The following is a 57,671-nucleotide window of genomic DNA, read 5'->3' as shown; positions in this document are numbered from 1 at the left end:
ACCTGGACCTCCGAAGAGGTGCTGTCGGGTGAGGTGTTGGCGGCGGTCATGCAGGCGATGGACCGCACCCCGAAGATGCACGAGGGCAACATGTCCCACGACGTTCTCGGTGGGGCGTACGAATACCTGCTGAAGCGGTTCTCCGACGGGTCCGGCACCCGCGCCGGCCAGTTCTTCACCCCGCGCGAGGTCGTCGAGCTGCTCGTCGAGGTCCTGACCCCCAAGGGCTACGAGTCGGTCTACGATCCGACCTGCGGATCGGGCGGCATGCTCATCGCCTCAGCGAACCTCCTGAAGGCCCGCGGCGGGCGTGGTTACACGCTCACCCTCTACGGGCAGGAGGCCGTACAGGACACTGCGGGTGTGGCACGCATGAACCTCTTCATGCACAACCTCACCCAGTTCAAAGTCGAGGTCGGCGACACCCTGAAGGACCCGCGCTTCAAGAAGCCGGACGGGTCCGTCGCGCAGTTCGATGTGATCGTCGCCAACCCACCCTACAGCCTGAAGTGGAAGCCCTGGACCAACGACCCCCGCGCCATCGGCGGCACCGCACCGGCGAAGTCGGCAGATTGGGCGTTCGTGCAGCACATGATCGCCAGCATGGACCCGAAGAAGGGCCGCGCCGGCGTCGTCCTTCCCCACGGCGTCCTCTTCCGTGGCGGCGAAGAAGGGGCCATCCGTCGGCGAGTCCTGGAGGACGACCTCCTCGAAGCCGTCATTGGGCTGCCGGCCAACCTCTTCTACAACACCACCATCCCGACCTGCGTCCTGGTCTTCCGTGCTCCCGGCACCAAGGCCCCAGAGCGCCAAGATGGCGTGGTGTTCATCGACGCTTCCACTCGGTTCACTAAGGCTCCCAAGCGAAACATTCTCACCGACGCCGATATCGCCGACGTGGTGACCACCTACCACTCGAAGTTCGACGCTGACGGAGATCCTGCCGCCTCCGACGGCGACGGCGGCCTGGCCGCACGATTCGCTCCACTGTCTGAGATCGTGCTGAACAGGTACGACCTCAACATCGGCCTTTACATCAAGCATGCCGCTGCCGAGCAGGAAGACCTCGGTACTCTCATCGACGCCTATAACGTCGCCCGGGCCGAACGTCAGAAGGTCGAGCAGCGCATGCTCGCGGTACTCGCTTCCGCCGGAATCGAGGGCTTCGATGAGTGAGCAGTTGGAGTGGCCTAAGAAGGCCCTCTCGGAAGTTGGAGAATTGATCCGTGGTCGTCGTTTCACTAAGAAGGACTACGTGGAGTCGGGGCTTGGGTGTATCCACTACGCGCAGGTTCATACTCACTTTGGGGCTATCGCGAGAGATCCTCTGACGTTCCTGGCCGAAAACTCCCGTACGCGAATGCGCCTTGCTCACCCTGGAGACCTGGTAATTGCCGCGACCAGCGAGAACGTTGATGACGTCGGGAAAGCCGTCGCATGGCTTGGCGACGACGACGTCGCGGTTCACGATGACTGCTACATCTTCCGTCACGGGCTCGATCCTGCATACGTCTCATACTTCTTCGCGTCATCCCTGTTCCACTCGCAAAAGATCAAGTACGCATCCGAGACGAAAGTCGTGCGGATCTCGGGTGCGAACCTGAGCATGATCGAGATACCCGTGCCCCCGAAGTCAGTCCAGGAGCGGATTGTCGAGGTCATCAGCGCGGTCGACGCTCAGGCCTCCGCCCTTGGACGGGAGGCAGACGCGCTCGATGCTTTGTTCCGGGGGCGCAAGGAAGAACTGTTCGCGCACTATGCGGCCACCGAGACCACGTTGCCCATCGGCGAGGTCCTGGAAGAGGTCAAACGTCCGATCACCGTCGACCCTGAGACCGAGTACAGGCAGATCGGGATCAGGTCCCATGGGCGCGGGCTGTTCACGAAGGAGGCGGTGACCGGAAAAGCCCTGGGGTCCAAGAAGGTGTTCTGGGTCGAGCCCGGCGACCTGGTCATCAACATCGTCTTCGCCTGGGAAGGCGCGGTCGCCATCGTGCCCCCCGAGATCGAGGGCTACTGCGGATCGCACCGGTTCCCATCCTACCGACGGCTCGACGGCGGGGACGTCGAGTTCTTCCGACTCTTTTTCTCCACCAAGCCAGGCACGCGACTCCTGGCTAACTGCTCTCCCGGAGGGGCGGGACGCAACCGCACGCTGAACCGCAAGCGTCTGATGCAGTCGCCCGTCGGCATGCCCTCAGCTCAGGAGCAGGAGCGGGCGATCTGCGAGTTGCAGGCGCTGGAGGCGACCGTCCTGGCCGTGCGCGCCGAGGCCGACCAGTTGCGTGGCGTGCGCGCCGCCCTGCTGTCGGGGCTGCTGGATCGCACCATCGACATCGAGTCCGCCGAATTGGAGGTCTGAGCCGTGGCGAAGGGCATTCGGGAACGTGAGTTCCAGAATCTGATGATCCAGTGGTCCCTCCCGATGGGCTGGGCCTTCACAGCGGGTAGGTCGCTGCCGCGTGAGACGACGCAACCGGTGGTCGTCGGCGAGCTGCGGGACGCCATCGTCCGGCTCAACCCTGGAGTGATCGACGGGTTCGACGTGGACGCAGTGGTCGAAGAGATCGTCGCCACGGTCAACGCCGTCGAAGGCGGGCTAGTGCGGGCCAACGAGCAGGTGTTACACATACTCCGCGGGCGCAAGGAGTTCCGGGACACCGACGGCGTGTGGCACACCCTGAAGGTCATCGACTTTGAGCACCCGACCGGCAACACGCTGGTCGTGTCGGACGAGGTGACCATTACAGTCCCCGGGAAAACCTCCCGCCGGTTCGACCTCGTGTACTGGGTCAACGGCCTGCCCTTGGTGGTGGTCGAGGTGAAGTCCCCGACCGCGCAGTCCGGTTGGGCGGATGCCGCCCGCGAGATCAACGACGTGTACGCCACCGAGTACCCGTGGTTTTTCACCCCCAACGTCTTCGCCGTCGCCTCCGACGGACTGAAGCTGCGGTTCGGCGCCGCCGGCGCGCCCACCAACCTGTGGCAGCCGTTCCGGTCCACCGCCGACGACGAGAACCTGTCCGGGCAGGCCGACGTGCATCGCTCCGTCGAGCTGCTACTCAACCCGGCCACCGTCCTGGACATGCTCGCCAACTTCGCCCTCTTCGACACCTCCGGGGGTGGGGTGGACACGAAGTACCTGCCTCGTTACCCCCAGTTGGAGGCCGCGCACCTGATCCACGACCGGGTTCTGGAGGGCGGGTCGAAGGGCCTGATCTGGCACCACCAAGGGTCTGGGAAGACGCTGCTGATGGTTTTCGCGGCCTCGTTGCTGCTGGCAGACCCCCGCACCGAGTCACCCACGATCATCTTGCTCTCGGACCGGACCCATCTCGTCCGGCAGACCTCCGGGGTGTTCACCTCCGCGATGGGGGACGCCTACTTCCACCAGCCCGCCACCAGCCAGAAGCTGCGTTCCCTGCTGGCCGACGACGTACGCGGCGTCATTTCCACGACCGTCCACAAGTTCGCTGACGCCGGTAAGAACCTGTCGCCCCGGGGCAACATCATCGTGCTGGTCGACGAGGCACACCGCACCCAGTCCTCCAGGTCGAAGTCCCTGGCCGGGCAGATGCGCGCGGCATTGCCGCACGCGAAGTTCTTCGGCATGACCGGCACTCCCATCAGGAACCTGGCCACCGACACCTTCGCCCTCTTCGGCGAGGAGACCGACCCGGGCAGGGTCTTGCACCGGTACTCAGTGTCCCGGTCCCTGCTGGACGGGGCAACCGTCCCGGTCATGCTGGACCCGCACCCGGTCTCCTTCGACGTAAATGATCAGGCATTGCAGGCCGAGTTCGACCAGTTCGCCGACGACTTCGACCTCGACGACCCCGACCGTGAGACCCTGTCCCGCAAGTTCGGGCGCCTCACCTCAGTGTTCGCCAACCCCGAGCGCATCCACACGGTCTGCCAGCACATCGTGGACCGCTACCTGGCCGGCGCCTACCGCAACGGCCTCAAAGCCCAGGTCGTCGCCTATAACCGTGAGCTGGCCGTGGCGTACACCGACAAGATCAACGAGCTCCTGGTCGGCTTCGAGGCGTCTCAGGTGCTCACCGAGGTCGGGAAGCATGACCGGATCACCGCCGAGGTGAACATCTCCGTCTCCGACGCCAAGGACGAAGACGCCGCCATGCGGCCGTTCCAGCTCTCCGAGGCCGCGGAGGAGGAGCAGAAGCGGCGGTTCCTCACCCCGGACGACCCGCTGTGCTTCCTGGTGGTGACCGCGAAGCTGATGACTGGGTTCGACGCCCCCAACGAAGGCATCCTCTACCTGGACAAGCCAATGAAGGCCCACAACTTGTTCCAGACGATCACCCGCCCGAACCGCACCTGGGTGTCCCCGGCCGGGTTCGTGAAGACCTCCGGCGTGGTCGTGGACTACATCGGCCTGGCCGAAGAGGTCCAGCGGGCCGTCGTCGACCCCACCTCGCCGGGTGCCGGCAAGGGTGGTGGATTCGTCACCGACCTGACCGATCTGGTCGCCGAGTTCCGCACCACCTTCGCCCGCCTCGAAGACCTTTTTGGGGACGTCGACGACTTGGACCTCACGGTCCACGGATACGAATCCGTCCGAGCCATCAACGGATTCCTGGACGCCAACCCCGACGCGGCCGAGGTGTTCGCCAAGGACTACCGGCTCCTGGCCCGCCTGTACCCGCTGATCAGCACCGACAATCGGGTCGCTAAGTACCGGGACGGCTTCGGGCTGTTCGGGTCTGTGTACACGACCCTGTTCAAGAAGTCCTCCGACGAGGAGAGGAAGGAACGGCTGAACGAGCTGGGGCCGATGGTCCTGGAGATCATCAACGCCCACGTCCACTCTTTCTCCGTGGTCGCCTCCCAGGAGGAAGCCCTCGTCTTGGACGCCCAGGGCATCGCCATCCTCAAGGAACTGCTGGCCCTCGTCCGCCCCAAACCTGACTCAGACGACGGCGAGGACAAGACGCCGCCGTCCGCGGCGGAGATCCTGGACCACATCAAGGCCGCCCTCGAAAAGGGCGTCGAACCGGGGTCGGCGAAATACACCGCCCTCGCGGAGCGGATCAAGCAGCTGCGGGACCGGATCATCCAAAATGCCCAGGACGCCTTGGACTTCTTGTCCGAAGCACTCCGGATCGCCCGCGCCATCGTGAACGCCGAAAAGCACCCTGACCAAGCCGTCGTCGTGCTCGACGACGACCACGTGGGCGTCCTGTCCCGGATCATCCACGACCACGCACCTCCCGGACTCACGATCACCGAGAGGAACCTGGCCGAAGAAATCGACCAGGTCGTCACCCGCACCCTCGCCCGGACATGGGACAACGCCGACGCCCGCAACCGAGGCGTCCGCCGCGCCACCGCCGCGGTCTTCCGCCGGTACATGTTGAAGCCCGTCGGGGAACCATATGACTCCACCGTCGCCTACATCGAAGCCCATTACCTCGTTGACTGACGAACGGAGGCCCGGCAACCTGCGGCGACTGCCGGGCCCCGTCGCGCTGCTCGGCCCTGACCTATCCCCTGGCTATCCAGCGGGTTCGCGTTGCTCGACTGCCGGCCAGCAGCCCCGCACGCAACGTCCTCGCCTACCCGTTGCTCTGATTTCAAAGTGACAGGCTCGATACGCTCCGTGGGCTACCCTTTGGCTGTTCGCCCAAGCAGGCTGGGGCGCAGTCGTGAGAGCTTAATAGGCACATTGGCCGTGATCTCACCCTGAGTGTCAGTGGCTCGTGGTCTGCTAAGCCTCGGATTGAAGGCTGAAGGGGGGTAGGGTGCGCATCCGCGAGGTGTTGATTCGTTGGTACAAGTCGTTCAACTACGACTATGAGTTGAAGGCGAACCCTGGCTCGACCAAGAGGGTCTGGCAGGAAACATCCGACGGGTGGCTCCCGCATGTGCGCATCGCTCTTGAGGAGGACATCACCGCGGTAGTAGGCGCGAATGAGTCCGGAAAATCGCACCTCCTCGACGCGATCAACATCGTCCTCACAGGCGACGGTCTCAGCCAGAGCGACTTCTGCCGGTACTCGACGCGGTTTTCCGTCGAGAAGGGCCAGCGCCTGTTCCCTGAGGTCGGTGCCATCTTCGAACTCACTGAGGATGAGGCCGCTGCCGTGAACGCCTTGAAGATCCCGCTTCGGGCTAACGGTGCCCTGCTCATGCTCCGGTCAGCCCCAGACACGGTCGAGGTCATCAGCGACGCCGAGGAGCGCGTCGTGCTCGACGATGAGCAGCGCAAGGGCCTCCAACAGCTTCTTCCGCACGCCTACCAACTCAAGACCCAGATCGAACTACCTGACTCAGTGTCGATCGCGGCACTCGCGCAGACCAGCTCACCCCTCGCTCGCAAGCAGCGCTTCAAAGTCCTCGACTTCCTCACCAGGATCACAACCGTCGAGGACATAGGATCCCAAGGAACAGCCCTACTCAGCCTTCTCAACGCCGCGGAGGCCATCGAGACCGAGCAGCAAAGACTTGGTCGCCTCCTGCTCACCAAGGTGGCCCGCATCGAGGCCTCCGCCTTCCAAGACCTCCAGGACGCGATTAAGGATGAACGCGAGGGCTTGGTCAACGCCCTGATCCAGGAGATGAACAGGTCCATCGCGCGACACCTCAACATCTCCAAGTGGTGGAGCCAGGACGAGGACTTCCAGCTTCGAGTCTCGCCCCGCGAGCACGAGTTGGTCTTCACCATCAGAGACCGCACCGGCACCGACTACTCGTTCAGCGAGCGCAGCCGCGGCCTCACCTATTTCCTCAGCTACTACGTCCAACTCAGGTCTCACGATCGACCCGCCGACCGTCCCGAGGTCCTACTCATGGACGAGCCGGACGCCTACCTCTCCGCCCTCGGGCAACAAGACCTCTTGCGCGTGCTGGAGGACCACGCCCGCCCCGAGGACTCCGACCGGACCGACCAAGTCGTCTACGTCACACACTCACCGTTCCTGATCAACCGCAACGCCGGGCATCGTGTCCGCGTCGTCGACAAAGGCTCCCGCGACGAGGGGACGCGCCTGGTCAAGGACGCCACGCAGAACCACTATGAGCCGCTACGCACTTCATTGGGCGCCTTCATCGCCGAGACCGCGTTCATCGGTGGCGACAATCTGTTCATCGAAGGAATCGCCGACCAGGTTCTCATCTCCGGCATGAACGCCCGGCTACGCCGAGCGGGCAAACCACCGAGTGAGTGCCTCGATCTCAACCAGGTCACCCTTGTTCCCGGCGGCTCCAACGTGCCGTACATGCTGTACCTCGCCCGCGGCCGCGACCAGCACAAGCCTGCCTGCGCGGTTCTCCTGGACAGCGACCCGGCCGGCGAGACTGCACGGAAACAGATCCGCAGGGGCGGCGCGAGGGGCAAGCCAACCGTCGCCGACGACCTCATCGTCATGGTCGGCGAGTGGGCAACGGAGGCGAACGCTAAGGCCGAACCGGGTGTCACGATCGAAGAACCCGAGGACTTGGTCCCTCTCACGCTCGCCGTAATCGCCGCTCGCCGCTACGCCACCAGCCTTCTGGGACTGAGCGAGACAGAAGCAGCCAAGCTCACCGACAAAGCCATCAAGGCCGGCATCAATGCCGACAACACCTCGATGTGGGACGCGGTCGAGGCCGCCTTCGAGAAGACATTCAAGACTGACATAGGTAAGGCTGGTTTCGCCAAGGAACTGCTCGCCTACCTGCAGGAACACGAAGAGGACAAGACGCCTCCCGACGGTGTCGCAATCCTCGAGTCGAACTTCGCCTCGCTCATCAAGCGACTCAACGAGACCCTCCAGCTGGCGCGCGAGCGAGAGTCCGACAGCCGACGAGACCGGCGTGTTGAACGGATTATCGAGGAGTTCGCAGACGCCCACCCCACCGGGTGCCTGCGAGACAAAGCCTCGATCATGCTACGCCGCATCGACGCTGCGGCCGACGACACCATAGAGGGTGACACCATCCGGGCTGGGGCAGCTCGCCTGCGACGCGACTTCAACCTTGGCACGGACCCACTCAAGCGAGTGCCTAACTATCAGTCGTTCCTGGAGCGCCTCAGGCACATCCCAACCCTCGTGCGTCTGCGAGACCAAGGCCAGCTAAGCGCAGAAGAGCTTGCGCAGGAGTAGCCGAGGTTCCGTAGAAGACCAGGGTGACCAGGGGCGGGCGGCGGCGGTCTTGGCGATGTTGCGCACGCCGCGTTGCTGCGCTGGCTGCGAGGTGACCGCCGGCTTGCTGGGCATGTCCACCTGAGACCACGGTCCCCGGCCCTGAGGAGCTGGGCGGGGTACTGGAGGTGGTGATGGTCGCGGTCGGGTCGAGCGGCGTGGGCGTCGCGCTGGCCCAGGCGTTGCCCACCTGACTGCAGAGCCGTCCGGCCGTTCACGCTGCCCCTCACCGTGGACCGCCCCGGCGAAGTTGGAGGCTATGATGTACCCCGCCCTCCGTGGAGTCACTTTGGTTGACTTTCGTGCCATTGACCCCACGAGAAGAGGTCGGCGTGCCACGCAAGGGCTACCCGCCGGAGTTCCGTCGCAAGGTGTTGGATCTGGTCGAGGCCGGACGTCCGGCCCGTCAGATCGCACAGGACCTGGGCATCAGCGATCAGACGATCTACACCTGGCGCAGACAGGACCTCATCGACAAAGGTCAAGCGCCCGGCACGACCTCGACCGAGCAGACTGAACTGCTGGCGGCCCGCAGACGGATCCGGGAACTGGAGACCGAGCTGGCGGTCACCAAGCGAGCCGTCGAACTGGTGCGTCAGGTGGTGCCCCCAAAAGGAGGTTCGAAGCCATCGCGGTGTTGGCCGACGAGGGCCTTCCCGTCCAGGTCGCCTGCCGGGTGCTGGAGGTGTCGGAGTCGGGCTACTACGCCTGGCGTGCCCGGCCGCCCTCGCTCCGCTCCCTGCGGCACGCGTGGTTGACCGAACGGATCACGCAGATCCACGCCGCCTCCCGCGGCACCTACGGCGCCCGTCGCGTCCACGCTGAGCTCACGCTGGGCAGCGGCCTGGTCGTTGCGCACGGCACCGTGGAGATGCTGATGCAGCGCCAGGGCCTGCGGGGCCTGCCCGGCAGCCGGCGACGACGCGCCGTCCCGCAGGTACGGACTGCCGCCGACCTGGTCGACCGGGACTTCCACCGCAACGCGCCCAACAAGCTGTGGGTCACCGACATCACCGAACACCCCACTCGCGAGGGCAAGGTCTACTGCTGCGTGGTGTTGGACGCCTACTCTCGGCGGGTGGTCGACTGGTCCATCGATTCTGTCCAGACCTCCACGCTGGTCACCAACGCGCTCGGCATGGCCGTCCAGAACCGGCGTCCCGAACCCGGCGGACTGATCCACTCCGATCACGGCGTGCAATTCACGTCGTGGGCGTTCACCCGTCGTGCCCAGGAGTCGGGTCTCGTGCCCTCAATGGGATCGATCGGCGACTGCTTCGATAACGCCGTCATCGAGTCGTTTTGGGGCCGCATGCAGGTCGAACTCCTTAACCGGCGGCGCTGGAAGACCCGCATCGAGCTGGCTAACGCGATCTTCGATTACCTCGAAATCTTCCACAACCGGCAACGCCGCCACAGCGCCCTGGGGATGCGCACCCCCGTCGATTACGAGATGCTCTACCCCAACCGCCAACCGGCATGAAGTCCAGCAATGCGACTCCACGAAACAAAGGGCACATTAGAACCGGTCGAAGCCTGCAATGCGCGCCAGGATCTTGGCTGCCAGCAAGTCGCTGATGCCGTGCAGCTCGGTGAGTGTGGTGCCGGAATCGGCGACCGCCGCGGAGATCTGGTCGGCGACCCCGGTGATCCGTCGGTCCAGCCGCCGGATCTCGGTGACCAGGTCCACCGCCAGGGCGCGCAGCGTGCAGCCCAGGCCGGTCTGAGGACGCACTCCGCGCAAGGCCTTGGCGGCGATGTCGGCGGTCAGCTTGCGTGGCAGGCTGGCCGGGAGGAGCTTGGTGAGCAGGGCGTGCAGCCGGTTGATGGTCTGGGTGCGGGTGCGCACCAGGTCTTCGCGGTGCTCGATCAGAGCGCGCAGCGCGGTGATGGCCTCGTCCAGGCGGGCCACGTGCAGTCCGGTGGCGGTCTGTGCGGCGATGCCAACCGACAGTGCGTCGGCTTCGTCTGCATCCGCACCTGTTCCCGCCGTTCACGGCCCGCGTCGGTCATCCCGCCGCCCTGGGGGTATCTGGCCATGCCACCGGCATACGCCCACACCACCGGCCCGTCTACTCACCAAACCGCCATGACCCATTAACCCTGGTTAGAGCGACCCCGGCCATAGCCTTGTTGTTCTTGGCTGCAGACCGCGATCAACGCCACTGATCGAACAAGTTGGATACCTCTCTGCTCGCCACCGCTTGACACAGAGGGGTGCCGTTAACTGGACCCACCCCCGACACACTGCTGCCCGCACCGGACCACCGGGTCTCCCCGTGGACCCGATACGCCCCACGTCCGCTCATGTGCACCTGGAGCCCGTCTGAGTGCACGTCCGAACTGAACTGGCGCGCGCGATGCGCGCCTCCTTCTCCCCACGCTGTACGAAGCAGTCTCATCAATTCGTCCATCGGAGTTCGGTAGCCACTCCGGGCGACGAAGGAGCGGACGCATGGGGAAGACGATTCGGATCAACGGGGTGGACGTGCCGGTGATCGCCGACCAGCTGAACGGGGAGGAGATCAAGCGGCTCGCCGGGATCGACGCCGACCGGGTGCTGGTGCGGCAGGAACGGGACCGCAACGTCATCGTGGCGGACGCCAGGCGGCTGCGCGTCGCCGACAACGACACCTTCACCCACCACGCCCAGCACTCCAAGGCCGCCGCGCCCGTCACCCGCCGCACCGCGCGGCTGCGGATGGAGGCCGCGACGCTCGCGGCGGCCTACCCGGGCCTGAAAATCGCCGACGACGAGTCGTACGTGTTCATCAGCGGGTTCCGGCTTCCCGCCGGGTGGACCCCCGACCGCGCCAGCGTCCTGATCGTCCCGCCGGCCGCGTATCCCGAATGCGCCCCCGACGGGTTCTACCTGAGCGCGGAACTGCGTCGCCGCAAGGGCGGACACCTCGTCACACCGGGGCACTACTTCCGCGACTACCACAACCCCTACGCCGACCTGGGTTACCACTGGTACTGCCTGGAGGACCCTGAACGCCGCTGGCGGGCCGGCCAGGACTCCCTGCTCACCTTCGTGGAGGCCATCCGCACCTATCTGGGGACGGCGGACTGATGCGCTGCGTCCTGCGGCTGCCCGCGCGCGTATGGCGGGCGACCGAAGAGCACCTGCTGGCGTCTCCGTCCGAGCGGATGGCCTACCTGCTGGCCCGCGCGAGTCGCTGGAGCGACCCCTGGGGCCGCAGCACGACGGACCTGCTCGTCCGGCAGGCGCTCCTCATCCCGGACGCGGCACTCAACGTGCAAACCCCGGTCCGCGTCGAGGTCGACCCCGACTTCACCCGGCAGATCCTCCGAGCCTGCTACGAGACCGGCATGTCGCTGGTGGACGTGCACCCGTTCGGCGGCGGACCGGTCTGGTTCTCCGGCCACGACGAGCACAACATGCGCCTCACCCACGCCGAGTTCGCCGAGACCATGCCGGACCGGCCACCGGCCATCGCCGCCTCACTCGTCCTCGGCCCCGGCGGGCTCGCGGGCGCCTGGTCACCGCAGCAGCATCGGCTCGCACCGCTGGACGACTGCGTCCTGCTGGACAACACCTTCAGCGAGGTTCCCCTGTGCACACCATGACCCCTGCTCGCGACACCGACCGGCTCGACCGCCAGATCCGCGCGTTCGGCTACGACGGGCAACGCCGGCTGGGCGCTACCACCGCGGCCGTCATCGGCGCGGGCGGCATCGGCTCCCTGCTCGTCCAAGGGCTGGCCCACCTCGGCATCGGCCGCCTCATCGTCATGGACTCCGACCGTGTCGAACCCACCAACCTCAACCGCCTCGCCGGCGCCACAGCCACCGACGCGCGGGACGGTACACCCAAGGCCGAGGTCGCGGCACGCGCCGTCGGGCACATCGACCCGGACATCCCCGTCCACGCCATGCAGGACAGCATCCTGAACACCGACGCGTGGATGTCGCTGCGCTGCGCCGACCTGCTGTTCGGCGCGGTCGACGGCCACGCCCCGCGCTGGGCGCTCAACGCCCTCGCCGTCCAGTACGCCCGCCCCTACATCGACACCGGCGCGGAGATCGCTGCCCACGGATCCGACCTGCTCGACGTCTCCGGACACGTCGCGACCGTGACGCCGGGCGGCCCCTGCCTCCTGTGCCTGTCCGGCTACCCCGCAGCCGCGTCCATGGAACTCGACCCGACCCTCACCGCCGCCAAACGCAGCGCCGGTTACCTCCACGACGCACCCGACCAACCGACCCCAAGCGTGATCTTCCTCAACCAGGCGATCGCCGGCACAGCCCTCGGCGAAGCCCTCAACCTCCTCACCGGCTGGCACCGCCCCCGCCCCTACACCCTCCTCGACCTCGCCGGCCCCGCCCTCACCGCCATCGACGCCGACCCCCAACCCGACTGCCCCGCCTGCGGCCCCGACTCACCCCGCGGAGACGGCGACGCCACAGCCCCACCCCACTTCGCAACACCCTCCACACCCCCGCACCCCTGACCCGATCCACGCCAACACAAGCGCGCGGCCCCCACCACGGGACCGCGCGCTTTTATCATCCGTCGCGATTAGTAGCTGCCGCTGTTCCCCTTCCCTACGAGACCTAATTTGGAAGGTGCCGGTTCATCCGATGCGGTTTTACTGGGCGCTGCGACTCCACGCATATGGCGTCACCAACTTCTGCATCCAGTTTCAATCCGATGCGGTTTTGCTGGGCGCTGCGACCCTCGCTTCACCTGCCCCCGGCGGGTGAACGAGTGGGTTTCAATCCGATGCGGTTTTGCTGGGCGCTGCGACTATCGTCGAAAGCGAGTACCGCTGGCGCAGCGTCAGGTTTCAATCCGATGCGATTTTGCTGGGCGCTGCGACCCTCGCTTCACCTGCCCCCGGCGGGTGAACGAGTGGGTTTCAATCCGATGCGGTTTTGCTGGGCGCTGCGACTGCTGTTCTCCGTCGAGGACATGATCGGCGGTCGGCACGTTTCAATCCGATGCGGTTTTGCTGGGCGCTGCGACCCTCGCTTCACCTGCCCCTGGCGGGTGAACGAGTGGGTTTCAATCCGATGCGGTTTTGCTGGGCGCTGCGACTATCGTCGAAAGCGAGTACCGCTGGCGCAGCGTCAGGTTTCAATCCGATGCGGTTTTGCTGGGCGCTGCGACCCGGCATTCGCGACGCGAGGGGCGCCAAGCGCCTCTGTTTCAATCCGATGCGGTTTTGCTGGGCGCTGCGACCTGACCTGGACGTTCGACACTCAGACCGGCCTCGCGTTTCAATCCGATGCGGTTTTGCTGGGCGCTGCGACAGTACCTCAGATTATGGGGGTCTGACCTGCAGGTTTGCAAGATCATGCGCCAACCTCCCCGGGCGCGATCTTGGAGTGGTCTCAAAGATGATCTTTGGGACAACATCTTCGCAGGTCAGGGCATGTTCTGGGGGTGTGCGCCAACCTCCTGACAATTCTTTGAATGGCCGGAAGGGCGTTCGTCCATCAGTTGTTGGTATGAGGACACGTGAGGGAACCGGCCGGACGACCCGGCTCGTGGAGCGGCTGGCCAGTGATCGGGTGCTGTGGGCGGCGTGGTCGCGGGTGGCGGCGGGCAGCGGCATGGCCGGGGCGGACGGCGTCACGGCGGAGGTGTTCGGCCGCGAGGTCGGCCCCAGACTGACGGCGCTCGCGGCACTGCTGCGGGAGCACAGGTACCAGGCCCAGCCGCTGCGGCCAGTGCGGTCGATGCGGGGCGGCAAGCCGCGGACGCGGGGGTTGCCGACCATCTGCGACCGCATCGTCCAGCGTGCCTTCCTGAACATTTACGGGACCCGGCTGAATCCCGCCAACCCCGTCAGTTTCTCATACCGTCCCGGACGGTCGTGGCTCAACGCGCTCGAGCAGGTGCAGCGGCATCGCGACTCCGGATTGGTGTGGGTCCTGCGGACCGACATCGCGAACTTCTTCGCCGAAGTCGACCACCGGCTGCTGCTGGAACAGGCCGCAGGGCGAATACGCGATCCCAGCGCCGCCGAACTCGTCCGTTCATGGGTGTGCGCGCCGTGGCTGATGCCCGAAGGCGTGGTGGAGCGCCGCAGAGGACTGCCGGAGGGCGCGCCGATCAGTCCGGCGCTCGCCGAGTTCTCCCTCTCCGATTTCGACCGCGAGGTGGACCGGAGATCGGGCCGCCTGGTCCGTTACGCCGACGACCTGACCGTCCTGTGCCAAGGGCCTGACGAGGCCGTGAAGGCCCTGGCCGACGTGGACGGGGCATTGACCGCGCGAGGGCTGCGCATCAACCCCGACAAGACTTACATCGCCGACTTCGATTTCGGGTTCACCCTGCTGGGCTGGCGTTTCGTCGGAACCACGGCCCATCCGGCCAACGCGGCACAGGAAGGGCGCTGAGATGGTGCTGATCAATGGTCGTCCGTTCCACGTCGTGGGCACCGGCTGCGTCGTCCGCAGGAGGGGCGGACGCCTGGTGGCGCTCAAGGACGGGAGAACTGCGCGCCTCGGCGCCACTGACGCAGATCTCTGAAGTGGTGCTATCAGGGCAGGTGGGAATCTCCACCCAGGCCATGCACGCGTTGCTCTCCCGCGACATCCCCCTCGTCCTGCTATCAGGCACGGGACGGCCGCTGGGCAGGATGGAGCCACCCGGCGCGGGCCATGTGCTCGCCCGCCGCCGGCAGTTGGAACGGCACGTCGGGTGTCTACTACCGTGCCTTCGCCAGCGTCCTCGACCCAGCCCTCGGTTTCGGCGGACGCGACCGGCGCAGCGCGGACGTGGTGAACGCCCTCACCAATTACTGCTCGGCGCTGCTGCGCGAGACCGTCACCTCCGGCCTGCTCGCCGCGGGCCTGGATCCGTACGTGTCGTTCCTGCACACCCCCGCGCGCGAACGTCCGACCCTGGCGTTCGACCTCATGGAGGAGTGGCGACCGGTGCTGCTGGACTCCATCGTCCTGGCGCTCACGGGCTCGCGCGCGGTCACGCCGGATGACCTGGAGGACGGCGCGGATGGACCGTGGCTGTCACCGCGGGCCCGCAGCCAGGCCGTCACCCGTTTCCACGCCCGGCTCGCCGCCCCGGCGCGCGGCTGGCCGGCACCGCCCGCGCGCCGCAGCTACGCCGATCAACTGCGCGCCCAGTCCGTCGCGCTGCGCGCCTGGATACTCGGCGAAACCGAATCGTACGAGCCGTTCGCCTGGAGGTGACCCCCATAGCAAACCCGACCGAGCGCAACTCCTGGACCGTGACGTTCGACGTCTCCTCCGACTCCGGGCGCCGGGCGGTGAACCGGCTGCTGGCCGGATACGGTCCCCGCGTCCTGTTCACCGTCTACGAGATCAGCGCCGACGCCGCCGAACTGGACGAGATCGTCCGGCGGGCGAGCGAGCATCTGCGGCCGGGAGACCACCTGCTGGCCCTGCCGAACTGCCCCCGGTGCCGGGCGGCGCATCGCGGCGGGACGGCCGAGCGGGTCAGCCCGCTGGGGTGGGTCGTGCCGTGAACGGACCGGTGCTGGTCTGCTACGACGTGTTCGACGACGGCCGCCGCGACCGGCTGCGGGCCGCGCTGGACGAGGTCGCCGACCGGTTCCAGCAGAGCGGCTGGCTGATCCCCGACGCGGCCGGCCTGGACGCCCACCGCGCCACCGCAGCGCTCGAAGGGCTGCTGGCCCCCGCCGACCGGCTCCGTATCTACGCTCCCTGCCCGGCGTGTGCGCGCGAGGTCCGGACCATCCCGGCGGGACCGCCGCTCGTCCGGCCGGCCTGGGTCGCGGACTGACCGGCGCACTGCGACCTCACTAGGGTTCAGTCAGACCCGACGAGACGAAGGCCGAGGCCCGCATGCCCGCTCGCATCATCGTCCGCCTCGAACCCGCCGGCGGGCGCCCGTTCATCCCACCGCCGCACACCGGCCCCGCCGTCAACGCCGCATTCCTGGCCGCCCTGCGCGACACCGGAGGAGACGCCCTGTCGGCCGCGCTCCACGAGACCCGTCCGCCCAAGCCGTTCGCGCTCACCCCACTCTTGGACGAGCGGAACCGGCTGGCAAGTGCATCCAGCAAACAGGTGCGGTTTGAGATCGGCGTCCTCGCCGACTCGCTGACGGCTCCGGCCCTTCAGGCGTTTGCGGCCATCAGGGATGTGCGGGTGGCGCGGTGCCTGTACAAGGTCGCGGGCCTGGAACTGGCCGGGGCCGACCCCTTTTCGGACCTGCTCGCCGGCGCAGGCCCCGCCGACCGGTGGACACTGCAGATCCACACACCGGTCGCGTTCTTTACTGCCAAGGAGGAGGGGGCACGCCGGGTCCGACCGTTTCCCGAGGCCGAATGGGTCTTCGCCGACCTGTACCGGAAATGGAACACCTTCGCGCCCGATGCCGCACTGGGTGAGACAACGGCGCAACTCGTGGCGCAGAACCTCGAGGTCGCCGACTATCGGCTCGCGATGGCCGAGCACCTAATCAAGGTCAACGTGCCGCCGGTTCGCGGGAGTGTCGGCCGGATCGTCTACCGGGTCGCCGATACGCGCCGTTCCAGCGCGGAGGCACGGGCTGGACTGGAGGCGCTGGTCCGTTTCAGTGCCTACTCGGGGATCGGTGACCGTACCACCACAGGGATGGGCTACGTACTGCCCAGCCGGTGATTCGAGTCAACTCCACCACGTACCTCCGAGTCCAAACGGCCGGACCTGGTCAGGGGGCCAGGGTTATTCCGGACGCGTGAGGGCGCCTCTGACGATAGAACTGTGATCGGACAGGCGGCGGGCTACGGGGGCTTGGCATTAGCACATCCATCGCGGCAGGTGCCATACGGAGAACCACCGCCACCATCTCCCTTCTCGCGCCAACTTTTTAGTGATCTATCGGGGCAGGCGACAGGGGGAGCGTATGGCGACCTTTATCAACCCTTACACGTTCGTCTCCCTTCCGGAGAAGATCGATCGTGCGGAACCAGCCGGCCATCATCGGGCCGTACAGGGCAACCTGTGCGGTGCTCTGACCGTCACCTGGTCGACGCGCACGCCCTTGCTACTGCCGAAGAGCGACCCCCCGGCCCCAGAAGGACGGGTGGAGATTCCAGGGTCCGCGGTCAAGGGGGCGGTCCGGTCCCTGCACGAGACCTTGATGGGCGGGTGCCTGCGGGTTGTGGACGAAACGTTCGTCCCCATATACCGGCAGCCTGCCGTGGCCAAGGGCGAAGGGTGGTCCCTAGGCCGGATCCGTGCCGCCACGCGAACCGGGCGCCCACTGATGGTCGAGGTGACCGACAGGACGGTCTGGGTTCCGGTCAAGCCTCTCGACCCCGCGCTCGGGAAGAAGCCGGAGTCTGGCGACACCATCGACATCGCCGAATGGGCGATCTCCATGACCAGCTTGGAGAGGCTGGAGGCCGATCCAGCTGGCGTCAACTCCGGCACCGGATGGGTAATCCTCATCGGCGACGCTCAAACGCGCGGCAAATCGAGGAGGTTCTTCTGCGCCGCGGGCCGCCTGCCGGCAAAAGCTCGCATCCTCGACGTCACCGTCGAGGCCTGGGAGGAATACCAACGGCTGTGTGACGGCACGGAGGATATGCGTCGCTACCGTCAGAACCCCGATCACGGCGATGTCAGGGGGTGGACGAGTCGGCCGGTGACCGCACCGGTTCGCTGGAAAGGTGAGATCGTCGGGAGCCGGCGCCGAGCTACTGGACGGCTGTGGCAGGACGACGTCGCCTGGGTGCACGTCGATGAGGTGACGGGGACGGTCGACCACCTGTCCATGGCGGCGATCTGGCGAGCGCCAGGTAAAGGCCCCTTGGGCGAGCGTTTTCCACCAGGGTTGCGTGCGTGCGACAACCCTGAGGACTTGTGCGTGTCGTGCCGGATGTTCGGGTCGGCCGACACCTCTGTGGCGGATCGGGAGGCCGAGGCCGTGCAGCGTTCCTACGCTGGTCATGTCCGGTTCGGCAGTGCAGTCGCAGAGAAGGTGACCACGACGACAGTGCGGCTGGCCCCAATGAGCGCCCCTCGCCCGGGAGCCGGCCAGTTCTACCTGCGGCATCACAGCACTGATCCTGCGTCTTCCAAGGAGGATCTGCCGTCTGGGTACTGGGGATCGGAGCACGACGAAGGTTCTTTCCGCCACGTCCGGGGGCGCAAGTTCTACTGGCACGGCGACCCGGGCGCGCAGGATTCGCCACGGCATATCGCTCGATCCGAACAGCGAAACGCGAACATGGTGGAGGACCGTTACCTGGTTCCCAAGGGGACGGTCTTCACCGAGCGAATCCGGTTTGACAATCTGTCCCGTGCGGAGCTCGGCTCGCTGCTCGTGGCGCTGCAGCCGGGCGTGCTGCTCCCTCGCTGCGAGGACATACGGAGCGCGGACTACGCCCTTCACCTGGGCGGCGGCAAACCTCTCGGGCTCGGCAGCTGCACAGTCGCGGTCACCGAATTGGAGTGCTGGGATGCCCGCGACCGGTACGCCGGCGGGCAGGCCGTCCACCCTGACCCCTGGGCCTACACGGACTCGACTCTGCCGGACGTCGCGCGCCTCGCAGCGCCGGCCGCCCGGCGCCGATGGCCCGCGCTCAGTCGGGTGCTGCGCATCGACGGCGTCGATCCCGAGCTGTTGTGGTATCCGCTGGGCGGGTCGAGCCCGCAACTACGAGACCGCTCGTTCAACTTCTTCTCCCGCACCAACGGGCGGTTCCTCAAGAATGGCAGAGAGCCGATCAAACCGCTGCCCGACCCTGCGGATCCGGACAACGACCAAACCCTGGAGGCGCAGTAGGGATGCCCACCTACCTCGACGTCGCGGCAGTGCGGATCCAGCATTACATCGCCCGTACCCCGGCACTGCGCTTGCGGCGAGGGGCGTCCTGGCTCCTGAGCACCGCTACTTCTTCCGATTCCGTACTGGAATATTTCACCGGGACAGGGTTGGGCATCGCCCGCAACCGGGACGCCGGCGACGCTGACGGCATCATCGCATTGACGGTGGATCGGCACGCCGAACGTCAGGCTGCGGAGCACGTCATGTTGTACCTGCGCGAACTGCTGCCTGCGGTGGAGCTTCAGGCCGTCTGGGCGACCGCGGACAGCTATCTGGATGCGTACCCTGCACTGGCTGCACAACGTTCCTGCCCCTTGGTCTCGATGCCTCCGCAAGCCGACTTCTCACTCGGTACGACTTGTGAAGAATGCCGGGTCGATCTGCGCATCGCTGGCGGAGCGATGTGCGAGGACTGCCTCGCCAGGGACCGAGGCGCCGGCCGCCGCGACTTCGGTGTCGACAAGGCACAGGATGGTTCGGAGGACGCGTCGGCCATCGAGCGGGCCGTGTTGGACAGCGTCAACAAGCGTCGGTCCGTCCATCTCCGTCCGGTCCGTCACTTCGAGGAACTGGCCCGGCTGGGCTCCGTACAGGGCAACCGAAACCATGTCGCGACGGTGGCGTTGGACGGAAACGGCATGGGAGCCTTCTTCACGGCGCTGGCGCACACGGGGAACGCTGAGCTCAATAGGTACATTTCCCCGGCAATCTCCGCCGCAACTCGTGAGGCCCTGACCGCCGCTACCGCCGGGGCCATCCGGCCCAACGACCGTACGCTCCCCGTGATCGCCCATGTTTCCGGAGGTGACGACGTGGTGGTCTCGGTAGTCGCTGACCGCGCATGGACGTTCGTGGATGGCTTCCAGCGAGCGTTTACCAACGAACTGAAGAAGGTCCAGCTGCCCACCGACGTTCGGGTTGAGATGCCGTCGATGTCGGCCGGGGTGGTCTTCGCGCACCAAAAATTCCCCTACGCCCGAGCGGTGCGGCTGGCCGACGACATGCTCAGGAAGGCCAAGCACGACACCCAGGGCGCCCAGGCCGCCGTCTGCTGGCTCGACGTGACGGAGGACGGCGAGCAGGCCCCAACCTGGCGGCGGGCATTCACGCGCGACGAGCTAGACGGGCATGCGGACGCAGTCAAGGCCATCGCCGATCTCGGGAACACCGGACGCCAGACCCTGCAGCGGCTCCTGAGCACCGGACCCGAGGAAGAGATCATCGCGGCCGTTGTTAGCTGGGCCCGACGCAACGGGCACACCGAGATCCGGCGGTTGTCCGGGCACCTCGACATCGACGATATGCGCGGCCTGGCCGCCTACACCCGCTGGTGGCGCCCGTGAAATTCGAGATCCGATTCCACGGCCCGTTCCGGGTCGCTACCGGAGCGGCAGCCGATGGCCTGAACGCCACCTACGACGAGCACAATCCGCTCCCGGCCTCCAGTCTCAAGGGACTGATGCGTGCACACGCCGTGACGCCGCTGAAGGTTACGGGAGCGCTGGTGGACGAGGTCTTCGGAGGGCGTCGGTGCCGGTCCCCGTGGTCATGGACTGACGCAGACATCACCGATGGCGCCGGGCGCGTTCGCACCCAGTCCAGGCTTGACCCCGTCACCCACACCGTGGCGAAGGGAGCAATGTTCACCTCCGGAGAGTTGTGGCCGTCCGCAGCGAACTTCGCGATCATCCAGCGCGACACGATCGACCCCACGCGGATCGATCTCCACCGGGCCGTGCTCATGTCGGCAGCACGAGCGATCACCGCGCTGGGGTCGGACCGGCGGCGCGGGCTCGGATGGATCAGCGTCATCCCCGACAGCCCCTGGGACGACCATCTACACGCACTGCTGACCTCGCACCGGAGCAGCGATGAGTGACAGACCCGCACACGCAGTCCACGCCACGGCCCACCAAGGGCTGGCCATCGGCGGCCCCGCCGAGGTCGGTTTCGACAAGCGGAGTCTGCCTTACGTGCCCGGCAGCACCCTGCGCGGCGCGCTGGCATCGGTCTGGATCCGTGAGCACGGGAAGCCCACCGCCGACAACCCCCGGCGCGAGGAGTTCATCGAGATCTTCGAGCGGTCGGTCCAGTTCGGGCCGCTGCTGCAGGAGGGCACCGAACTGGTGCCGCTATCGGCGGCTTTCTGCAAGTACCCACGGACCGCCGAATGCGGGGATTGGAGCATTGACGCGGCTGTGGATCCCGACACCCACCTATGCCGGCACTGCCATCAGGGAGTGGAGACCGGAAAGGGGCAGCTTCAGGGAGTGCGGGTCCGGCGAACTCTGCGCGCCAAGCTCGACGAGCACGGTGTCCCGATGGACGGACACCTGTTCGCCCGGCACGAACTCGAGCGCGGCCTGACCTACCGGGGACGGCTGGTCGGCCAGCATCCTTGGTTGACACAGGAACGCACAATCTGGCTCGGAGGCAAGACGTCCACCAACGGAAGGACCACCGTCCGCGTCGACCCTGTTTCCTCCTCCGTGCCAGTGCCCGCATCCCGCCGTCCGGACGGTGCGCTGGTCATCCGCTTCACCGGACCAGCCGTGGTCGTCGATGATGCTGGACGGCCGTCCCTCGACCCCGCCGACGAGATCGTCCGAACGCTCGGGCTCGGCCGGGACGCCGTCGAGGACAGCGATGCCTGGATTCGGCCCGACCGTGTCGGAGGCTGGCACCTCGCATCCGGGCTGCCCAAGCCGGCTGAGATCACCATCGCCCAAGGCTCGGTCATCGTCTTGCACCTGCGGGAGCAGCCAGATCCGGCAAAGCTGCGCAACCTGGCGGTCGAGGGGGTTGGCCTGCGCCGGATCGAAGGGTTCGGCACGGTCGAGGTCAACCCACCACCTTGGCGGAAGGCACAGGCGGCGCCCGCACCGGCCGTCACACGTCGCCAGTCTGTGCTGGATCCGCTCCGCGAACGCGACCTTCTTAATAGTGAGGAAACCGTCCGCTGGCTACTGAACCGGGCTCGCCGAGTAGTCATCGAGCGCGCTCGCAACCCGAAATACTCCCTCGAAGAGCTTTTCCGGGAGAGGATCCCGCTTCTGTTCGACGACGCGCAGGCTGCCGCCGTATGGGACCTGTTCACCTCAGACCGGTTGGCCACCGCCACGCCGATGCTGGAGCGCGAGTTGGACCTGCTCGCCGCAAACCGGGAGGACCTCGTATGATCATCACCGTTATCCTGGGGGTCATCGAGGCCGATGCGGGCTGGTCCGTCGGCGCACCCGAGACCGGGCTGGCGGCCGTCGACCGCGACCTGCTCGTCGACCGTGACGGCCACCCTTGGGTTCCGCCCTCGGCCCTGGCGGGTTCGCTGCGTGCCCACTTGGCCGAGCACGCCGCCGACGAGGACCTGATGGGAAGCCGACCGCCCGACCCTTCCGGCGACGAACTGCCCGAACGATCCGGAGAGATCTCCGAACACCCTGGCGGCAAGCGACTCAAACCGTCTCGGCTGTGGCTGCTCGGGACCCGGATCCGTGATCGTGGTCGTGACGCCGCACCCAGCACCGAGGTCGTCGCCGCCACCGCCATCGATCCCCGCCGCCGCGCGGCGCTGCCGACATCGCTGCGGCACACCCGCCAGGTCGGACGCGACTCCCGGATTGAGTTGTACCTGCAGCATGACGGTCCCCTGGCGGATACCGACCTGCAACTACTCGCGACATGGCGGCCCTCCATTGGACGCGATCGCACCCGCGGCGGCGGATCCGCCCGCCTCACCCGCCTGGCTCACCGCGCCTACGATCTGGATGACGCCGGCCAGCTCTTGGCCTGGCTGCGGAGCACTGGAGTCGACCGCTTCACCGGTTTGACCGACATCACGATCCCTGAACCACCTGACACCATGGTCCTGTCGGCGGACTTTGAGATCGTAGACCCCTTGCACCTTGGCACCGGCAGTGATCGGACCAAGGCCGAGAACGGAAGGAAGAGCACGCAAGCGATCAGCCGCACCCGAGGGGGCCGGCCGCTGATCCCCGGCAGCACCTGGAAGGGACTGTTCCGGGCCAGGACCGGATACATCTTGCGCAGCCGCTTTGGTGATGCCGCCGCCTGCACCCAGCAGACTGGCTGTGGCCAGTGCCGACTGTGCGATCTGTTCGGCTCCGCCGGGCGCCGCGGACGCCTGGCCTTTCGCGACAGCGCGCTCAGCAAGGCCCACACCACCAGCCGCACCCAGGCCGCGATCGATCGGGTCACCGGGGGTGCCCGCGACAAGCTGCTGTTCACCCGACAGATCGTCGCAGCCGGCCGGCTCACCCTCCTGATCCAGGCGCTCGAACCGGTCGCGTCTTGGGAACGCAACCTTCTCCTACACGTCGTCCGCGACCTCCACGATGGATTGATCGGCATAGGCGGCGGCGCTCAGCGCGGTGACGGCACCATCCGGCTCTCCGATCAGAGCCTGCTGGCAGATCTCCAGCCCGTGACCGAGGAGACTTCATCGTGACGGCCACCGACGCCTGGCTCGTCGCCCGAGGACGGCTTTCCTGGAAGCAGGCGTTGCCTCATCTGGCCGGCACCACGTGCCTGTGGGCCGACCTCGACGGCCTGCACTCCGGTCCTTCTTCCGCCCAGGTGCCCATCGCCACGCACCTATGGGCCTGGGGGGATGACGGTCGGCTGCTCCGGGCACGAATCGACGGCCCTGACTGCGTCCTCGCGGAACTCCACCTCGATCCCACCACGATGGGCGAGCCCGTCCGATTCACCGTCCGGCAGGTCCCAACTTGGCCACTGGACGAGGGTCGGGTATCGGTCACCGACCAGTGGCGCGCACGCACGGCAACCCTCTACGAAGTCCTCGGGCTGATGCCCCTGACCTTCGCCCGCCTCGCTCCCGTTTCCGGCTGAGCAGACCACACGACCGAGACGGACGATGGCGATGGCACAACAGGACAGGCCAGAACAACCACGGCTCACAGTGATCGACTCGCTCGCCGCCTCCCCAGAGCCGAAAGGTTTCTGGCGTACCTTCGTAGACGGCAGCGCCGAGATCGCCATCGGTGCCGGCGTGGGGACCGGTTTCGGGATCGAAGCGGCCAAGTCGGTCATGACCGGGGACACCACCGGACGTTGGTGGTTCTTCGCCGCTTCCCTGGCCGGGATCGCGCTCACCGTGTCTGGGTTCTGGTTGCGCGAACGGTTGCGGAAACTAGAGCTCAAGAGGCGGCAAGTCCGGATCGGCATCGTGGTGACGGCCGCCGACCCCTCCGGCAGCCTCGCATACGCGCAGCGCGTGGACGCCCAGGCTGAAAGGTACAGCCGTGCCCGTTGCGCAGTGACGATCAAGTCGGATGTCCGGCTCCCCCCGGACGGCACCGCATCACGAGAACTCATTGACGCCCTCGGTGACAGGACGATCGAGGCGATGGCCATAGCCGAACAACTCTTGCCCGATGCTGTCGGCGTCGACCTGATCCCTACGATGCGGCTCCACGTCGCCTTCTGGTACGGCGCGCGCCTCGGCCATACCCACGCACGCGGCGTCATGGTGCACGAACTACTCCAGGGCAACGGAAATCCATCACACTTCCCCGCCGTCCCACTAAAAGTCGAGGAAACGTTGGGCGGGCCGCTCGACGTCCATGCCCTGGAGACGATTGACGGCGGCGACCCGACCGTGACCGCGTTGGCCGTCGACCTGCAGGCATGGGGTGAGACCTTCATCGCGCCCGTGCGAAAGACCTGCAAAGAGAAGGGCATCGGCAACCTGCTGCACCTCAGCAGCCCAATAAATGAAATGCCATCCGAGAGTCTCGCTTCAGCGGTCGGGCAAATATGCCGGGTGTGGTCTCAGGCAAACTTGTCCAAGAGCGCTCGGACCGGGCGGCATGCGGTCTTCCTCAGCGGCCCAGTCGCCATCGCCGTGGCCCTAGGCGCTCGCCTCGCTTCCAATGATCACGGCCGCTGGACCGCCTACACCTACAACCGCGAGACCAGTGACTACGTACATTTCCCCCCTATTCCGTCAACCTAACCTCACTGCCGCAAGGCGGGGATGTGGCCCTAGCTAATGACCGACCTCATCCAACCCGTGAGCACGGGACCACCGATATTCCAACGGCCTCATCGCTAGGAAGGTCAACACCGACGGGCGATCGTCCCCTTTTCCGCAGCGCCGCCCCAAAGCCGAGTGCAAGCGCCCGTCTACGTCTTAGTACGTGTTTGAGAAGAGTCTCGTTATTGGTATTCGAGGGGGCGGCGGGCTTGGCGGGCGGCGGGGTGTCGGTGACGGTGAAGCGCTTGCGTCCGGCCACCTTCTTGTCCCGTTCATACCCGCGCGTTCCCCCGGCCGACGGTACCGGCCGCCCTCGGCCTGGCGGACCCGCTGCCGCAGCACGTCCAGCATCCGCAGCATGACCCGCTGCTTCTTCCAGGGCGAGAAGTCGGCGGGCAGTGACCGCTAGGCGCAGCCGGTGCGCACCATCTACAACGCCGCGTCCACGATCTCGCGCCGCGAATGCTGCCTCCGGCCGGCACTGCCGGCCGGAGGCAGCAGCGGCTCCACCAGCGCCCACTCATTGGGGCCCAGGTCCGAGGGGTAAGAAGACGTCCGAGCAATCGCCACACCTGTACGAAGGGGCACACGACATCACGCAGACACACCCAACCGAGATCAACTTCTCAAACACACACTCAGGGCTAGGCAAGCGAAAGACCATCACCAAGTATCGGTGACCGTTAACTCTCGTCGCGTTCCATGCCCGCACCGTACGGGAGAGCCGCTAGCCGCAACGCCGCCGACCACGCGTTCAGGCGGCCCAACGCTTCAGCGCGCTTTTGGCGTGCGGTCGGTGTCCCCTCACCGTTGCCCCAATTCTCCCATTCCGCGCGGGCGTCCTCGTACTCCCTAACGATCTGCCTCTTGGCCTCAACCTCTGCCAAAGCTCGCGCCGGGTCATGCCAGGCGATGAAGGTAGCGACCGCAGGATCATCGGAGCCAGCGTGCGCCGGAATGTCAGCGACGACATGAGCGGAACCTGCGACCCGAGCCCTGTAGCTGCCGCCGCCACGGACAGCGCTACCCGACCATTCCGCGCCTCGCGCGTCGGCCGCTACGCGCGCAATCCGCTCGACCTCATCAAGGCGAGCGGACAGGAACTTGACGATGTCGTCCGAGAGTTGTCCCACGCGTTCATTGTCCCAGAACGAGGCGGCTTGCACATGTTGATCGATACCGCAGCGTACGCTCCTTTCTCGCCCAACGTTACGCGCGAAACGTACACCTCGTACGGCAGGGGCGGGTCACCCACCCGATACGCCCCCCGCAGGCTTGTCGGGGTTGAACTTGAACGTCGGGTCGAAGCCGGCACCGCCTGCTCACGGTCTGCGGCAGCGAGCCGCTCGCCCAGCTTCACCCACCCGTGGATCGCATGCGGGGCACCGACGTTCACCCGGTTGAGGAGGAAGTCAACATGGTGTTCTTGTTCTCCCCGCGCGAGCCGGGTGGTCCGCGGGCGGGGTCGCTGCCGTCCGGGCCGATGCTGCTCTCCCCGCGCAAGCGGGAGTGGTCCCCGGGGACGGCCGTGGCCGCCTTGCTGGTTGTGTTCTCCCCGACGCGAGCAGGGGGTGTCGTCACGGGGACATGACGAATAGCATGTTGCATCACGGACTCCATCGACGCACGGGACGAGCATCCACGCGCCCCATCAAGGTCGGGCACCGATCTTGATGGCAGTCGGACCGAGGGAGCAATGGGGAGCCAATCGGGGAGCCGCCCTGGTCAGACTCCCCCGGACCTGCCGCGAGTCCCCTGGATGTTTTCGCAGGTGAGAGGCTCCCCGATCGACTCCCATCGACCTTGATCGACTGATCTTCTCTGCCTGGGGGTCAAGGGGTCGTGGGTTCAAATCCCGCCGTCCCGACAGAGTTTATGCAGGTCAGAGGGCTGAGCTGGAGTCGCTCCGTGGCTTCCCCCACGGCGGTGGGGAGCCACAGGGGGAGCCAACGCCCGCAGACTCGGGCCCAGAAAGCGGCTTTCGTCTCAGTGGATAGATCACGTTAGCCGGAAATGCGTGTCAAGCACATGACACCGGTCAAGAGGTCCTCCCCTTCCGCGGTCAAGCTTCGATCTCTCGTAGTTGACCCGGTAGGCTATTCGTTGGGGCCCTCAAGGGCCTGGACGAGGTTCCAGGTTGAAGGCGCTCGGGACTTGCCGACGGCGAGTCGTTCAGGAGCGTGCTCGGCGTAGGTCTGTTCGCCGCCGGATTGGACTGAGCGTGGCTGGGGGCGAAGGCTTGGGAATGCGAAGTCGGCGATTCGGGCGCCCTTTAGTTAGCATCCGCCGCTCGGACTTCAGTTCGTTTCTCAAACGGTCGAGATGAACGAGGACCTCACCATGGAGCGGCCAATCGGCGCTGTCGGCCCACAACAACTCGCCCAGTTTCACGCGCTCTTCGTGCGCGGCGGCCAGGTGATAGGCGAGTGGGTCCTCGAGGTCGGTCGTTCCTGTGGCGAACTGCTGGCGGCGCATTCGCCCGTAGGTGCCCAGCGCCGATGCCAGATGTCCTAGCGCTGTGGCCAGCCGGCTGCGTGCGTCGCTCTGGGACAGAGGGTCCTCTCGCTCTGACCCAACTTCGTTGGCGTGGTCGGCGAGACAGCGCGCCAGGCCACGGATGGTGATCCCGCAGTGCTCCAAAGCGGCCAGGGTCTCCCGTAGCGCCACCATTGCCCGCAACATTCCGACACCCTGCGGATTGAGTCGGATGCTCTCCTCGGCTTGTGCGAGTTCGCCGTCCACGCGTTGGACATCCCGGCTGAGGGAGCGGGCCTGGGCGAGCAACTCGCCGTACGTGCGTGGCTCGGGGCGCTTTTCCACCGCTTCGGCGATGGCATGGAGGTGGCGGGCCATGATGTCGCTCAGACCCTCTAAAGCCTCCTCTGCTGCTTGGATCCTGACCGGTGAGGTCAGGAATCCGGCGATCAGGCCGGTGAGAGCGCCAACGAGGGTCTCCACGATCCGCCCCGTGGCCGCAGCACCGGCTCCGAGCGACAGGATGAGCATGGCGCTGATCGGCACCTCGAGGACATAGTTGCCGAGCCGCATCAAGACTCCGCATATCAGCGCGGCGGTGATGGTCAGGCCCAGGCTCCACCAACTGAATCCCACCAGGCTCGACAGGAGTGCCGCGACTATCACGCCGACCACGACGCTGACGACGCGCTGCCAGACATGGCGGATGGTCTGGAACAGTGTGATCTGGAGGACGAGGATTGCGGTCAGGGGGGCGAGTACGGGCCTTGGGCTGGTGTCGGGCAACCACGACGCGAACTCGAACGAGAGAACCGCTGTCACGGCGAGGCGAGCGATCTCGAAGGCCGTAGGCTGCGTTTTCAGCCGCCTCAGGCCCACTCGCGCCGGCGTGACGGCGCCGTGCGCCACAGCACGTATTCGCTGGTCACTGCTCATCTCACGCCCCACAGCCGTTTATCGGTTCAGGCGCACGAATGCCAGGCGGACGGCCATCGCCCCCTCCCCCACCGCCGAAGCGACACGCTTGATCGAACCGCTTCGCACGTCACCGACGGCCAACACGCCGGGCAGGCTGGTCTCCAACGGCAGGGCTTGAGGGCCGCCGGTGCGCACGTATCCTTTGTCGTCGAGTTCGACCGTGTCCGCCAACCAGTCGACACAGGGGACGGCTCCAATGAAGACGAACAACGCGCGAACCTCGAATCGGCGGGCTTCGCTGGTCTGGTTGTTCACCGCGACAGCCTCCTCCAGAAAATCGTGTCCGTGCACTTCACGGATCTCCGTGTGGAGGAACACCTCTATTTCGGGACAGTGCTCGATCCGATCGACGAGGTAGCGCGACATGTTCTCGCCGAGCTCCGCACCCCGGACGAAGAGCAAGACGCGTGGGGCGTGCCGAGCCAGGAACACGGCCGCCTGACCCGCCGAGTTGCCGCCGCCGACGATGGCCACCGGCATGTGCCGACATTGCAGCGCCTCAACCTGGGTCGCCGCGTAGTACACCCCGGCGCCGTCAAAGTCTTCCAGGTGCGGGACGTCCAACCGGCGATAGCGGGCGCCGGTCGCGATGACGACCGTGCGGCCGGAGAGTTCACCGCCTCCGCCGAGGTCGACGGTGTACCGGTCGCTGCGTGCCCGTAGTCCCGTGGCGGCGCCGGGGACCTGAAGCTTCGCCCCGAATTTCCCGGCCTGGATGACCGCCCGGTCGGTCAAGTCCGCGCCCGAGATGCCGCCGGGGAAACCGAGGTAATTCTCGATCTTGGATGACGTCCCCGCCTGGCCTCCGGTGGCGATGGCATCGACGACCATCGTGTCCAGGCCCTCTGAGGAGCCGTACACGGCCGCGGCCAACCCGGCCGGACCCGCGCCGATGATGAGAAGATCGTGTGCCGAGGAGGCCGGTGCCGGTGGCGGCAGCCCGAGAAGCCGGGGGAGTTCGTCGTCCCCCGGATTGCGCAGCACCCGTTCTCCGTCCAGGATCACGACGGGTGTCTCCGATACCGGGATGTTGAGCCCTCTGAGCAGCGTTTCGGCGTCCTCGTCGTCCTCGACGTCTATCCATCGATGCGGCAGTCGGTTGCGGACGGCGAAATCGCGCAGTCGGCGGCAGCGTGCAGAGAACCGCGAGCCGATGATCCGCAGCCCGGCGCCCTGCGCGATGAGCAGCGAACGGCGGATGAGGAACGCGCGCAGGACGAGATCGCCGAACCAGGGTTCCTGGCCGGCCAGCTCCCGCAGCCGCCGGGGCGGCACCGCGATCACCTTGCCCGGCTCGGCGACGCGGGCTGTGAGGAACGTGGGCTGACCCGTCAGCAGGCCCAGTTCGCCGAGGAACCGTCCCGGACCGTGCACGCTGATGACTTCGCCCTTGTCCAACATCTCCACCGTCCCGGCCAGGACCAGGAAGAAGCCGTAGTCCCGGTCCCCTTCCGAGAAGAGGACCTCGCCGCGGCGGGTCGGGCGTTGTTTGCCGTATGCCGCGACAAGCCCCATCTGCTCGCGGTCGAGCCGGGGGTAGGCGCCGTTCAGATCAGGTGTCTCTTCCAAGGGTTCCCTCCACCCACGTTCGGAGCGGCCCAGCGGGCACGGCGCCGGCTCTTTGGTCGATCACCTTCCCGTCACGCATCAGCAGCAGCGTGGGAACGGCACGAACGGCGAAGCGCTCCTGTATCTTCGGCGCCCGGTCGATGTCGATCTTCACGAGCTTCAGCCGCCCGGCCAGTTCGTGGGCGAGGTGCTCCAGTACCGGGCTGACCGTCCGGCACGGCGCGCACCAGGTCGCCCACAGGTCGACGATGACCGGCACCGAGGAGCGCTCGGCGACCTCGGCGAAGTCTTCGTCCCCGGCCTCTGCGATCCATGGGAGCGGCCGGTGACAGTTCCCGCAGACCGGACCGCCGTCAGCGGCCGCCGGCACACGGTTCTTCTTTCCGCAGTGCTCACAACGGACGATCACCGGCTCCTCCAGCGGATGTGGTCGAGCGCCCTTCGAAGGTCAGTCCTTGACCTCGACGTGGCGGTCCTTCTCGGTCGTGGACTTGGGGACCGTCACGGTCAGCACGCCGTCGGCGAGGTTCGCGTCGACCCGTTCGGCGTCGATGTCCCCGGGCAGGAACACCCGGTACTCGAACCGGCCGGTGCGCCGTTGCTTGCGATGCCGCAGTCCGCGGCTCTCCCGCTCCTTGACCTCCCCCGTGATGGTCAGTTCCCGGTCGTGCAGCGACACGTCGACCTCGTTCTTCTTCAGGCCGGGTAGTTCGGCCTCGATCACGTAGGCGGTGTCGGTCTCACCGACGTCCGCCGCGGGCACCCAGGGCATCTCCGTGGGGGCGCCGGCGAAGGCCGCGTTGACCAACTGCTCCATCTGCTCGTAGAGCGCGTCGAACGCCCGCGGCCTCGGTGTGAGCATCGTGTCACCGGAGCGGCGGGTACTGGGCAGTGCCATGTTCTGACCCTCTCGTCTCGTCGGGACGTTCTCTAGACAGAGCGTTGCCCGTCCGTCCGGTCCGGCACATCCTCAGAGTTGACAGGTGTGGGGCAGAGCCCCCGATCAGCCGACTTCCCGGATGTCGGGGTCCTCTAGATCGAGCCATCGGTCTACGGCCCGCAGGCCCTCGGCGCTGATCTTGCCCGTGGAGTAGAGCCAGCGCAGTTTCTCTCGCTGCGTCCGCACCAGGTCGCGGCGGAGGCCGAGGGAGTCGGTCACCTCCTCGTCGAGGTGCCCACCGAACTCAGTGCGAATCTGGTCCAGGAGGTCCTCATACAGCTGGCGGAAGGTCCTGCTGGTGCGATCATCGACCTCGCCGTTCTCGATGAGTTCGTCGAGCCGGGCCAGGGCCGCTTCCACCACGGCCTTCTTCGCCTCCCGGTACTCGATCCGGACGCGGTCGGACTCAGCCAGGCCCAGTCGCCTCAGCAGCCCGGGCATCGTGGTCGCACACCCGATCAGGGTGATGAACACAACGGCGCCGGTCACAAAGAGCCGCTCGCCGCGCCGTTCCGGCGGCAGGCCCGGTGCGGAAACCGGCAGGGACAGCACGATCGCCAGTGAGATCGCGCCTCGCATGCCGCTCCAGCCGATGGCGAGCCGGCCGCGCCAGGGGAGATGATCGAAGGCGATGTGCCGGCCGGGCAGATACCGGGAGAGGGGGAAGACGAACTGCGTCCAGGCCAGCCGCAGGGCCACGATGACAGCCGTGACCGCGGCCGCGCCGAGAACTGCCGACGGCCATGCCGCGCCGGTCAACTCGCGCACGATGACGCGTATCTCAAGGCCGAGCAAAACGAACAGTGCCGACTCCAGGATGAAGATCAGCACCTGCCAGAACAGATGACCCGGCAGCCGGGACGCCGGTTGGAGCACGCCCTCTCCGCGAGTGCCGAGGTAGAAGCCCGCGCAGACGGTGGCGAGTACCCCGGAGAAGCCGAGCTCGTCGGCCGGGACGAACGCGAGGTACGGCGTCAGCAGGGACACGACGACCTGGCTGCCGGGATCGCGGATCCGGCGACGCAGGCGGGACGCGATGAACCCCACTGCCAGGCCGTACGCCGCACCGCCGGCGACTACTCCGGCCAGCCGCGCTAGGGCGTGACCGACGCTGAAGGGCGTTGTCAGCGCCTCGACGGCCAGCACGAAAGCGGTGAGCGCGACGGCGTCATTGATGAGGTTCTCCCCTTCGATGATGGTCACGATCCGGACCGGCGCATTCAGCCGCTTCATGATGGAGATTGCGGCGACGGGGTCGGTGGGGGCGACGGCGGCACCGAGGGCCGTCGCCGCCGCCCAGCCCAGGTCGGGCAGAACCCACCGCAGGACCGCGGCGACGGCGAAGGTGGTCACCGCTGTCAGGCCGATCGCGAGCGCCGTGATCGGCACTGCGTCCGCCTTCGCCTCGCGCGGGGCGCTGAAGAACGCCGCGTAGTAGACCAGCGGGGGCAGGAAGCCGAGCAGCACCAGCTCGGGCGGCAGTTCGATCTCGGGCATGCCTGGCAGGAACGCGATCGCCGCGCCGAGCACGACGAGCAGGATCGCTTCGGGCATCCCTATACGCGCCGACAAGGCCCGGGAGAGCAGGACCGCGGCCGCAGTGGCCAGGACGACGATGAACACGGACTCCGGGGCCATGATCGCGGCCTTCCCCTCTCAGGGCACGGCCAGCCGAACACGCAGGTAGGGAAATGTCCAAGAGGGACTGATCTGCGGACGATCACTGCCGTCAACGCTCAGCGGCAGCTGCTACCCGGCCGGAAGGTGCAAGGCACCCGGCGGCACGCGAAGTGTGTAGGCGGCAGCGCCCGATAACGCTGGTCAACGCCGCATCCGCCTTGGGGGAAGTCCGTACCGCTGAGCTGGAAGACCAACTTGAGGGGCGAGGGCGGCATGCGGGCGCGCGCGACGTGGGAGCGGCTGATTCCCACCGTCCTGCACGACATGTGTGGCACTACGTCGCGGAGGAGTGGAAGGACTTCAAGTCCAGCATTTCCCGGGACCTGCGTCCGCTCATTCCGGTCCAGGGCGTCTGTGGGCGGGGGGCTACTCGGCCTCCGGGCCGTCGGAGCTCTTCTTGGTATGCGCGCCTGGAGGGTCGTCGGAGTGTTCGAGGACCTGCCGCGCGAGTTCGACGCGCGAGCGGATGTTGAGTTTGCGGAAGACCTGCCGCAGGTGGAACGCGACGGTGTGGACGCTGACAAACAGCTGATCGGCGATGCGCTGGTTGGTGAGCCCTTGGGAGACGAGCCCGGAGATCCGCTGCTCGGTCCCGGTGAGGCTGGCCCAGCCGGTCACGGGCCGGTCGCGGCGTTCCCAGTGCCTGCGGTGTTCCCCCATCCGCCGCAGGCGCCCACGGATCCGGGCCGCGTCCCGCTCGGCGCCGGTCGCCGCGTAGCGGGAGAGAGCCTCGTCGAACCACTGGATCGTACGACCGCGCGCGCCGCCCAGTCCGCTCAGCAGCATGCCGAGGTCCTCGTATGCGGAGGCGGACGACCAGTGGTCGGCGTGCTCCGCCCCGGCGCGTCGCAGGAGGTCCGGATCGCCGTGCAGCAGCCCGCGGGCGTGCTCGGCAGCGGCGGACAGACTGGGCAGCCCCGGGTTCATGTCGGCGAGCCGGTCGGCCGCGGCAACGGCCTTCTCGGCCTGTACGGGCTCGCCCACCGCGACTGCCGTCCGGACCAGCCAGGCCGCCGCGGTCGGATCGCAGATCAGCACCCGATTGTGCTTCGCCAGGCCGTCGAGGAGTCGGCTCACTCCGGGCAGGGCGGCTCGCGGCCCGTCACACGCCTCGGTCACCTGCGCCCGGATCAACTCGCTTCGGGTCAGATCGAAGGGAGGGGATGCCGGGCCGCCCGCGTCCTTGCCTCCGAGGCTGTGCTCAGTAGCCGTCTCGAGATCGCCGGAGCGCAGCGCCGCGATGGACAGCGTCGACCTGGCGCAGGCGCCCAGCAGGCGCGCCCCGGCCTCGTCGGCGGCTTCCAGAGCCGCCCTCGCCCCGCGGATCGCCTCCTCCGGGCGCCCCTCAGCGAGGTCGATGCGAGATCGCACGATCGCCGATCCGGCCGCCCAGCCGTCCCGTCCGATCCCCTCGGCTCCGCCGGTCCGCAGCACCATCGTCCGCCGCGCCTCGTCCATGAGCCTGACGTCCACCAGGAACGAGGCCAGTATCAGACCTGGGTGAAGCCGGCACTCATGCACGCCGTCATTGGACACCTGCCGCACACCGGTTCGCGTGAGGTCGAGCGCGCCGATCAGGTCGCCCTTGTCCCAGTCGTCCAAGGCGAGGACGATGAGCGCCCCGGTCACCAGGCCACGGCCAGGCACGTCGGCCGCCTTGATGATCTCTCTGGCCCGTTCCAGCGCGCTTCCGCCCTCCTGCAGCCCGGCCTCGGCCTGCAGGAGGGCGAGTTCGGCGCGGTCGCGCACCTCGTCGGTCAGATCAGGCATGTCCAGCACGGCCTTGGCCGTGTCCGACGCCCTGGCGGCCTGGCCCATCGGCACCAGGACGAAGGACAGCGCGGTCAGCAGTTCGGCGGTCGACGGGCCGGAGGCGCATCGGTCGAGCGCGGCCTCCGCGAACTCCGCGGCCCCCATCAAGTCACCGGCGGTGATCAGCGTCCGCATCGCCGTCATCGTGCGCGCGAACCACAGCGGATCGGCGGGCTCGGTGAGGTCGAGCGCCCGTTGGGTCAACTCGGCGGCGACCGCCGGGTCGGTGTCGAGCATCTGCGCGCTCGCCCGGTCCAGGCTCTGGAGGGCCTCCGGGACGCCTGAGACCGCCCCCGCCATGAGGTGGGCCGCCGCGGCCTTCACCCTGCCACCGTGCTCCAGCAGGGTCCTGCCGATCTGCACATGCAGAGCCTGCCGGACAGGACCGGGAATACCCGTGATCACCGATTCGCGCACCAAGTCGTGCCGGAACACCAGAGCCTCTTCATGCGCTGCCAGCAACTCGGTCGCCAGTATCGCCTCCAGTGACGGCAGTAGTTCGGAGGGGGTGATGCCGAGCAGGTCTGCGGCGACCAGGGGGTGGAACGCGGGCCCCAGCATCGCAGCCACCTCGAGAAGCCGCCGGGCCGCCGGATCCAGATCTTCCAGGCGGTCCTGGACGACGAGACGGGCCCGCTCCGGCAACCGCGAGGCGATGAGGTGAGCGTGGCCCCGGGCGGTCACCACACAGCCCTCGTCGAGCAGTCCGTTCATCAGCTCGAGAAGCAGCAGCGGATTGCCGCCCGCCTTGTCCGCGAGCACGCGCAGGTCGACGTCAGGGCACGCACCCAGAGTGGCGGTGACCAGCTCGAAGACGGCCTCTTCCGGCAGAGGACGGAGCTGGAACAGGACGGCGCCGCGCGCCTTCAATCGGGAGAACAGCCGATCGGGCTCGGCGCCACCGGAACCGGTGCGGCGAGCGAGTATCCACCACACGGGAGACGATGCGAGTCGGATCGGCAGCGTCCGCAGCGCGAGGAGCGTCTCAGGATCGGCCCATTCGAGATCGTCCAGCACGACCAGCAGTGAGGTGGAGCGGGCTCGCCGTTCCAGCGCGACCCGCAGCCGCTCAGCTGAACGGTCCTGCCCGCCGACCGACGGCGGGCCAGGCTCGTCGAGTGCCGACAGCAACAACTCCAGGTCCGCGGGCCGGCGCAGTTCGGGGGCAGTATCCGGGTCCACCACCGAGAAACCCTCGTCGGCGGCGATCCGCGCGGCCTCCTCGAGCAGGCGGGTCCGCCCGATGCCCGGCTCCCCCTCGACGAGCATGACCCTCGGACCGTCGACGCGCGTCAGCAACTCGTCGATGCTCGCTCGTTCTCGTTGGCGACCGAACGTCGCGCCCCGCGTCGGCGGCCTGCCCTCCATGCAGGCAACGTGCCCGTGATTGCGGGGAATACGCGACCGTCAACGTACGACTGTCTCATTTGTAGGCAAATTACATAAAACTTACATAAAGACATAACCACGCGCAGGTCACATCTATCGCAAGCCGGTCAAAGTCCCGCTCACAAGAGCAGGTCAAACAAGCTCTGGACACGCTCCCACTGCGTGGTCTGCGGGTTGCGCCGGTCCGGGAACACGATCCGGAAGGCCTGCGACAGCGCGTAGGAAAGACCGCCCGCGATTTCGGGAAGCTTCTCATCGGTGACATCGCGGACCGCGATGTCCAGCGGCGGCCGCCTCGCCAGCAGCTCCAGGATCGGCTCGACCTCGATCTCCTCGTCCAACCGGCGGAACCGGTGGATGCACTCCTGCAGGCCCTTCGTGATCGGGAGGTCGAACGGCTCGATGATGTCGCGCCCGTTCGCCTTCGCCTTGGCCTGCCCGATGAGGAGCAGGTCGTACAGCTTGGTGTCAAGGAACTCGTGGTAGCGCCGCAGATCGTTCTTATCGACGTCCACCCCGGAGGCAGCTCTGAAGAAGCGCTCGAACCTGCTGATCCCCATCACGGCCATGGATCTACCTCCCTGTCATCTCCTGACGGAGGAGAAGAAGAACTTCTTGCAGCATCCCCGCCCCCGGGGACCGTCACATCGTCAGATCTTGTAGGGCTCTGCTCGCCCGCGAGCAGGCTGCCCGACCACGCCGGGCCGATGGTTCGACCTGCGCGCCGCCTGCACGACCGCCATCCCCCCACGACGAGTTCACCAACGCGCCCATGGTGGGCGCCGAGCTCAGACCTACACGGTCAGTGGATGTGCTGGGCCCCCTGATGCCGCAACGTGGGGATGAAGGCATCGCCGTCTCCGGTCAACCACGTACGCCATCTCGCTGGAGTGCGCGGTGAGGACCATCGGAGGGAACCTGATGGGTAGAGCAGTCGGCATAGACCTCGGCACCACCAACTCGGTCATCGCGGCGACGGAAGGCGGTGAACCTCGGGTCCTCCCCAACGCGGAAGGGGCGCGGACGACCCCGTCCGTGGTGGCCTTCACCGAACAGGGGGAGAGGCTGGTCGGGCAGTTGGCCCGGCGGCAGGCGATCATGAACCCGAAGGGCACCGTCACCTCGGCGAAGCGCTTCATCGGACGGCGCTACGACGAGATCGAGACCGAGAAGGACGCGGTCTCCTTCGACGTGGTCGAAGGGTCCGACGGGACGGCACGCTTCGAAGTGCGCGGCAAGCAGTACGCGCCGGAGGAGATCTCGGCGCTGGTGCTGCGCAAGCTGGCGGACGACGCCGGCAAGTCGCTTGGCGAGAAGGTCACCGAGGCGGTCATCACCGTGCCCGCCTACTTCAACGATGCCCAGCGGCAGGCGACGAGCGATGCAGGGAAGATCGCCGGGCTGGAAGTCCTGCGCATCATCAACGAGCCCACGGCGGCGGCACTGGCCTACGGCCTCGACAAGAAGGCCAACGAGACCGTACTGGTGTTCGACCTGGGCGGCGGTACGTTCGACGTCAGCCTGCTGAACATCGGCGACGACGTGGTGGAGGTCCGCGCCACCTCCGGTGACGGTCATCTCGGCGGCGACGACTTCGACCGCCGGATCGTCGACCACCTCGCCGATGAGTTCCAGCGGGAGAACGGGATCGACCTCCGAGCGGACCCCCAGGCCCTGCAGCGGCTGTTCGAGGCCGCCGAGAAGGCCAAGGTCGAACTGTCCACGGTGACCCAGACACAGATCAGCCTTCCGTTCATCACGGCCGACGCCAGCGGCCCGAAACACCTCAACACCTCGCTGATGCGCTCTGCGTTCGAGCAGATCACAGCGGACCTGATCGAGCGCTGTGTCGGCCCGGTGGAACGGGCGATGAGCGATGCCAAGGTCACCGCCGACGACATCGACGAGGTCATCATGGTCGGCGGGTCCACCCGGATCCCCGCCGTACAGAACCTCGTCCGCAGGCTGACCGGCGGCCAGGACCCCAACATGTCGGTCAACCCCGACGAGGTCGTGGCACTGGGCGCCGCGGTCCAGGCCGGCGTCCTCAAGGGCGAGGTCAAGGACGTCCTGCTGCTCGACGTCACGCCCCTGTCGCTCGGCGTGGAGACCATGGGCGGGGTGATGACCAAGATCATCGAGCGCAACACGACGATCCCCGCCCGCCGCACCGAGACCTTCAGCACCGCCGAGGACAACCAGAACGCGGTCGACATCGTGGTCCTGCAGGGTGAACGGGAGCGGGCCGCCGACAACCGGGTGCTCGGTCGCTTCCGGCTCGAGAACATCCGCCCCGCGCCGCGCGGCGAACCGCAGATCGAAGTGACGTTCGACATCGACGCCAACGGCATCCTCAACGTCTCCGCGCGCGACCAGGACACCGGGGCCGAGCAGCACATCACCATCAGCCAGAGCTCGAACCTCGACGAGAGCGAGGTCGAGCGCATGATCGCCGATGCGGAGCAGAACCGGCAGGAGGACGCCCGGCTGCGCGCGCAGGTCGATGCGCGCAACGAGCTGGACTCGGCCATCTACCAGGTCGAACACCGGCTTGGGGAACTCGGTGACACGGTGCCCGTGCATGAGAAGTCGCGGGCCGAGGGGCTGATCGAGGACGCCCGGCAGGCCATCAAGGAGGAGGCGCCGCTGGACCGGCTGCGCACGCTCACCTCCGAACTCCAGCAGATCCTGCACGGCTTGGGAACGACCACCGGAGCGGGCGCGGGCGAGCGTCCCGCTGGGGCCACAAAGGAAGGCTCGGATGACGATGTCATCGACGCCGAATTCACGACGGACTGAGCAGACCGGACAGTCGGCCGACCACGACCGGTCAATCGAGCGGCCAGACCGCGCCGGGCAGGGGCCCGAGCAGGAGAAGCCCGCCGAGCCGGCCGGCCGGGAGCCCGGCGAGGTCGAACGGCTCAGGGCGCGGGTCGAGGAACTCGAGGACCTGTGGCGGCGCGCGCTCGCCGACCTCGACAACCTCCGCAAGCGCATGGCACGCGAACTGGAGACGCAGCGCCGTGCCCAGCGGGCGGAGGTCACCGCGGCGTGGCTGCCGGTTCTCGACGACCTCGAACGCGCACTCCAGCACGCCGAGTCCGACCCGGCGAGCGTCGTCGAGGGCATTCGCAGCGTCCGGGACCAGGCCGTGGCGACTTTGCGCGACCTCGGTTACCCGCGTCGCGATGACCTGGGGGTCCCGTTCGATCCGGCCCGGCACTCAGCGGTCGCCGTGCGCACCGACCCCGGTGTTCCGCCCGGCACGGTGGTCGAGGTGCACCAGCCGGGCTACGGCGACGACGAGAACCAGTTGCGTCCGGCGCTGGTGTCGGTGTCGGCCAGGGCCGGTGACTGATGGCCGTCCAAGATCCGTACGAGGTGCTCGGGGTCTCTCGGGACGCCGACCAGGACGAGATCCAGCGGGTCTACCGCAAGCTCGCCCGGGCCCACCACCCCGACATCAACAAGGACCCCGGAGCCGAGGAGAGGTTCAAGGACGTCTCCGAGGCCTATGCCATCCTGTCCGACCCGGAGCAGCGCCGCCGCTATGACGCCTTCGGGCCCGACTTCCGGCGGGTTCCGGAAGACGTCGACCCGGACATGTGGGCACGCTCCCGTGCGGGTGCCGCTGCCGGTGCCGGACGCGCCGGGCCTTACGCCACCACAGGCGGCGGCCGCACCGGCGGGTTCGGCGAGGACATCGACCTGGAGGATCTGTTCGGTGGGATCTTCGGTGGCCGCAGGCGTGGCGGCGGCTGGTCGGCCTGGTCACCGTCGCAGGGCGCAGACCAGGAGGCCGAGATCGAGGTCAGCGTCGAGGAGGCGTACCGAGGGACCAGACGCACCATCACCCTCGAGCGTCCAGGAGGCCGGCAGACCCTCGACGTCACCGTTCCCGCCGGTGTGACCGACGGCCAGCGCATCCGGTTGGCCGGGCAGGGCGGGAGCGGCGACACCGCCGGCGACCTTTTCCTGGTGGTGCGGATAGCCCCGCATCACCGCTACCGCGTCGAAGGTCGCGACATATACACCGACCTGCCGCTCGCTCCGTGGGAGGCCGCCCTCGGCACGACCGTGGCACTGCAGACGCCCGGCGGCGAGGCCAAGGTGAAGGTGCCCCCCGGCACGTCCAGTGGGCGGCGGCTCCGGCTGCGCGGCCGCGGGCTGCCCAGCCCCCGCGGCACCCCTGGCGACTTGTTCGCCGAAGTCCGGATCGTGGTGCCGCCCGAGACATCCGAAACGGAACGCCGACTGTTCGAAGAGCTCGCCTCGGCGTCACCGTTCGACCCGAGGAGATCGTGATGGTCCATCTGCTGCCCGGCACGGTCTACGCCATCATCCCGACCCGTTCCCGGCGGATGGACCTCGATGCCTTCGCCGAGGCCGCCGGAATCCATCCCGAGCTGGCACGCCGGCTGGTGCGTCTCGGGCTGCTCGATCCCGAACGGGACCGCTCCGGCAGGCTCTGGTTCCCGCCCGCGCAAGTCGCCGCATACGCACGCCTCGAACGCCTGCGGACGGGGCTCTGCCTCAACTACGCCGCGCTGGGACTCGTGGTCGAACTGCTCGACCGCATCGCCGAGCTCGAGCGGGAACTGCGCATCCAACACCACACCGGAGGCCGAACGTGGACCCCAATCGCCTGACCCAGAAATCCCAGGAGGCCTTGCACGACGCCCAGACCAAGGCCTTGCGTTTCGGCCACGTCGAAGTGGACGGCGAGCACCTGCTGCTCGCCCTGCTCGACCAGGCCGACGGACTGGTCCCGCGACTGCTCACCGAGGCGAAGGCCGATCCGGCACGGTTGCGCGAGGCGCTGGAGGCTGAGCTGGGACACCGCCCCAGCGTGAGCGGTCCGGGCACCGAGCCCGGCAAGGTCCTGGTGACCCAGAGGCTCTCCCGCCTGCTCGACACCGCCCAGCAGGAGGCCGAAAGGCTGAAGGACGAGTACGTCTCCGTGGAGCACCTGGTCATCGCACTGCTGGAGGAGGGCTCGGCGACGGCGGCGGGACGGCTGCTGGGCCGTCAGGGCATCACCAGGGATTCCTTCCTGGAGGCCCTCACCCGGATCCGCGGGAACCAGAGGGTGACGTCCGCGATGCCCGAGGTCGCCTACGAGGCGCTGGAGAAGTACGGCCGTGACCTGGTGGCCGATGCTGCGGCAGGCAAACTCGACCCCGTCATCGGCCGGGACACCGAGATCCGCCGTGTCGTCCAGATCCTGTCCCGCAAGTCCAAGAACAACCCCGTGCTGATCGGCGACCCCGGCGTCGGCAAGACCGCCATCGTCGAAGGACTCGCCCTGCGCATCACCAACGGCGACGTCCCCGAGGGCCTCCGCAACAAGACGATCTTCAATCTGGACGTGGGCTCGCTCGTCGCCGGCGCCAAGTACCGGGGCGAGTTCGAGGAACGCCTCACCGCCGTGCTCAACGAGGTCAAGGCAGCCGAGGGCCGGATTCTCCTGTTCGTCGACGAGCTGCACAACGTCGTCGGCGCAGGCGCCACCGAAGGGGCCATGGACGCCGGCAACATGCTGAAGCCCATGCTCGCCCGCGGCGAACTTCACATGATCGGCGCGACGACCGTGGAGGAGTACCGCAAGCACATCGAGAAGGACGCGGCCCTGGAGCGGCGCTTCCAGCCCGTCCTGGTCGACGAGCCCACCGTCGAGGACACCGTCTCCATCCTGCGCGGTCTGCGCGAACGCCTTGAGGTCTTCCACGGCGTGAAGATCCAGGACGCCGCCCTCGTCGCCGCCGTGACGCTCAGCCACCGCTACATCTCCGACCGGTTCCTGCCGGACAAGGCGATCGACCTGGTCGACGAGGCGTGCGCCATGCTGCGCACCGAGATCGACTCCCTGCCGGCGCCGCTGGACGAACTCACCCGCCGCGTCATGCGGCTGGAGATCGAAGAGGCCGCACTGTCCAAGGAGGAGGACCCGGCGAGCAAGGATCGCCTGGAGAAACTACGGAAGGAACTGACCGGGCTGCGCGCCGAGGCCGACTCCATGCGCGCCCAATGGGAGGCCGAGCGCCAGGCGCTCCGCAAGGTGCAGGCGCTGCGTCAGGAGATCGAACAGGTTGGGCAGGAGGCCGCTCGCGCCGAGCGCGACTACGACCTCAACCGTGCTGCCGAGCTGCGGCACGGCCGGCTGCCCGACCTGGAGCGGCGGCTGCGCGCTGAGGAGGAGCGGTTGGCCGGCAAGCAGGGCGGCGGACGGCTGCTGCGCGAGGTCGTGACCGAGGAGGAGATCGCGGCGATCGTGTCGCGCTGGACGGGCATCCCGGTGAGCCGCCTCCAGGAGGGCGAGCGGGACAAGCTGCTCAAGCTCGACAAGGTTCTGCACGAGCGCGTGGTCGGACAGGACGAGGCCGTCCAGCTGGTGTCCGACGCCATCATCCGCGCCCGCTCGGGCATCAAGGACCCGCGCCGCCCCATCGGCTCGTTCGTCTTCCTCGGCCCCACCGGCGTCGGCAAGACCGAACTGGCCCGCACCCTCGCCGCGGCCCTGTTCGACACCGAGGAGAACATGGTCCGCATCGACATGAGCGAATACCAGGAGCGCCACACCGTCAGCCGGCTGGTCGGCGCACCCCCGGGCTACGTGGGATACGAGGAGGGCGGCCAGCTCACCGAGGCCGTCCGGCGCAAGCCCTACTCGGTCGTGCTGTTCGACGAGATCGAGAAGGCACACGGCGACGTCTTCAACACGCTGCTCCAGGTGCTCGACGACGGCCGCCTCACCGACGCGCAAGGCCGCACCGTCGACTTCCGCAACACCGTCATCATCATGACGTCCAACATCGGGTCGGAGCATCTACTGCAAGGCGTCACCTCAGAGGGTGACATCGAGCCGGACGCCCGCGACCGGGTGATGGGCGAGTTGCGCCACCATTTCCGCCCCGAGTTCCTCAACCGGGTCGATGACATCGTCCTGTTCAAGCCGCTCACGCTGCCGCAGATCGAGCAGGTCGTCGACCTGATGTTCAACGACCTTCGCGCCCGGCTGGCCGACCGGCAGATGCACCTGGCGATCGACGAGGACGCCCGGCGGCTGATCGCCGAGCAAGGCTTCGACCCGGTGTACGGCGCCCGCCCGCTCCGCCGCTTCATCGCCCGCGAGGTCGAGACCCGACTCGGCCGCGCGCTCATCGCGGGGGATGTCCGGGACGGCGCGACCATCCACATCACCGTCGCGAACGACGAGCTGGACGTCCGCTACGAGAACCCGGTGTGATGGACCAGGCGCGCCGGCCTACGGGCGGCGGACTTCGCCCGGTTCCTTGTCCGTGCGGACACCACGCCAGCTCGGGTGCCGCATCGGTCATCGCCGAGTCCACTCGGTGAAGGCGACCTCACCGACCCGTTCCGGCCGCACCCAGCGGGCGTCCCGCGCATGCTGAGGGGGAACGTCGGGAACCGGCGGGTCATCCTGCCGCAACGGCGTGAGACGCTCGGCGAGGTCGTCCAGATCGCGGTGAAGCCGGTACCTACATGGCGATCTGCGACTTGTCGCCGCGGTGCAGCACATCGAAGATCACATATGAGACGGGGTTGGACTGGGCCAAGGCCTGGATGCGGTGTGGTCGACGAAGGTGCATGCGTGGGCCGAGCGCCTCGAACGACGGCCTGCCGTCCGGTCGGAACGCCACGAACTCCCCGTCCAGCACCACCGGCACCTCGACCGCGGCGGCGAGCGGGGGGGGGGAGTTCGGGCCAGGCGACGGTGATGTCCTTGTCGTTGCGTGACATCAGCTGCAAACGTCCGTCGCGGATGTATGCGACAGCGCGGACTCCGTCCCGCTTCAACTCGGCCGCCCCGCCTTCCATGGTCGGCAGCTCCCCCGGCACGGCCAACATCGGCGGATACGCCGGCAGGTCCCCCATGACTACGACCTACCGCCCGGCGGGCTCCAGGATGCCAGCCGCCTGCAATAATCGGGGAAATTCCGCTTCTACGGTCCAAAACTTCACTCCGCGAGGGACCCCAGGGAGCTTTCCGAACGCCGCGCAGTATCCAGACACAAAGAAGGCACAGCACACCGATCAGCAACGTAGCCAGAGTGACGGTGTTGTACAGCTTGGCACGCTGGCGATTGATGACGCACGGCCGGGCGTTCCCACAATTGGTAGTCAATGATGAGCCACGCCACCGAGGCCACGACCGCCAGCACCGCCAGGACTGTCTGCCGGATCGGACCTAGCGCATCGGCGATCTTCCAGATGGTGGCGTTGACCACCGCGAACGCCGCAGTTGCCAGCACCCCGGCCAGCGCGCCTTGACAAGCCGGTGGACAGCCGCCAGGGAGGGCTCGCTCGGATCATGCCGGACAGCAGTCGGAGATGGCCCAGCAGCCCCGGCGTCACGAACCGAAGCTCTGCTTCGGCCGAGCATGAACAGCTGCTTCTTCACTGCCCGATGCTGGCGACCAGATTGATGGCGACCGCCAATATTCCGGTGCCGAAGGCGTACGCCAGCAGGGCGTGCCCCAGGGCGGTCCGGCGGATCCGGGTGTCGGCGGGTTCGCTGTTCGAGACCGCGAACGACATTCCGAGAGTAAATGCCATCCAGGCGAAATCGCTGTATGAGGGAGGCACGTCCTGCTTGAAATCGATGCCTCCGTCGGCGTCTTTGTAATAGAGGCGGGCGTATCGGAACGCGAACACGGTGTTCACCAGCGCCCAGGAGAGGACAACAGCGCTGACGGCGAGAATGACCGCGGTGACCGAGAGCGCGTCCTGACGGCCCGCGTAGCGGATCTGGGTGTCGGCCACGATGGCCAAGCTCGCCACCGAGGCCAGGAGCACCACCGCGTCGGTCGAGCGGGCGTCGCCTTCCGCCTCGGCCAGCAGTTTGGTGTCGCCCGGCCCCTGCGGCCAGCTGAGCCACCACACCCATGTCAAGATCATGCCGGTGGCCAGGATCCACCCGACCAGCAAGCTCACGTCCGCGACCCCGAACACGGCGACCGCGGCGCCGCCGATGACCCCCGCTCCCAGCGACAGCACAAGCCTGCGGGCCGACAGGAACCGCTCGGGAGGCCCGGTCCCGTTCTCCTCAACGGATGGGTGGAGATCTTCGCCCACCTCGCCTCCAAACGATCAAAAGTCCCGAGGTTGCGAGTGCCGGCTTGGTGACGACAGCCGGTTCGCGCGAGGTGCGGCGCATCATCTGGACTGCCATCGTGCCCTCCCCGACGGTTGAAGCGACTCTCTTCACCACCCGCTCCGGACATCACTGGCTGTGAGAACATGCCACTCCAGTGCGTCTCCAGCGGTGTGCCCGGCACCGCCCGCACGAACCGTGCTCGCCTACCCCCAGGCGTTCGGCGAACTATCCGGTATGCGGCCCTGCGCCGATGAACACGAACATCGCCCGCACCGGCACCGTCTCACGGTCCCCGGTGCGGTTGTTCTCGGAACCCGTCGCGCAGTGTTGGTCTCCGCACGCCTTCCCGAACATTGGCGCGCTGCGGCAAAGACTCCATCGAGACGCGCCGACGGGCACCCACTCCCTCGAGGTCGGAGACCTCGGACCATGATCTTCCTCCTGGACTGAGGGAGCCATGGGGAGCCGATCGGGGAGCCACCGTGGTCGGACTCCTCCGGACTGGCCATGTCTCCCCCGGACGTCTCCGCAGGTGAGGGGCTCCCCGATCGACTTCCATCGACCTTGATCGACTGGTCTGCTGTGCCTGGGGGTCAAGGGGTCGTGGGTTCAAATCCCGCCGTCCCGACAGAGTCTTAGCAGGTCAGAGGGGCTTCGAGTATCGCACTCGAGGCCCCTTTTTCGATGCCCTAACGGCGCTCGGGAGCCACAGGGGGAGCCACCCACGCGAAGATCGACTCTTGTACCACTCCAGTGGACGTGACCTCGATCTCGCGGTGCCCGTCGGCGTTGACGCCGGTGGCCACCAGCACGTGCACGTTGACGACCCGGCCGCCCTCGCGGACCTTCTGGGTCAGGGCGTCGACCCACACGAACGCATAGGGGCCGCCGTCCAGCGGCCGGTTGCGGAACGCGGCGACCTGGGCGTCCAGCACCTTGGACATCTCCGAGACCTGGCTTTGGAGATGCCCTTGATGCCCATCTGCTCCACCAACTTGTCCACCCGCCGCGTCGAGACGCCCAGCAGATAGGACGTGGCGACCACGCTGACCAGGGCCCGCTCGGCCCGGCGGCGCCGCTCCAGTAGCCACTCGGGGAAGTAGGACCCGCTGCGCAGCTTAGGGATCGCCAGCTCGACGGTGCCGGCGCGGGTGTCCAGTCCCGCACCCGGTAGCCGTTGCGACGGTTGACCCGCTCGTCCGAGCGGGTCCCGTAGTCGGCCCCGCACACCGCATCGGCCTCCGCGCTCATGAGCGCCTCGGCCATCGTCTTGACCATCGACCGCAACACATCGGGCCCACACGCCCCGATCTGCTCGGCCGACCAGCCCGCAGACATCCGATCTTCCTAAGGTGTCAAGCGGCGGCCGCCAGACGGGCGCGGAAGGCGGTGGCCTAGTCATAGAGCTCGCCGGTCTGCAGGCAGTGGTGCAGGCAGCCGATCATGCGGTTGAAGGTGTTGCGAAGTGCGCTGGAATGCCGGTCCCCGGCGCCTCGACGGTGGTCATAGTGAGCGCGGGGGCCGGGGGCCCGGAGTGAGGCGAACGCCCAGACATAGCCGGCTGCGGCCAGGCGCTGATTCTTCCCCTTGCGATGGTGGACCGCTGTGCTGCGTCCAGAGGCGCGGGTGACGGGCGCTGAACCGGCATAGGCCTTGAGCGCGCGGGCGTCGGCGAACCGAGCCCGGTCGTCGCCGATCTCGGCCAGCACGCGGGCGCCGGTCAGGTCAGCCAGGCCCGGGAAGCCGACGATGATCGCGGCGTCGGGATGCTGGTGAAAGGCCTGGCTGGTGGCCTCGGCGAGGTCGTCGGCAGCCTGGCAGGCAGCATCCAGCTGCAGCAACAGGGCCCGGGCCTGGTGGCCGAGCGCGGCTTCGACCATGGGGAGTTGGTGCAGATGCTGCTGGCGCAAGACGGCCCCGAGTTGCTCGGCACGGTTGTCCAGGTTGCGTTGGCGGCCTGCGCGGCGCAGCGCCGCCCGCAGCCGGGCCTTGGTGAGCTTGGCGGCCTCGGTGGGGGTGGGCGCCGTGGTGAGGACGGCGCGGGCTTCGCGGGAGGTCAGCCCGACGTTCTTGACCTGAAACGCTTGGAGCACAGCGGGAAAGAACTCGCGCAGCAGTGAACGCCGCTGGTTGGCCAGTTGCTGGCGGTTCCAGACCGCGTCCTGCTGGGCGCGGGCCAGCACTGCGATGGACTGCACGAGTTCGGAATCTTCCGGCAGCGGCCGGTGATGGGCGGCGTCGACCCGCAGAATGTTGGCCAGTGTGAACGCGTCGGCGTGGTCGCTCTTGGACCGGGCGACGGTATGACGCTCGCGATAGCGGGCGACGGCGAGCGGGTTGATCGCATAGACCCGGCGGCCGGTGGCGCGCAGGCACGAGACCAGCAGGCCGCGGCTGGTCTCGATGGCGACCGGGATCTGCTCGTCGGCGTGGTCGCCGTGGTCGGCGAGCAGATCGACCAGTGCCTGCCAGCCGGTGACGTCGTCGCTGATGCGGCGGCGCGCGAGAAGTTTGCCGTCGGAGTCCACCAGAGCGACATCGTGGTGTTTCTCTGCCCAGTCGATCCCGCATGGCACCTTCAACCGCCGTACTCCTTCCGAGGGGTTGGTGCAGCTCAGAGCCGTGCAGGGGCACGCCACGCCCTAATGAGAGAGCTCGACGGCTCGACATCCGATCAGCAGTTCGTGGCCCCAGCCCGCCGCAGGGGCCACGCTCTTCGGTAAGGGCTCAGGGCCCTGGTCAACCGGGTGGTGTTCCCTGTGGTCGGCTCAGAACACGATCCTGCCGAGGGCGTCGGCGCGATGGGTGGTGACCGAGAGGTGCCGGCCCGCCGCTGCCTATGGGGAGGACTTCAAGTCCAGGGACACCCAAGACGTCTCCCGGCACCCTTCGATCACCACCCACCCATCGCTCATCCCGATCCCGCACTGCCTGCAAGAAAAGAGGTCAAGCGCCTCTGGGTCCACATAGGCATCGATCGAGAAGAGCTGCAGGGAACGAAGCCCCACGGGAGTCATTAGGGTCCACACTGTTGTCCACGGCCACCGCGTTCCTCTCCTTCGGTCTTGGTCGATTCGAAGGATCACGCGATGGCCGTCTCACGTCACGACGCCACGCCCTCTGACCAGGTCAAACTCATACACCACCTCCGTGGACGCAACCGGCTGTGCCGGTTGGGTGTGGGCTGGTTCCAGACCTGGTTCTAGCGTTTCACCCGGTGGGTTCGATACGCAGGACGGCGGCGGTGTCGAGGATCTCGACGACTTCCAGGCTCATGGCGTTGTTGATGGTCGCGGCGGTTCCCTTGTCGCAGCTCAGCCGGACGTCACCGCCCTGAGACGAAACGCCGCCGCCACCGGAACAGCCCGAAATGCTGTAGCCCGACCCCGTCAGCGGCGCGACCATCTCGACCGCGCGGCCGGTGATCGCCGTCACCTCGATCGGCCCGAGGCCGTACTTTCCCGGCACGGTCACAACGTCACCCACGGCGACCTTGATCTCGCACGTCCCGTCAGCGCACGGCCCGGTCGACGTGGGATCGGGCGCCGGTGACCCAGAACCGGATCTGGCGGGCTGGCCCTTGGCGGGAGACCCGTTCGGGGAATCCGAGGAACACGACGGGAGAGCGGCGAACACGACAGCGACAACAACGGCGACCACGGCGGTCGATGACCTTCTTCGCATCATGGTCATATGGAACCGCAGCGGTGCGGTGGGCGGTCGGCGAACGACGCACACCCTCGTCATCGGCACCCCGGTTCCGCAGGTTCCTCACCCCCCCGGCGACTCGTGGGCCGACACCGCACCCAAGACCATCAGCGGATGGCTCACCCGGGGCGGGCCCAAGGCTCTCCCAGCGCCAACCCCTCTTTCGCCGTCGCAGCCGCCAAAACCGCATACTCCTGCTCCGACGGCGCGACCCTCACCGACCGACTCCGCCGCGGCGACCGAACCGAACGCCGCCTCCGCGGCACGTCCGAACCCGCGCGGGCCAATGACACGACTTCATAGACCGGCCTGGAGCCCGCGAAGATGCAAGCCGCCCTGGAGTATCTCCATCGCTCGGGGATGCCGGGCGCGAACGCCGAGGTACGCAATGGCGTCCAGGTGTGGCGCGGTGCTTCGGGGCCGCCGATGTCCGGACGGGACGTCCCGTCACACCCCAGATGCGGCAGCCCGTCGGCAGCGTCACCGGATGCTGCTCGATCACACGAGCGGCATAGCCGAATACCTGCCCTATGCCTTCCCGTCCCCCCAGGGATTGTCATCCAATCCGGACGTCTCGAGCCTGGACGACAACAGATTCCGGCAGTTCAGCCCGGAAGAACTGATCGAGTTGGGGCTCGGCGCCCCTGCCGGCGGCCAACCTGGAGGGCCCACGGGTGTGTATTCCAACACCGACTACGTGCTCCTCGGCCGGCTCCTGGAGAAGGTGACCGGTACGACGGCCGAGAAGTACATCACCCAGAACGTCACCAGGCGAGCCGGGCTCAGGCACACGGGGTTCCCGGACGGACCGCGTCCGAAAGGTCCGCACTCGCGGAGGTACGAGTCGTTCTAGGCCCTGATCGATCCGCCGCGCGACTACAGCGTCTACGACAGGTCCCGGGTATGGACGGGCGCCGACCTCGTGTCGACCACCGGGGATCTCAACCGCTTCTACAGCGCGCTGCTCGCGGGCAAGGCGGTCGACAGGTCCTACCTGACGGAGATGCAGCACATCGTGCCCGTCCTTAGCCAGGACGGCCAGAGCAAGATCGACTATGGTCTGTGCGGCTCCTCCGCCCCGGCGGGCGGAGGAGCCGCGCCCTGCCGGGAACCGGCCGCGCAGGAGTACCCCGCGATCTCTTCGGCGACCAGCGCCTCGGCGCCCGACCGCCTGCGGGAATGGTCGATGACCTGCGAGTCCGTGGCCGCGGTCGCTCTGTTCGCGAACGTCGTTTTCCGGACGGAATTCGGACGTTTATCGATCAGGTGCGGCGCGTGGTGAAAGAATGGACCGATGGGTCAGGTGGACGTTTCCCCCTATCAAGGTCTGGCGCCGTTCGAGCCCGACCGGAGCGAGATGTTCTTCGGACGTGCGCAGGCCACCCGCGACCTTCTCGGCCGCCTGGGCCCGCGGCTCGAGGAACACGGAACGATCCTGCTGGTCTCGGGCTCCTCGGGAGTCGGCAAGTCATCGCTGCTGCGAGCGGGGCTGGTGCCGGCCCTGGCGGAGGGGGCACCGCCGCTCACCGGATCGGCGCGCTGGCCGCGCCTGCTCATGACGCCGACGGCGAAGCCGCTGCGCGCCTTGGCCGAGGTCTGGGTGCGGGCTTTCGGCGGCCAGGTCGAGGCGGTGCGTGAGCGGCTACGCCGCGATCCCCGGCATCTGCCGTCCGAGCCCTCCGGTACTAACGCATCGGACGGGCGTTTCATCCTGGTGGTCGACCAGTTCGAGGAACTGTTCACTTTGGTGGCCGACGAGCGGGAGCGCCAGGCGTTCGTCCACGCCCTGCACGCCATGGCCGATGGGCCGCGGCGCGCCGGGGTGGTGATCGGCGTTCGCGCGGACCACTGGGACCGGTGCGCCGCCTACCCGCAGTTCGCCGAGGCCATCCAGGACGGTCAGGTCATCGTCGAGCCGATGACGGAGTCGGACCTGCGGCTGGCTGTCACGGGTCCCGCGGCCGCGGCAGGGCTGGAGATCGAGCCCGGCCTGGTGGATCTCGTCATGAGCGAGCTGGGCGAGGGCCGCGCGGCGGACGACCGCTACGAGCCCGGAGCCCTGCCGCTGCTGTCGCAGGCGCTACTCAGCACGTGGGAGAGGCGTGAGAACGGCCGGCTCACCATCCGCGGCTACGAGGAGTCGGGCCGGGTCCGCGACTCGGTGCGGCGGACGGCCGACGAGGTCCTCGCGGGGTTGCCGCCGGAGGATCGCAAGATCGCGCTCAGGGTCTTCCGGCGGCTGACGGTCCTTACGGCGGGCGGGCGGGCGGCGCGGCGCCGTGCCACCCTGACGGAGATCCACGCCGCCGCGGCGGCGGACTCCGCGGAGCGGCGGGAGCGGGTGGAGGCGCTGCTGTCGGCGCTCGCCGGCCGGCGGTTGCTCACGCTCAACGAGGACGGCGCCGAGATCGCCCATGACGCGCTGCTCACCGGTTGGCCGCCCCTGCGCCAGTGGCTCGAACCCGACCTGACCGCGCAGGCCGTGTACGACGGGCTCGTCGAGGATGCCGGACGGTGGGCCGACAATGGCCGCGACTCCGCGTTCCTCTACCGGGGCGCCCGGCTGCTGGCGGTCCAGGACGCCCGGCCCCGCTGGGATCGCGATCCCGACAGCTTCCCTCCTCCCGGCCCCACCGTGACAGAGTTCGTCGCGGCCTCGGCGAAAGCCGCCCGAAAGGCGAGCCGCCGCGGCCTCGTCATAGCGGGCCTGGTGGTGCTGTCGCTACTCGCCGTCACCGCCGCACTCCTCGCCGTCGCGGGGTGGCGGAACGCTCCCACGCCCGAGGCGCGGTACAGCCTGCTGGATGCGGCGGCAGACCTGCGCGGGCCGCTCACTCAGCCGCGACGAGTGGGAGCGCTGCATCCCGGATGAGCCCTTCCAGCAGACATGTCCACAGGCACGCGGTTGACAGGCGGGACAGGACCTCCGATGGATGGACGGACGACGATGTTCCTTCTCGGTTTCCGGCGGCGGACCGGCATGTCCGCCCCGGAGCTGGTCGCACTGTTCCGGTCGATCATCCACGAGGGCAGGCAGGTGCACCCGGTCGCGGGCGACTTCCTGGAGCACTTCATGGACGGTGCCGGTGCCCCCAGGAGAATGTCCCTGCGCTGGCTGCGCTCGTTCAGGGCGATCCGGCGGGCCGAGCGCAAGAACCAGCGGCGGTTCGAGCGGCAGCTCTTACAGGAGGCGAAGCGTCTGAGCGACGGCGCCTCGTCGTGGGTGCACGATCGCTGGGACGTGCGGATCAACGCGTTCATCGGCACCGAGCTGTTCTACGTCAGCAGGATGAGCCTGCTGCGCTCGCTGGGCTCGTTCGTGGTGACCCGGACGGGGGCGCAGGTCCGGGTGTCGGGAACGATCCGTCACCACTGGTTCGATCCCTATGACTGGGATCGCGGCCGATGGGTCTACGTCCCCAGGCACGGGTTCGTTCCCATCGCGGTCGGCCGCGACCTGGTCGAGGCCGACGAGGCGCGCGACTTTCTCATGGAGTCACGCCACGTGCAGACGCTGGAGGGCACCTGCCGGGCCGGGCGCCGCCGCCTGCGGGGCGGCGAGACGGAGTTCGAGTGGTTGCTGGTGGGGCCAGAGCACCGATGACCGCCTCGCCACTCCGCTGCCTCGGTAGCGGGCGGGGGGAAGGTGGCGCCACGGTGTGGGGGCATGCTCGGTGCGGCAGGTGTGTGACTAGGCGCGTTCAGGTGGTGATGCGATCGCGGCGCACCTGTCACCGAGCGCCCTGTCAGCACGAGGTGACGGTCTTGAGGCTTCCGGACCCCTTCTGGGAGTCGGGAACTCCTCTACCTGGGCGAGCTTTCCGCCGCGGAAGGCGGATGGCGGGTTCGCCAGCACCGCGTAAGCGCCGGCTATGAGCAGTTCCCTGACGCCCCTCCTAAGCCGCCGCCCCATCCGCCACCGAAATGCTGCCCGACGGAGCCGAGGGCTGGGTCCGGACATGGTTCCGGTCGACGTTGACCGTCGTCAGATCTCGAAGTATCTGCCCGCGCGGCCGGCCCTCGGCCTCGGTGAGCACCTGGAGAAGGTTGATCATGCGTAGTGGGCCTCTCCGGTGGTTCGCGACCGAATCACATTGCTCACCGTGAGGCTGCGATCAGGAGCATCTCCTGCACGCTGATCGGGGCGAGCCGTCAGGGACGCGGCGAGGGTGATGAGTGCGCTGAACAGGTGGGCGTGGCGTTCGCAGCGGACGGTCAGGCTGCGATATACCGGCAGCCAGGCGATCGTGCGTTCGATCTTCCATCTGCTTGTCGGGCACCGACCGGCGCGCAAGCTCTGCCAACACCACAGTCCGAGATCATCCCGGCTGAATGCCCGGGGCGTCGTCCAGCTCGGATCGCTGGCGTAGCGAAGTCGGTGGCACGGCCATTGCGCATGGTGCCGGTCAGCCGCAGGACGGGGTTCATGCCCGCCTCGCGATCGACGGATGCCGGTCTGTCGCCGTTCAGGGCGGGTGGGTGTTCGTCACCTGGGGTGGACGGCGTCGAAGATCCTTCGGAGGTCCTCGGGGGTGACGCCCTCCCGAAGCTCCGCCGGGTCGTCCACGACATGTTCCAGGTGGCCGCGGGCCGCCTCCAGATCACCGCGGCGTGCGGCGATCCGCGCGGCGGCGCGGTGAGCGACCCGATGCCTGGGGTGCCGTTCGAGGAGGGCGTCCACCAAGGGACTCGCCTCGTCGTCGAGTTCCAGGTCGCAGAGAAGATCGACCAGGTCCGAGCGCGGGTCGAACAGCGTGGTGGCCATGAAACCGCTGTAACCCTTCCGCACCCACGGGTGCACTTCGACCGCTGTGCGCAGCCAGTCAGCGGCCTCGTCCAGCCGTCCCTGACCGCGCAGGGACAGGCCCAGCCAGTACGCCGCCTCGTGCAGCGGCTCCTTCTCCTCGCGGCCTTCCCAGGCGATCCGCAGCACCGGCTCGGCTTCGGCGTACGCCCCGCGCCGGACCATGCTCCGTCCGGCGAGCCAGCCGCACCAGGCGACGCCCTCCTGGACCGCGAGCACCCACATGCGCTCAGCTTCCTGCCGATCGCCGTACTCGTCCGAACGCGACCCTGCCCACCAGGCGGCCTCGCCGTGGCCGAGCCGGGCGGCGCGCCGCAGCCACTTCTCGGCCTTGAATTCGTCCTTGGCGTACAGATAGAACCGCCCGACGCGTTCGATCAACTCCACGTCGGCGGAATCGGCGACCGGAGCAGCGGCGGCACGTTCATAGGCGGCCTCGGCCGCGGGCAGGAACCACTCGATCACGTACTCCGAGTCGGCGTTACAGATGTCGTACAGGAATTCGCCCAGTTCCAGCTTCGTCTGCGAGTCGCCGTCCTCGGCCCCCAGGCGGAACCACTTCACAGCCTCCGGGAGTGCGCGCTTGTGCCGGAGGAGCCGGGCCAGTTCGGCCGCTGCCACGCGGTCGCCGGCCTCCGCGGCGGTGCGCAGGTCCGGCAGCCGCGCCTCATCCACCTCGTCGAGCACGTTGTCGGGCTGCCGGCGATACTCCTCGACACGCTCCAGCCCGGCCTCGTAGTCCTTGTCGTTGTCCTCGTCCGCTCGTTCGCCGTATGCCGTGTACCAGCGCTGCGCCTCATCGAGCCGCCGTTGATTCAGGTAGAGGACGGCCAGGTTCCACATCGCCTCAGGCCGGCCGAGGTCCGCCGCGCGCCGCAGCCACGTCTCGGCCTTGTCGAGGTCACCGTGCTCGCGCTGCAGGAGGCCGTAGACATACGGCACGAATCCCGACGCCGGGAACCGTTCCGCCCCCTTCTCCATAGCGCTCTGCGCGTGTTCCCAACGGTCGAGCTGGACCAGCAGCAGTGCCTTCCAGACCAGAGGAGCGTCGTCCTGCGCCACTTCGGCGGCCTTGTCGTATATCGACAGCGCGTCATCGAGGTGCCAGGGGTACGTCCTAAAGTTCTCGGCCCGGTCTTGCAGGTCGTGGACGGCATCCAACGCCCACTCCAGGTCGTCCTCGTCCTCTTCCGCCTGATCCAGGAGGTCGTCGCACCTGAAGATGTCGCCGGAGAGGCCGTCCATCAGGTCCAGAGCGTCACCGGCAACGTGATCGCCCTCTCGCTGCGCCTCCTCCAGCCGTGCCCTGGCCTCGTCCCCCCGGTTCTGACTGGCGAGCAGGATCGCACCGTTGGTCTTGCACTCCAGACTGCCCAAGGCGGCGCCCCTGTCGTACCACTCGGCCGCCCCGGCGAGGTCGCCGGATTTCTCCAGCAGTGTCGCCAGGCCGAACGCACAGCCGCCGTCGCGATCCGCCGCGGCCCGGTACCAGCGCTCCGCCTGTTCGTACTCGCCCCTGTCGCGCAGGATGATCGCGAGAGTCCGGGCGGCGTGCCCGTCGCCCGCGAGGGCGGCGGGCTCCAGCCACGGCATCGCCCCGTCCACGTCCTTGACCGAACCGCCCATCAGGAACGTGGCGTACTCCACGCCGGCCTGCAGGTCTCCCGTCCGGGCAGCGGCGCGGAGCTCGGATTCGGTGGGTTCCTGCGGGGAGTTCGTGGACATCTGCCAGTCATACCAGAGATCGTCCAGCTCGCCCGACATGCCGGGCCGACAGCGGGCGGGGGCGGGGGCGGGGGCGGGGGGTGCACCCGGACGCTCCTGTACGACGCGGCTGACCGTCAGGTGGGTGGGAGCGGGTTCTCAGGTCGCGAAAGCGTAGATTGGCGAGTTCGCTCAACGCGTCCCGTTTTCACAGGCGGTTTCGACCAGGAGTTCGAGTCAGCATTCGGCGGGCGTGGTAATGGCCGTCGAACTGCTCAGAGCTGATGATTCCCAGCGGCTTCTCGGGGCGGTGGGGGCGAACTCCGTAGCACGGAAATGTGCAGGTCACCTGATCGTTCAGGGCAGTAATGAGGATGGCGGTGATGATGGTCTTGGCGTAGCGGACAGTTGCGGCGGAGACGTCGTTCTTCACGGGTGATCACCGGCTTGAGCTGTTGCCGGTAGATCTCCCGGTGACCGCCGGAGAGGAGTGCCCGCACAGATCGGCGATCGCCTCGATGGGCACCCCGCCCTCATCCATGATCGAGACGAACGAGTGACGCGGCTCGCGCGGCGACCAGGTCTCCCCCGATCCCCGCCTTGCTGGTGGTGAGCCGGAACTGCCGCCGCGCGACCGCCTGCGGTGGACGGCGAGCTTGTCGCCGTTGGAGCCCGCCTCGACCTGCGGCCGCCGTCGCCGACTGGGGTCGTCGTGCGGCCGCTCAGCGGCAGCGTGGAGCTTGGGTCCTTCCCAGGTCAGACTCATTCGTCGCCGGCTCTTGACATCCGGGGGCTGGTGCAATCAGTCTCTGACAACGGTTTCAGTGACGCGGGCAACAGACAGGAGTCGATGTGGCGACCATCCACGACGTGGCGGCGCGGGCCGGTGTCTCCCCCGCCACCGTCTCGCGGTTCCTGCGGGGACAGCGGGTCAGGTCGGCGGAGGCCATCCGGGCCGCCGTGGATGAGCTGGGCTTCGCACCGAACATCGCGGCGCAGTCGCTGAAGTCGGGACGCACCCGCACCATCGGTGTCGTCGTCCCCGACATCACCAACCCCTACTTCGCCGCCGTCGTGAAGGGCATGGAGTCGGTCAGCCGCGACCGCGGCTACCGGCTGCTGCTCGCCAACAGCGACGAGAGCGGCACCCGCGAGGCCGACCTGCTCGCCGACATGGCACGCCAGGTGGACGGCATGATCCTCGCCCCGGCCACCGAGCACGAGCAGACCCCGCTGCAGCTGCGCGACAGCGGGCTCCCGGTCGTGTTCATCGACCGGGACCTCGCCGACGGGGAGAGCTTCGACGCCGTCCTCGTCGACAACCGCGCGGGCGGCCGGCAGGCCGCCGAGCACCTCCTCTCGCTCGGCCACACCCGCATCGCGATGATCAGCGGAGGCCAGGAGTCCACGCCGGGCCGGTACCGGCGGGACGGTTTCGTGGAGGCCGTGTCCGCCGCCGGCGTCGAGATCCCGCCGGAGTACGACATCATCGGCGACTTCCGCGAGGAGCGCGCCTACCAGCTCACCCTGTCGCTGCTGTCGCTCGCCGAGCCACCGACCGCGATCTTCACCGCGAACAACCTCACGACCCTCGGCGCGCTGAAGGCGCTGCACGACATGCGGGTGGACGTCCCCGGGCAGATCAGCCTCATCGGATTCGACGACCTCGACACCGGGCCCCTGCTGCGGCCCCCGCTGACCGTCGTCGACCGTCCGATGATCGAGCAGGGCGTCCTTGCCATGCGGCTGCTGCTGCACCGCTTCGACGACAGCCAGACCCGCGACCTCCCCCGGCGCATCGTCATGGACACAAAGATCATCGAGCGGGCCTCGACGGCCCCGCCCCAGACCCCCAGGAAGGCGGGCAGGACCCGATGACCGCGACCGAGTTGCACGGATTCCTGCACGGCCTGCCGGGTGTGGACCCGGTCGGTGCGGAGGAGCGGGCGGCGCGGCTCGCGTCCCGGTCGGTCAAGACGTCGGCGAAGGCCGAGGCGATCGATCTGGCGATCTCGATGGTGGATCTGACCACGTTGGAGGGTGCGGACACGGCGGGGAAGGTGCGGGCGTTGTGTGCCAAGGCCGCGCACCCCGACCCGGCGGACGCCTCGGTGCCGAAGGTCGCCGCCGTGTGCGTGTATCCCGACATGGTGGAGACGGCGGTCGCGGCCCTGTCGGGGTCGGGGATCGGTGTGGCGAGTGTGGCGACGGCGTTTCCGTCGGGGCGGGCGCCGATGGAGGCCAAGCTGGCCGATACGCGGGCGGCGGTGGCGGCGGGCGCGTCGGAGATCGACATGGTGATCGATCGGGGCGCGTTCCTGTCCGGTGACTACGGCAAGGTGCACGAGGAGATCGTCGCGGTCAAGGACGCCTGCGGGCCCGCGCATCTGAAGGTGATCTTGGAGACGGGTGAGCTGGCCACCTTTGACAATGTGCGGCGCGCGTCGTGGCTGGCGATGCGGGCGGGGGCCGATTTCATCAAGACCTCGACCGGGAAGGTGTCGCCGGCGGCGACGTTGCCGGTGACGCTGGTGATGCTGGA

The 57,671-nt window shown here is 67.7% G+C and carries 45 protein-coding genes, 5 pseudogenes and 1 CRISPR repeat array (1 of these 51 running past the window's edge); of the genes and pseudogenes, 33 read left to right on the top strand and 17 right to left on the bottom strand.

The features are described 5' to 3' along the window. The 6 genes and pseudogenes from AB0C84_RS20450 to AB0C84_RS20425 all read left to right on the top strand — a co-directional run. On the top strand, positions 1-1,176 hold the 3' portion of the coding sequence (locus AB0C84_RS20450) for a class I SAM-dependent DNA methyltransferase (RefSeq protein ID WP_361068465.1). It extends 399 nt beyond the left edge of the window; only the last 1,176 of its 1,575 coding nucleotides appear in the window; its start codon lies beyond the left edge, outside the window; it ends in the stop codon at positions 1,174-1,176. Beyond that, positions 1,169-2,362, top strand: coding sequence for a restriction endonuclease subunit S (locus tag AB0C84_RS20445; protein ID WP_361068462.1), 1,194 nt, complete (start codon positions 1,169-1,171; stop codon positions 2,360-2,362). The genes AB0C84_RS20450 and AB0C84_RS20445 overlap by 8 nt, the downstream gene beginning before the upstream one ends. Before the next feature lie 3 nt (positions 2,363-2,365). Continuing rightward, positions 2,366-5,443: an HsdR family type I site-specific deoxyribonuclease gene (locus tag AB0C84_RS20440; RefSeq protein ID WP_361068459.1), complete on the top strand. Its 3,078-nt coding sequence runs from the start codon at positions 2,366-2,368 to the stop codon at positions 5,441-5,443. Positions 5,444-5,762: 319 nt separating this feature from the next. Next, positions 5,763-8,105 carry an AAA family ATPase gene (locus AB0C84_RS20435; RefSeq protein ID WP_361068456.1) on the top strand — a complete coding sequence of 781 codons (2,343 nt, stop codon included), beginning with the start codon at positions 5,763-5,765 and terminating at the stop codon, positions 8,103-8,105. A 140-nt stretch (positions 8,106-8,245) separates the two neighbouring features. After that, a pseudogene (locus tag AB0C84_RS20430) lies at positions 8,246-8,338 on the top strand (hypothetical protein); the annotation flags it as partial. Between the two features lie 138 nt (positions 8,339-8,476). Continuing rightward, a pseudogene (locus tag AB0C84_RS20425) lies at positions 8,477-9,627 on the top strand (IS3 family transposase). Between the two features lie 36 nt (positions 9,628-9,663). Here AB0C84_RS20425 and AB0C84_RS20420 read toward each other — a convergent pair. Further along, positions 9,664-10,101, bottom strand: a pseudogene (locus AB0C84_RS20420) (transposase); the annotation flags it as partial. A 498-nt stretch (positions 10,102-10,599) separates the two neighbouring features. Here AB0C84_RS20420 and AB0C84_RS20415 point away from each other — a divergent pair. From AB0C84_RS20415 to AB0C84_RS20340, 16 genes and pseudogenes are all read left to right on the top strand, one after another. Beyond that, entirely contained in the window at positions 10,600-11,217 is a 618-nt protein-coding gene (locus AB0C84_RS20415; RefSeq protein ID WP_361068453.1) for an E2/UBC family protein, read from the top strand. Continuing rightward, complete coding sequence (locus AB0C84_RS20410) at positions 11,217-11,735, top strand: hypothetical protein (protein WP_361068450.1); 519 nt, start codon at positions 11,217-11,219, stop codon at positions 11,733-11,735. The genes AB0C84_RS20415 and AB0C84_RS20410 overlap by 1 nt, the downstream gene beginning before the upstream one ends. Further along, complete coding sequence (locus AB0C84_RS20405) at positions 11,732-12,619, top strand: ThiF family adenylyltransferase (protein WP_361068447.1); 888 nt, start codon at positions 11,732-11,734, stop codon at positions 12,617-12,619. The genes AB0C84_RS20410 and AB0C84_RS20405 overlap by 4 nt, the downstream gene beginning before the upstream one ends. Positions 12,620-12,738: 119 nt before the next feature. Next, a CRISPR array of direct repeats spans positions 12,739-13,421; the repeat unit is 36 nt; unit sequence GTTTCAATCCGATGCGGTTTTGCTGGGCGCTGCGAC. A 237-nt stretch (positions 13,422-13,658) separates the two neighbouring features. Beyond that, positions 13,659-14,513 (top strand): reverse transcriptase domain-containing protein, encoded by an 855-nt coding sequence (locus AB0C84_RS20400; protein WP_361068444.1) that lies wholly within the window; start codon positions 13,659-13,661, stop codon positions 14,511-14,513. A gap of 14 nt (positions 14,514-14,527) precedes the next feature. Continuing rightward, positions 14,528-14,749, top strand: a pseudogene (locus AB0C84_RS20395) (CRISPR-associated endonuclease Cas1); the annotation flags it as partial. Positions 14,750-14,777: 28 nt separating this feature from the next. Further along, a complete protein-coding gene (gene cas1, locus AB0C84_RS20390) occupies positions 14,778-15,326 on the top strand; it encodes a CRISPR-associated endonuclease Cas1 (protein ID WP_361068441.1) in 549 nt (182 codons plus the stop codon). After that, a complete protein-coding gene (locus AB0C84_RS20385; RefSeq protein WP_361068438.1) occupies positions 15,323-15,622 on the top strand; it encodes a CRISPR-associated endonuclease Cas2 in 300 nt (99 codons plus the stop codon). The genes cas1 and AB0C84_RS20385 overlap by 4 nt, the downstream gene beginning before the upstream one ends. Beyond that, positions 15,619-15,900, top strand: a complete 282-nt coding sequence (locus AB0C84_RS20380) for a CRISPR-associated endonuclease Cas2 (RefSeq protein WP_361068435.1) — start codon at positions 15,619-15,621, stop codon at positions 15,898-15,900. Before AB0C84_RS20385 ends, AB0C84_RS20380 begins: the two co-directional genes overlap by 4 nt. A 62-nt stretch (positions 15,901-15,962) precedes the next feature. Next, positions 15,963-16,763, top strand: coding sequence for a CRISPR system precrRNA processing endoribonuclease RAMP protein Cas6 (gene cas6, locus AB0C84_RS20375; RefSeq protein WP_361068432.1), 801 nt, complete (start codon positions 15,963-15,965; stop codon positions 16,761-16,763). A 244-nt stretch (positions 16,764-17,007) separates the two neighbouring features. Then, the gene (locus tag AB0C84_RS20370; RefSeq protein WP_361068429.1) at positions 17,008-18,894 is read left to right on the top strand and encodes a TIGR03986 family CRISPR-associated RAMP protein; all 1,887 of its coding nucleotides are present in this window, start codon (positions 17,008-17,010) and stop codon (positions 18,892-18,894) included. A gap of 2 nt (positions 18,895-18,896) precedes the next feature. Then, on the top strand, positions 18,897-20,279 hold the full coding sequence (locus tag AB0C84_RS20365; protein WP_361068426.1) for a hypothetical protein: 1,383 nt from the start codon (positions 18,897-18,899) through the stop codon (positions 20,277-20,279). Further along, positions 20,276-20,815, top strand: a complete 540-nt coding sequence (locus AB0C84_RS20360; protein WP_361068423.1) for an RAMP superfamily CRISPR-associated protein — start codon at positions 20,276-20,278, stop codon at positions 20,813-20,815. The genes AB0C84_RS20365 and AB0C84_RS20360 overlap by 4 nt, the downstream gene beginning before the upstream one ends. Beyond that, entirely contained in the window at positions 20,808-22,115 is a 1,308-nt protein-coding gene (locus tag AB0C84_RS20355) for an RAMP superfamily CRISPR-associated protein (protein WP_361068420.1), read from the top strand. Before AB0C84_RS20360 ends, AB0C84_RS20355 begins: the two co-directional genes overlap by 8 nt. Next, a complete protein-coding gene (locus tag AB0C84_RS20350) occupies positions 22,112-23,401 on the top strand; it encodes an RAMP superfamily CRISPR-associated protein (protein ID WP_361068417.1) in 1,290 nt (429 codons plus the stop codon). The genes AB0C84_RS20355 and AB0C84_RS20350 overlap by 4 nt, the downstream gene beginning before the upstream one ends. Next, positions 23,398-23,805 (top strand): hypothetical protein, encoded by a 408-nt coding sequence (locus tag AB0C84_RS20345; protein ID WP_361068414.1) that lies wholly within the window; start codon positions 23,398-23,400, stop codon positions 23,803-23,805. The genes AB0C84_RS20350 and AB0C84_RS20345 overlap by 4 nt, the downstream gene beginning before the upstream one ends. 31 nt (positions 23,806-23,836) lie before the next feature. Then, positions 23,837-24,931 carry an SAVED domain-containing protein gene (locus AB0C84_RS20340; RefSeq protein ID WP_361068411.1) on the top strand — a complete coding sequence of 365 codons (1,095 nt, stop codon included), beginning with the start codon at positions 23,837-23,839 and terminating at the stop codon, positions 24,929-24,931. Between the two features lie 704 nt (positions 24,932-25,635). On the opposite strand, the gene AB0C84_RS20335 is transcribed toward AB0C84_RS20340, so the two are convergent. From AB0C84_RS20335 to AB0C84_RS20300, 8 genes are all read right to left on the bottom strand, one after another. After that, complete coding sequence (locus AB0C84_RS20335; protein ID WP_361068408.1) at positions 25,636-26,085, bottom strand: DUF6221 family protein; 450 nt, start codon at positions 26,083-26,085, stop codon at positions 25,636-25,638. A 1,039-nt stretch (positions 26,086-27,124) separates the two neighbouring features. After that, a complete protein-coding gene (locus AB0C84_RS20330; RefSeq protein ID WP_361068405.1) occupies positions 27,125-28,363 on the bottom strand; it encodes an FUSC family protein in 1,239 nt (412 codons plus the stop codon). An 18-nt stretch (positions 28,364-28,381) separates the two neighbouring features. Continuing rightward, positions 28,382-29,974, bottom strand: a complete 1,593-nt coding sequence (locus tag AB0C84_RS20325) for an FAD-dependent oxidoreductase (protein ID WP_361068402.1) — start codon at positions 29,972-29,974, stop codon at positions 28,382-28,384. Then, positions 29,958-30,344, bottom strand: coding sequence for a thioredoxin (gene trxA / locus AB0C84_RS20320; protein ID WP_361068399.1), 387 nt, complete (start codon positions 30,342-30,344; stop codon positions 29,958-29,960). The genes AB0C84_RS20325 and trxA overlap by 17 nt, the downstream gene beginning before the upstream one ends. Positions 30,345-30,422: 78 nt before the next feature. After that, on the bottom strand, positions 30,423-30,872 hold the full coding sequence (locus AB0C84_RS20315; RefSeq protein ID WP_361068396.1) for an Hsp20/alpha crystallin family protein: 450 nt from the start codon (positions 30,870-30,872) through the stop codon (positions 30,423-30,425). Positions 30,873-30,977: 105 nt separating this feature from the next. Then, positions 30,978-32,537, bottom strand: coding sequence for a Na+/H+ antiporter (locus AB0C84_RS20310; protein ID WP_361068394.1), 1,560 nt, complete (start codon positions 32,535-32,537; stop codon positions 30,978-30,980). 423 nt (positions 32,538-32,960) lie between these two features. Then, the gene (locus tag AB0C84_RS20305) at positions 32,961-35,774 is read right to left on the bottom strand and encodes a LuxR C-terminal-related transcriptional regulator (protein WP_361068391.1); all 2,814 of its coding nucleotides are present in this window, start codon (positions 35,772-35,774) and stop codon (positions 32,961-32,963) included. A 140-nt stretch (positions 35,775-35,914) separates the two neighbouring features. Then, positions 35,915-36,364, bottom strand: a complete 450-nt coding sequence (locus tag AB0C84_RS20300) for a DUF1931 family protein (protein WP_361068388.1) — start codon at positions 36,362-36,364, stop codon at positions 35,915-35,917. Between the two features lie 352 nt (positions 36,365-36,716). Here AB0C84_RS20300 and dnaK point away from each other — a divergent pair, with 352 nt between their 5' ends. The 5 genes from dnaK to clpB are packed head-to-tail and all read left to right on the top strand — an operon-like array spanning position 36,717 to position 43,041. Next, positions 36,717-38,594, top strand: coding sequence for a molecular chaperone DnaK (gene dnaK / locus AB0C84_RS20295; protein WP_361068385.1), 1,878 nt, complete (start codon positions 36,717-36,719; stop codon positions 38,592-38,594). After that, entirely contained in the window at positions 38,557-39,153 is a 597-nt protein-coding gene (locus AB0C84_RS20290) for a nucleotide exchange factor GrpE (protein ID WP_361068380.1), read from the top strand. Before dnaK ends, AB0C84_RS20290 begins: the two co-directional genes overlap by 38 nt. Further along, on the top strand, positions 39,153-40,100 hold the full coding sequence (locus tag AB0C84_RS20285) for a DnaJ C-terminal domain-containing protein (RefSeq protein ID WP_361068377.1): 948 nt from the start codon (positions 39,153-39,155) through the stop codon (positions 40,098-40,100). Before AB0C84_RS20290 ends, AB0C84_RS20285 begins: the two co-directional genes overlap by 1 nt. Continuing rightward, positions 40,100-40,444: a chaperone modulator CbpM gene (locus AB0C84_RS20280; RefSeq protein ID WP_361068374.1), complete on the top strand. Its 345-nt coding sequence runs from the start codon at positions 40,100-40,102 to the stop codon at positions 40,442-40,444. Before AB0C84_RS20285 ends, AB0C84_RS20280 begins: the two co-directional genes overlap by 1 nt. Then, positions 40,426-43,041: an ATP-dependent chaperone ClpB gene (clpB, locus tag AB0C84_RS20275; RefSeq protein WP_361068371.1), complete on the top strand. Its 2,616-nt coding sequence runs from the start codon at positions 40,426-40,428 to the stop codon at positions 43,039-43,041. Before AB0C84_RS20280 ends, clpB begins: the two co-directional genes overlap by 19 nt. 87 nt (positions 43,042-43,128) lie before the next feature. Here clpB and AB0C84_RS20270 read toward each other — a convergent pair whose 3' ends face one another. From AB0C84_RS20270 to AB0C84_RS20245, 6 genes and pseudogenes are all read right to left on the bottom strand, one after another. Then, entirely contained in the window at positions 43,129-43,335 is a 207-nt protein-coding gene (locus AB0C84_RS20270; protein ID WP_361068368.1) for a hypothetical protein, read from the bottom strand. Further along, positions 43,295-43,474 carry a hypothetical protein gene (locus tag AB0C84_RS20265; RefSeq protein WP_361068365.1) on the bottom strand — a complete coding sequence of 60 codons (180 nt, stop codon included), beginning with the start codon at positions 43,472-43,474 and terminating at the stop codon, positions 43,295-43,297. The genes AB0C84_RS20270 and AB0C84_RS20265 overlap by 41 nt, the downstream gene beginning before the upstream one ends. A 739-nt stretch (positions 43,475-44,213) precedes the next feature. Then, positions 44,214-44,891 (bottom strand): DUF1345 domain-containing protein, encoded by a 678-nt coding sequence (locus AB0C84_RS20260; RefSeq protein WP_361068362.1) that lies wholly within the window; start codon positions 44,889-44,891, stop codon positions 44,214-44,216. A gap of 789 nt (positions 44,892-45,680) precedes the next feature. Continuing rightward, positions 45,681-46,251: pseudogene (locus AB0C84_RS20255) on the bottom strand (transposase); the annotation flags it as partial. A gap of 56 nt (positions 46,252-46,307) precedes the next feature. Continuing rightward, entirely contained in the window at positions 46,308-47,495 is a 1,188-nt protein-coding gene (locus AB0C84_RS20250) for an IS110 family transposase (RefSeq protein ID WP_361068359.1), read from the bottom strand. Between the two features lie 628 nt (positions 47,496-48,123). Then, positions 48,124-48,387 (bottom strand): hypothetical protein, encoded by a 264-nt coding sequence (locus tag AB0C84_RS20245; protein WP_361068356.1) that lies wholly within the window; start codon positions 48,385-48,387, stop codon positions 48,124-48,126. A gap of 721 nt (positions 48,388-49,108) precedes the next feature. Here AB0C84_RS20245 and AB0C84_RS20240 point away from each other — a divergent pair. The 4 genes from AB0C84_RS20240 to AB0C84_RS20225 all read left to right on the top strand — a co-directional run bounded on the left by AB0C84_RS20240 (position 49,109) and on the right by AB0C84_RS20225 (position 52,225). Then, the gene (locus AB0C84_RS20240) at positions 49,109-49,474 is read left to right on the top strand and encodes a serine hydrolase domain-containing protein (RefSeq protein WP_361068353.1); all 366 of its coding nucleotides are present in this window, start codon (positions 49,109-49,111) and stop codon (positions 49,472-49,474) included. A 69-nt stretch (positions 49,475-49,543) separates the two neighbouring features. After that, positions 49,544-49,903: a hypothetical protein gene (locus AB0C84_RS20235; RefSeq protein ID WP_361068350.1), complete on the top strand. Its 360-nt coding sequence runs from the start codon at positions 49,544-49,546 to the stop codon at positions 49,901-49,903. A 12-nt stretch (positions 49,904-49,915) separates the two neighbouring features. Further along, on the top strand, positions 49,916-51,493 hold the full coding sequence (locus AB0C84_RS20230) for a hypothetical protein (RefSeq protein WP_361068347.1): 1,578 nt from the start codon (positions 49,916-49,918) through the stop codon (positions 51,491-51,493). Positions 51,494-51,550: 57 nt separating this feature from the next. After that, positions 51,551-52,225: a hypothetical protein gene (locus tag AB0C84_RS20225; RefSeq protein WP_361068344.1), complete on the top strand. Its 675-nt coding sequence runs from the start codon at positions 51,551-51,553 to the stop codon at positions 52,223-52,225. 882 nt (positions 52,226-53,107) lie between these two features. On the opposite strand, the gene AB0C84_RS20220 is transcribed toward AB0C84_RS20225, so the two are convergent. Both AB0C84_RS20220 and AB0C84_RS20215 read right to left on the bottom strand, forming a co-directional pair. Further along, on the bottom strand, positions 53,108-55,150 hold the full coding sequence (locus AB0C84_RS20220; protein WP_361068341.1) for a tetratricopeptide repeat protein: 2,043 nt from the start codon (positions 55,148-55,150) through the stop codon (positions 53,108-53,110). A gap of 187 nt (positions 55,151-55,337) precedes the next feature. Beyond that, the gene (locus AB0C84_RS20215) at positions 55,338-55,562 is read right to left on the bottom strand and encodes a hypothetical protein (protein WP_361068338.1); all 225 of its coding nucleotides are present in this window, start codon (positions 55,560-55,562) and stop codon (positions 55,338-55,340) included. A gap of 419 nt (positions 55,563-55,981) precedes the next feature. Between AB0C84_RS20215 and AB0C84_RS20210 the strand changes: the two genes are divergently transcribed. Further along, positions 55,982-57,007: a LacI family DNA-binding transcriptional regulator gene (locus AB0C84_RS20210; protein WP_361068335.1), complete on the top strand. Its 1,026-nt coding sequence runs from the start codon at positions 55,982-55,984 to the stop codon at positions 57,005-57,007. Further along, positions 57,004-57,671, top strand: a 668-nt coding sequence (deoC, locus tag AB0C84_RS20205; protein WP_361068332.1) for a deoxyribose-phosphate aldolase, incomplete at its 3' end; no start/stop codon positions are given. The genes AB0C84_RS20210 and deoC, both read left to right, overlap by 4 nt.

The sequence above is a fragment of the Actinomadura sp. NPDC048955 genome, from assembly GCF_040649435.1.
Classification (GTDB): Bacteria; Actinomycetota; Actinomycetes; order Streptosporangiales; family Streptosporangiaceae; genus Spirillospora; species Spirillospora luteofluorescens.
The sequence above is the reverse complement of the archived record's forward strand: the minus strand, read 5'-3'. Positions and strand labels throughout refer to the sequence as shown.

Coding starts and splice junctions, on each gene's coding strand:
- AB0C84_RS20230 (WP_361068347.1), top strand. CDS start 49,916: ATGGGTCAGGTGGACGTTTCCCCCTATCAAGGTCTGGCGCCGTTCGAG.
- AB0C84_RS20415 (WP_361068453.1), top strand. CDS start 10,600: ATGGGGAAGACGATTCGGATCAACGGGGTGGACGTGCCGGTGATCGCC.
- AB0C84_RS20240 (WP_361068353.1), top strand. CDS start 49,109: ATGCTGCTCGATCACACGAGCGGCATAGCCGAATACCTGCCCTATGCC.
- AB0C84_RS20410 (WP_361068450.1), top strand. CDS start 11,217: ATGCGCTGCGTCCTGCGGCTGCCCGCGCGCGTATGGCGGGCGACCGAA.
- AB0C84_RS20405 (WP_361068447.1), top strand. CDS start 11,732: ATGACCCCTGCTCGCGACACCGACCGGCTCGACCGCCAGATCCGCGCG.
- AB0C84_RS20305 (WP_361068391.1), bottom strand. CDS start 35,774: ATGGAGGGCAGGCCGCCGACGCGGGGCGCGACGTTCGGTCGCCAACGA.
- cas1 (WP_361068441.1), top strand. CDS start 14,778: ATGTGCTCGCCCGCCGCCGGCAGTTGGAACGGCACGTCGGGTGTCTAC.
- dnaK (WP_361068385.1), top strand. CDS start 36,717: ATGGGTAGAGCAGTCGGCATAGACCTCGGCACCACCAACTCGGTCATC.
- AB0C84_RS20290 (WP_361068380.1), top strand. CDS start 38,557: ATGACGATGTCATCGACGCCGAATTCACGACGGACTGAGCAGACCGGA.
- AB0C84_RS20365 (WP_361068426.1), top strand. CDS start 18,897: ATGCCCACCTACCTCGACGTCGCGGCAGTGCGGATCCAGCATTACATC.
- AB0C84_RS20270 (WP_361068368.1), bottom strand. CDS start 43,335: ATGTGCTGCACCGCGGCGACAAGTCGCAGATCGCCATGTAGGTACCGG.
- AB0C84_RS20370 (WP_361068429.1), top strand. CDS start 17,008: ATGGCGACCTTTATCAACCCTTACACGTTCGTCTCCCTTCCGGAGAAG.
- AB0C84_RS20225 (WP_361068344.1), top strand. CDS start 51,551: ATGGATGGACGGACGACGATGTTCCTTCTCGGTTTCCGGCGGCGGACC.
- AB0C84_RS20220 (WP_361068341.1), bottom strand. CDS start 55,150: ATGTCCACGAACTCCCCGCAGGAACCCACCGAATCCGAGCTCCGCGCC.
- AB0C84_RS20340 (WP_361068411.1), top strand. CDS start 23,837: ATGGCACAACAGGACAGGCCAGAACAACCACGGCTCACAGTGATCGAC.
- AB0C84_RS20285 (WP_361068377.1), top strand. CDS start 39,153: ATGGCCGTCCAAGATCCGTACGAGGTGCTCGGGGTCTCTCGGGACGCC.
- AB0C84_RS20300 (WP_361068388.1), bottom strand. CDS start 36,364: ATGGCCGTGATGGGGATCAGCAGGTTCGAGCGCTTCTTCAGAGCTGCC.
- AB0C84_RS20355 (WP_361068420.1), top strand. CDS start 20,808: ATGAGTGACAGACCCGCACACGCAGTCCACGCCACGGCCCACCAAGGG.
- AB0C84_RS20445 (WP_361068462.1), top strand. CDS start 1,169: ATGAGTGAGCAGTTGGAGTGGCCTAAGAAGGCCCTCTCGGAAGTTGGA.
- AB0C84_RS20330 (WP_361068405.1), bottom strand. CDS start 28,363: ATGAGCAGTGACCAGCGAATACGTGCTGTGGCGCACGGCGCCGTCACG.
- AB0C84_RS20280 (WP_361068374.1), top strand. CDS start 40,100: ATGGTCCATCTGCTGCCCGGCACGGTCTACGCCATCATCCCGACCCGT.
- AB0C84_RS20315 (WP_361068396.1), bottom strand. CDS start 30,872: ATGGCACTGCCCAGTACCCGCCGCTCCGGTGACACGATGCTCACACCG.
- AB0C84_RS20350 (WP_361068417.1), top strand. CDS start 22,112: ATGATCATCACCGTTATCCTGGGGGTCATCGAGGCCGATGCGGGCTGG.
- cas6 (WP_361068432.1), top strand. CDS start 15,963: ATGCCCGCTCGCATCATCGTCCGCCTCGAACCCGCCGGCGGGCGCCCG.